Below are 57,671 nucleotides of genomic sequence, written 5' to 3'. Positions count from 1 at the left end.
TCGGGTCTGGAGCGCGACGTGGTGCGCGAGCGGCTGCGGGGCGTGCTATGAGCGAGCGGCTGATGATCGCGGTGGTGGGCGACGCGACCAGTGTGGCCGGCTTTCGGCCGCTGGGGTTCGCCGTCGAGGTGGTGGAGCGGCCGGAGGACGCGAGGGAGCGGTGGCCGGAGCTCGTGAGCGGAAGGTACGGATCGGTCTTCGTGACAGAGCCCGTGTACGAGGCGATCGACGACCTCGTTGCCGACTCCGCCGACAAGCCGGTCCCCGCGGTGACGGTCATCCCGGCTGCCGGCACGTCGGGCGGCGTGGGAGCCAGGAAGTTGAACCGGGCCATCGAGCGTGCGTTGGGCACCTCGATGTCGTCAGGAGAAGAGGAAGGCTAGATGGATCAGGGCACGATTCGCAAAGTAGCCGGACCGCTGGTGGTGGCCACGGGTCTTGGAACGGCCAGGATGTACGACCTGGTGCGCGTGGGTGAGCAAGGACTCATGGGCGAGATCATCGAGATGCGGGGCGACCGCGCTTCGATCCAGGTTTACGAGGAGACCGAGGGCCTGGGCCCTGGCATGCCCGTCGTCTCGACCGGCGCGCCGTTGTCGGTGGAGCTCGGCCCCGGCATGCTCGAGGCCGTGTACGACGGCGTCCAGCGGCCGCTCGACGCGCTGCGCGCGAAGTCAGGCGCGTTCCTCGGCAGAGGCGTCTCGGCCCCCGGGCTCGACCGTGAGAAGCGCTGGGAGTTCGTGCCGGTCGCCACGGCGGGCGCCGTGGTCTCCGGCGGCGACATCATCGGCACGGTGCAGGAGAACGTGGTCGTCGAGCATCGCATCATGGTGCCGCCGGCACTGACCGGCGAGATAGTCGAGATCCACGCGGGGCAGTTCACGGTGGAGCAGACGGTCGCGCGCCTCAGGTCTACCGACGGCACCGAGCATGAGATCACGATGATGCAGACGTGGCCGATCCGCGTTCCGCGTCCGTATCGGAAGAAGATCACGTCGGGTGAGCCGCTGGTGACGGGGACGCGTGTGATCGACACGTTCTTCCCGCTCATCAAGGGTGGCGTCGCCTGCATCCCCGGTCCGTTCGGCGCCGGCAAGACGGTCACGCAGCACCAGGTGGCCAAGTGGAGCAACGCCCAGGTGGTCATCTTCATCGGCTGCGGCGAGCGCGGCAACGAGATGACCGACGTGCTCATGGAGTTCCCGGAGCTCACCGACCCGTATTCCGGCGAGTCGCTGATGAAGCGCACGGTCCTGGTGGCGAACACCTCGAACATGCCGGTGGCGGCTCGCGAGGCGAGCGTGTACACGGGCATCACGATGGCCGAGTACTTCCGCGACATGGGGTACGAGGTGGTTCTGCAGGCCGACTCGACGAGCAGGTGGGCCGAGGCGATGCGCGAGATCTCCGGACGGCTCGAGGAGATGCCCGGAGACGAGGGCTTCCCCGCGTACCTCGGTACGAAGCTCGCCGCGTTCTACGAGCGTGCGGGGGCCGTGCAGTGCCTCGGCGGATCGCGTCCGTCGGGGCCCTCGTCGCTGTCCTCGGATTCCACCGCGGCGACCGTGGGAGCGGCAGGTGCGGAGGGTCCCGACGCAGCCTCCGCAGCGCGGTCTGTGCGCGAGGACAGCAAGGAGGGGCCACTCCGCCCTGCCGCTCCCCGCACGGGCTCCGTATCGGTGGTCGGGTCCGTCTCTCCTCCGGGTGGGGACTTGTCGGAACCGGTCGTGCAGAACACGCTTCGTGTGGTGAAGGTCTACTGGGCGCTGCAGGATCAGCTGGCGTTCCAGCGGCACTTCCCGGCGATCGACTGGCTCACCAGCTACTCGCTCTACCTCGACAGCATCCGCCCGTACTGGGAGAAGGAGGTCTCGCACGAGTTCAGGGACCGCCGCGACCGCTGTATGGCCATCCTTCAGCGGGAGTCGGACCTGGCCGAGATCGTACGGCTCGTGGGTCTCGAGGCGCTGTCGGCCGAGGAGCAGATCCTGATGGAGACCGCCAAGAGCATCCGGGAGGACTTCCTGCAGCAGAACGCATTCCGTGACGACGACCAGTTCAGCTCGCTCACCGAGCAGGACCTGTTGCTCGGGGTGATCCTGCGATTCCATGAGGCGGCGGTGGCGGCCCAGCGTGGGGGAGCGCCGCTCAAGGACATCCTTGCCGCTCCGGTGCGGGAGAAGATCGCCCGGGCCAAGTACGCGACCCTGGACGACCTCGGCATATTCGAAGAGATCGTCTCGGATATCGAGACGCAGTTGGTGGCCGGAAGCGGGGTGAGTGCGTAGATGGCGCGCGAATACACCACTACACGGGACATCGTGGGGCCGCTGCTGCTGGTCGAGCGGGTCATCGACGTCACCTACAACGAGCTTGTCGAGCTCGAGTACCCTAACGGGACCCGTTCGCTCGGCAACGTGCTCGAGGTTGATGGCGATACGGCGCTCGTGCAGGCGTTCGCCGGCACGAGCGGCGCGAACCCCGCGCAGACCAAGGTGCGGTTCCTCGGTCGGGCGCTCGAGCTGGGTGTGAGCCGGGACATGCTGGGGAGGGTGTTCGACGGGCTGGGACGTCCGCGCGACGGCGGCCCGGAGATCATCCCCGATGAGCGGCGTCCGATGCACGGCGAGCCGATCAATCCCACAGCGCGCGACTTCCCCGACGACTTCATCCAGACGGGTATCTCGGCGATCGACGGGCTGAACCCGCTGGTGCGCGGCCAGAAGCTGCCGATCTTCTCGGGCGCCGGCCTGCCGCACAACGAGCTTGCGGCGCAGATCGCGCGACAGGCGGCGGTGCTCAACCGGAGCGACGATCCCACGAAGGTGGGGGAGAAGCTCGAAGGCGAGTTCGCGGTGGTCTTCGCCGCCATGGGCATCACGTTCGCCGACGCCGACTTCTTCATGACCGAGTTCCGCAACACGGCTGCGATCGAGCGGGCCGTGCTCTTCCTCAACCTCGCCGACGATCCGGCGGTGGAGCGCATCAACACGCCGCGGATGGCGCTCACCTGCGCCGAGTACCTCGCGTACACGTGCGACATGCACGTGCTCGTCATCCTCACCGACATGACCTACTACTGCGAGGCGTTGCGCGAGGTGTCGGCAGCCCGCAAAGAGGTGCCGGGGCGCCGTGGTTATCCGGGCTACCTGTACACCGACCTGGCCACCATCTACGAGCGCGCGGGTCGCATCCAGGGCGCGAAGGGGTCGATCACGCAGGTGCCGATCCTCTCGATGCCCGACGACGACAAGACGCACCCGATCCCGGACCTCACCGGCTACATCACCGAGGGGCAGATCATCCTCGACCGGAACCTTCACCGATCGAACATCTACCCGCCGATCGCGGTGTTGCCGAGCCTGTCGCGCCTGAAGCAGAAAGGCATCGGTCCGGGCAAGACACGAGAAGACCACGCGGACCTCTCCAACCAGCTCTTCGGCGCGTACGCGCGTGGAGTGCAGGCCAAGGAGCTCGCGGTCATACTCGGCGATGCGGCTCTATCTGACACCGATAAGGCGTTCGTCGCGTTCGCCGACGCTTTCGAGGGCGGATTCATCCGCCAGGACGCCCACGAAGAGCGCTCGGTGGAGCGCACGCTGGAGATCGGCTGGGAGCTCATGGCGCTGTTGCCCAGGAGCGAGCTGAAGCGCATCAAGGACGAGTACGTGGAGCGGTACCTGAAGGAGCCGGACGAGGCGTGAGCGTGACGACGGGCAGCGTTCTCACCGCAGCGCTCCTGGTGGCGATGGCAGGGCTCATCGGATACCAGGTGTACATGCTGCGCTGGACGAAGCGGACCGCCGGCTCGGTGCCGGGGGCGATCAAGGTGTTGCGCGGGGCCAACATCGTGCTCCTGCTTGCCGGGACCGCCCTCATCATCTGGTCGTTGGCGAGGGGATAGCGATGCCGCAGATCCGCGCCAACCCGAACCGCATGGAGCTCCTCAAGCTGCGACGCAGAGGAGCGGTGGCCCGTCGGGGACACAAGCTCCTGAAGGACAAGCTCGACGAGCTCATGAAGGAGTTCCAGGGCAGGATCGGCGCGAACCGGCGGCTGCGCGCCGAGGTGGAGCGCGACCTTCTCGCGGCGTATGCGCAGTTCGCGATGGCACGGGCGGAAGCGGGGCAGGGCTCGCTTGAGACCGCGCTGATGGCCGGCGAGCCAGGGCCCCTGCTCTCGGTGGATGAGCGAAGCCTCATGAGCGTCTCGGTCCCCGTCTTCACTCTTGACGATCTCCCCGAGCCTGGCGGGTATTCCCTGGCGACCACCCCGGCCGTCCTCGACGCAGGGCTTTCACGGCTGGCCGAGGTGGCGCCGCGGCTTCTCGAGCTCGCGGAACGCGAGAAGGCAATCGAACTGCTGGCCGCGGAGATCGAGCGCACCCGCCGACGTGTGAACGCGCTCGAATACGTGCTGATACCGTCCATAGACGAGACGGTGCGCAGCATCACCATGAAGCTCGACGAGGCGGAGCGGAGCAACCTGACCCGCCTGATGAAGGTGAAGGACATGATCGCCCGGCAGGAGACGGCCGAGGGTCTCTGACGAGCCGTGTGCCGCTCGGGATGCGTTTCGAGCCGCTCGTCGGGAGCGTTGCACGCTCGTCGGGCACCGGCCGCCATCCCTAAAGCGAAGACCCGCGTAAGCCGATTACTGAGGTGTCAGGACAACAACCAGGCACCTGACATCCGATCCGGCCCAACAGCGGCGCCCCTCCGCTGTGGGCCGGACGGCGTTTCGCACGGGCATGGCGACCGCTTCAGCCGGTCTGTCCGGTGAACGCCCAGTGGCCGATGAGCAGAGCCGGCGCGAGCGCAGCGCCACCCTCGCCTCCACAGAGTTGCCGCTTCGAGCCGATGGCGCGGACATCGGAGAGCGCGGAGAGCACGCTCTGAGTGAATCGCAGGTTGCGGACCGGGGTCGAAAGGCGTCCGTTCTCTATGAGGAACGTGCCATCGCGAGTCATCCCGGTGAGCACGACCTTCATCGGGTCTTCGACGTTCACGTAGTGGAAGCGCGTTACGTAGACGCCCCGTTCCACCGAGCCGATCATCTCGTCCAGTGTCGCGTCTCCGGCCTGCATCTCGATGTTCAGCGGAAGCGGTCCGTACGGGTTGGGCGCGGGAAGCGCATGCCCGGTGTCCGGCCGGTCGAGCTTGGCGGCGAAGTACGAGTCGGTCACCGGTCCGATCGCCACACCGCCCTCGATCAGCGGAGTCCTGCGGCGCGGTTGGCCCTCGTAGTCGAACGATATGCCGATCGTTGCGGGCGACAGGGCATCGTCGTAGATGCTCACGCACGTGTCTGCCACGCGCGTCCCCAGCGCGTTGACGAGGAAGGAGCTCCCCTCGGCAAAGGCCTTCGCGCCAAAACCAAGATAGCCGAGGAAGTCGAGGATGTCGGCGACCGCTTCCGGTGCCAGCACCACGGTGTACGTGCCGGGCTCAAGGTCGCCGGCGCCCGCCGAGCGCTCGGCCAGCGTTGCCGCGCTGCTCCCCAGTTGTGCCGGCAGGAACGTTCCTGCGTCACGGCCGAGGAACGACCCCCATCCGCTCGCTCCGCCCTCGCCCATGGCCAGAACGGTCGCCCGGAGCTCGTCGGTCTGCATCGACGCGTCAACGTCGTGCGTGTTGGCTATGGCCACCGCGTAGTCGTTGACCGAAACGGTGCCTGCGGCCACGAGCCCTCGCGCGTCGGACTGCTGGATGATCTCTGCGGCAGCGCGAGCGCGTCCCGCGGCGTCGTACATCGAGAGGAGCGACAGGCTCCGGGAGGGGATCGAGAGCGGAGCGGGCTTGGGGAGCCCGGGGAAGTCAGGGTCCTTCGGGGCGTGCCGTGCGGCATCAACGGCGGCCGAAGCGCAGCGCGCTACCGCTTCGTTGTCCAGCCGGTTGGTGCTTGCCACGCCGGTGCGTGTCCCGAGAACGGCACGGATCGACAGCTGCGAGTCGGTCTCGGTCACGTTCTGGTGGATGCGGTTGCCGGCGAAGCGCGTGAGCGCCGAGATGCTCGAGATGACCACCGCCTCGGCGCTGTCGGCCCGGGTCATGTGCGCGGCGCGATTGGCGATGGTGCGTATCTCCTCGAGCGAGCGTCTCATCGGGCCACCCCCACGCGGACGTTCCTGAATCTTGCGGGAGCCGCTCCGTGCGCCACATGCGCCACCTGCATCGGCTCGCCTTTGCCGCAGTTGGGGATCCCCCACACCTGCCAGTGGTCGCGGTTGCAGACCGCGTCACACGAGCCCCAGAACTCCGGGGTGATCCCTGTGTAGTTGGGGTTCTTCACCATACGGCCGAGTGTGCCGTTCTTGATCTCCCAGCCGATCTCGCACCCGAACTGGAAGTTCAGGCGGCGGTCATCGATCGACCAGGAGTTGTTCGTCTCGAAGTAGAAGCCGTCGTCTGTGTCAGCGATCAGGTCGTCGAGCGCCCATTCGCCCGGCTCCAGGCTTACGGTGGTCATCCGGATCAGCGGTTGACGCTGCCATCCGTCGGCACGCATGCACCCGTTCGAGGTGCGGTCGATCGCCAGAGCCGACTCTCGCGACGTCTGGAATCCGGTGAGCACCCCGTTGGTGATCAGGTGATCCCGCTGTGCTGGCACGCCCTCGTCGTCGTACCCGAACGAACCTATCGACCCGGGAATCGTGGCGTCAGAGGTCACGGTCACCTGCTCCGAGCCGTAGCGGAGCGTGCCGAGATCGGGGATGCCCACCCACGACGTGCCCGCGAAGGCCGCCTCATCGCCGAGGATGCGGTCGAGCTCCGTGGGATGCCCGATCGACTCGTGGATCTGGAGCGCCACCTGTGAAGCGTCGATGATCAGCGTCGTCTCCCGCGCCGGACATGGGGCCGCGCTCAGGAGGGCGGTCGCCTCCTCGGCTACGCGTGGGGCGTGACCCGGCAGGTCGAGCGCCAGGATAGCCTCCCATCCACCCTGCACGGCCTGTCCGCCGAGGTTGTTGGGATACGAGCGCGGGAGCATCTCTCCGTCGCCGATCGCGAACGCTGTGAGCCCGGCCTGCGACTCCACGTAGGATTGCTCGATCAGCGACCCCTCAGTGGAGCCGAATACCTTACGCACCGCGAGGAAGTTCATGCTCGTGCTGGTCACACGCACTGCGGCCTCGGCGCGGAGGACATCGTCCGCCAACAGCAGCAGCGCGAGTTTGTCGTCGAGCGACACGGTGAAGGGGTCGGTCACGCACGGTCCGGTCCAGGTGTCGGTGTACGCGTCCACCGGCGCCAGGGCCACCGGGCGCCGGGCAGTCGTGGCCGCCGCCTGCGCGAGCGCCACGGCCTCGCGTGCCGCTGAGGTGACGCCGTTGGTGGAAAGGTCCGAGGTCGCAGCGAATCCCCAGGCGCCGTCCGCGATCGCCCGAATGCCGATGCCGAGCGATTCGCCCGACTCGACGCCGTCCACCCGGCCGGTGCGCACGGAGAGTCGTTCGTGGCGCGTCTCAACCACTCGAGCGTCCGCATACGTGGCGCCGGCCGCGTTGGCAGCTTCGAGGGCTGTTGCGATCAGATCCTTCATGCGTCCTCCGAGCCCTGTCGTCAGCGGCACAGCGGCGAGGACGCTACCGGACGGCCTCCGCCGGGTCCGATACCGCGCCGGTGACCGGCGAGGTTCGGTACTCCCAATCATACCGCCGTGCGCCCGCGTAGTCTTTGCGATCGGCAAGCCGCGAGAGCTTGACGAAATCGCCGGTACGGGGCGCGTGGATGAAGTAGCCCGCACCCACGTACATACCCACGTGGTAGACCGGCGAGCCGAAGAAGACCGCGTCGCCGGGCTGGAGCGCCGACGGCGCTACCTTCTCGCCAAGCTGGAACTGCGAGCCGGAGTAGTGCGGGAGGTTCACGCCATGCTGCCGCATCACGTAGAGGAGCAGTCCGGAGCAGTCGAAGCCACGAGGGGATTCACCGCCCCAGAGGTAGGGCACCCCGTGATACGCGAGCGCGGTCTCCACCGGCGACCCCGGCTCGACGACGATACCGGCCTTGTTCGCTCCGGACAACACGTCCCGCAACAACTCGGCCTCGGCCATCTGGCGCACTTCCGCCAGGTCGTCGAGCAGCTCGAGCAGTTCGGTCTGCGTGCTGGCAAGCAGGGCCTCTCGTTCCTGGATGCGCAGCATGACCTCGATCTGACGGGCCTGCATCTCGAACTCGAGTGAGCGGGCGCGCAGTTCGTCCTCCTCGGCCGCGTGCTGGGCCACTGCGATCATGTCGCGCTGGGCGGCGAGCGCCGCCACTATCGAGGCGTCGTTCTCGCCCATCGCGCGGAGGAATCGGATGCGCGCCATGAAGTCGGAGATCGACTTGGAGCCGAGCAGCACGTCGAGAGTAGACAGCTCGCCGCCGCGGTAGATGTCGCGTGCGCGGTCGGAGAGCGTGTCCTGTTGCAGCTCGTATGCGAGCTCGGCGTTGGCAAGATCGGCCCTGGTGGTCTCGAGCCGCTTAGTGGTGGCCTCGAGATCGAGCATCGCCTTGTTGTACGCCTCAGCCGCGATGGCCAGCTCGCGGTCGAGTTCGTCGAGCTGCGCCTCAAGCTCGTCGAGTTCGGCCTGCTTTGCCGCGAGTCGTGCGCGGAACTCGGCGGTCATCTGGTCGGTGGGCTCGGGTATGGGGCTGCCAGTGGTCGGTACTGATGGTGCGGCGGGCGGGTCGGGGGCCGGGGTGGTGGTGGTCGAGGCAGAGGGAGCCGCGAAGGCCGGGGATGCGAGGAGTGCGGCAACCGCGATGAGGATGACCCCACCGCGTACCATACGTCGTGCCGAGCGAGCGCGCATCGCATCCTTTCCGTCGCAGCGATGGTAGCGTAACAACCTTACCCACATCTTGCGAAAACCTTGCCGAGTCAGAGCGTCAACACGTCAGCTGGTCTCCCGGTTCAGCGCCTCATCGACGAGTGCCCGCTTGGTTCCCCGGGAGGCTCCGCGCATTCACCATGAGACCGCGATATCGCTGTGGGTCGAACCTCCACAGCCCGAGGCGCCCAGATAGTCGGTGCTGCAGTCGCCCGACGCCCACCCGACACTGCCGTTGGCATCTCTCGTGTGACTGATGTTCGCTCTGATCTCGTTGAGTTCGGTCGCTGCGTACGCAGGGTCGTCACTCTGGTAGCCGAGAAGTCGTGGGCGTTTCCATCCGTGCGGCACCTTGATGTGACACGAGATGCACGGGTTGGTGGAGCCGCCGTGTCTTGAGACCCGCCCATGAGCAGAGTTGCTGACAACACCGCCGGCCCCGTATAGATTGTGGCACTTCTGACAGATGGGGGTGCCGTTCATCCCATCTGGGTCGTCCTTGCTCACGACGAGGTATGACGTCTTCCAGTCGGTCGGGTATGCGGGATCCAGCAGCCACTGGACCGTGCTTCCGTGCGGCCCCTTGGCGTTGCCGCTCTCGTTGGTGTGACAGCTCGTGCACGTGAGCATCGTGTTCTGATCGTAGGAGGCCTGGAAGACCCCGATGCTCGGGAACTCCCATGTGTCGGTGTAGGTGTTCGCATCGGAGGCGACGTACGTGAACGCCTCCTGCGCACCTACGCTCTGGCCGAGCACGTTGTGCACGCTGAAGTTGCTGGGGTTGAACTCGCGAGCGGTGTCACCCTGTCCCGCCGGTTGCGTGGTGTTGCCGCTGTGGCACTTCAAGCACAGATGCGCTTCCATATCCGTCGATGCACCTGTGAGACGGACATCGGTGTATGTGGCGGGCGCCGTCCAGTTGTAGGTACCGGGGTTGGATGTGCCGTCCCGCAGGGGGTCGGAGTAATCGGGTACCACGCCCCATGCGCCATAGATCGCACTGCCGGGAGCGCTCGTGTCGAGCATATCCTGGGTGGCGGTCCCACCCACCCGCTTGGCTGCATGCGGGTCGTGGCAGTCCACGCACTCGCTGTGCCGGTTCGTTCCCCCGAGGTCCGCCGCCAGCTCCGTGTCGCTGTGACGGCCCGAGTAGTCGGACATGACGTGCGTGTTGTTCGAGCCGCTCGCCGGGTTCGCTGGCGTATACACGTCGGCCGCGCCGGGTGCCTGTGGATAGGCGCTGCCGTTCCCATGGCACTGGTAGCAGAGGCTCTCCTCGGCGCTCAGCTCAGCCGCGGTGGCCGAGTCGTTCTCACGCGTGCCACTGTTGGGCGTCCATACGCCGACCTTCTCCGCGCCAGTGGGGGCGCTCCACGCTACGAGCCGCTCATAGTCCGAGCCGTGCGGATCGTGACAGTTCTTGCAGAGCGCCGGCTGGCCGCCCGTCGCTGGCGTGTAGTGGTTGGTCTCGCCAACGCCGAGGCTGCCGAAACCGCTCTTGTCCCACCCGGGGAAGTACGGCGCCGCGCTCTGGTCGCTGAAGCCGATCCTGTACGGGACGAGCGTGTCGGCTGCGATCGTGGCCGAGGGCGGGGTGGTGGTGTGGCATCCGAGGCAGAACGCGGTCATGTCGGCCGGCGTCGCCTTCGTGTTCGACGGTGTGCTCACGCGAGCGACGTTCCAGGCGGCCGTGCCGCCTTCGGTCACGTTGTGCACGTTGTGGCAGCTCGCGCACGTAAGCGACCGGCCTGTGGCCGACGAGCTCACTGGGTGGGTGGACGCCCGGCCGAACTCGGCCTCCACGTCGCGGTCGTTCCAGGAGAACGGTGCCGCGTAACTCGCTGCGACCTTGTTCTCGCTCGAACTGCTGCTGTGGCATGCGAAGCAGAGCTCGGCCTCGGCATAGGTGCCGCTCGGGCTGGTGGCCGTGTCGTCGCCGCGGTACGCGATGAGCTTGTCTGCCGCCGAAGCGTGCTTGGCGTGGCACGCAAGGCACTGCACCTGCGGGTACTCGCTTGCGTTCGTGCGCCCGTGGTCGTTGCTGTAGACGACCGACGGGCCGTGCGCTGCCGCGTCATATCCGGCGGAGTTGTGGTCGCCCCCGGTACCCGCGTAGTCGTCGACATCACCGACGTAGCCGATGGGTGTCGCGTCCGCACCGTGACATGCGAGGCAGAACGCGGCGTTCTCGGCCGTGTCGGTGTTGAGGCTGTAGTAGGTGTAGAGCGGTCCGCCGGCATCCTCGCCTGTCTGCACGCGGATCATCTTCCGGTAGCTGCTGGCCGCCACGTAGTTGCCGGAGTTGTCGTAGTAGTACGGCGAACGATGTGCGCTGTGGCACGCGTCGCACTCGGTCCGGTCGGTCTCCATCTTCGTGCTGCGGTGCACCGATGCGGGCTGCGTTTGGCCGTCGTAGTCGCCGAACTCGGCCTGGACGTTGAGCGAGCTCTTGGCGCCCACGGCATCCGCCGAAGACGTTGCGCCGTGGCATGAGTAGCAGAGGTCGACGTAGGTGTAGTCCCAGTCGGCCGGATATGCACCGTGCACCTCGTGGCAGCGCGTGCAGCTCACGGTGGCGGAACTGAGGCGGTAGCCGTGGAGGTTGGGCGCCATCGACTTGGACACGAGTGACAGGTTCGTGCCGTCGCTGGCCCTGACGGCGTAGAACCACACGTACGACTGCGCGATCTCGTCGGCGTGGGCGCTCACTGTGGCACTCGTTCCGGGGACCGAGGACGCCACTGCGGTGGCGCTTCCGATGTTCGTGGCCGTGACCGGCTGCTGGAGGCGGTACACGGTATAGGTGACCGGGTCGCCGTCGGCGTCGGTGGAGGCGTTCCACTCCACGGTGACCGATCCGGCGCCGTCCACATAGACGTCGGCGAGCAGAGGGGTGGTGGGGGCAGCGGCGAATGCGGTGGCGGGCAGCGCCAGGACGAGGAGTGTGGCAAGCGCGGCCAGGTGGTACCTGGCGTCGATGGATGAGTGATGATGTGCGCTGCTCATCTCCAAAGCCCCCTCACGTTGCAGCCTAGAGCTGTATCGATTGCACGAACTCAAGCGAGTCCGCCCAGTGCTGAACGGATGTCAGGTACCACCGACCGTCAACGAACCTCATCGGGATCGGGATGGTGTGTTCCGAGGTCAGTCCGGCATCTTCCCAGGTGACCACCGCATAGGCCATGTAGATGGTCGCCTCACCTGCGGTGAAGACGTTCACGGTGCCGGAGGGGGCGCTCGTCACGATGGCGGGGTACCGTTCGGCGAGATAGGTGACGAACTCCGATTGAGAGCCCTCATCGCTCGCCACGCGATCCCCGAGTGCGTCCGCATCGCCTGCGCCAAGGGCTGCGACGATCTCGCCTGCGATCGCCTGCAGCGAGGACGGGTCCGCCTCCACGACGGCGCGCGTCTCCTCGAGGTAGCGCTGGAACTCGTCATCGGCGCCGTTGTCGGACTCGTCATCGGTATCGCCCGTATCGCCGCTGTCAGGCGCGGACGGTGTGTCGCTCACCGCCAGCGCACGGCGACGGGCGGGGGCCCTCACGGGTGTGGCAGCCAGTGGCGACTCGACGGCAGCGGCCTCGTCATCCTCGGCGTCGGGCTGTTCTGCCGGGTCCGTCGCGCCGTGTTCTAGTGGCGATTCCACAGCGCTCGGTGGGGATCCGGGCTCGGTTTCGGGGTCATTCGAGTTGAAGGCGATCAGAGCGCCTGCGAGCGCGAGCGCTATCACCAGTGCTGCAGCAGCCGACCATCTTCCGCGCGAGTCCACCCTGTCACCCCCAAGGTATGACGCTCCTTATCAGAGTATCGTCTTGCGGCCATGGTCGCATTACCCCTTTATGGTATCTCTCCAGAGTCGAACATCGGGGCCGAACAGCCGCAACTCCGGTGTCCGGATGATTTGCACGGCCCACCGACGCATGCTATAGTGACCGTCCACTGCGGGGTGGAGCAGCTGGTAGCTCGTCGGGCTCATAACCCGAAGGTCACAGGTTCGAATCCTGTCCCCGCGACCAACAAAGACGCAGGTCCTGGGCTTACAGAGCCCGGGGCCTGTTGCTTTTCAGGAGCGTTTGCCAGCAGAATCCTCGGGTCTGTTGTGTCAACGCATTGTCGATCTACGTAGCGTCAGGCGATCCCGAAGGGTAGCTCGCGGGCGAGTGGCTGTGGGCATACGCGGGAGGACCGGGGATTGTGGACGGGTGATGTCGTGCGTGGAGGCATGGAGAGAGCGGCTAACTGTCCGCTTCCCGTGCCTCCCACTCCCCACACCACGAACCCGCCGCCAGCGCGAGACGGTGCTCCGGCTTGATCGTGAACTCCCGCAAAGCCTGCGCAGCCCTCAACTCTATGTATAGCCGCTGCAGCCACACCGACGCCGCATCACGATGACACCCGACGAACCCACCCGCCTCCACCCAATACCGGCACGTATCGCACCGCTGCAACTCGACCACTCCTCACGTGTCAACGATCACGACCGGATGCTTCGATAGCATACGCCGTGTGACTGACAGGCGGATGCGTGAAGCATGGGCCCTCCGGCATCTGCGGTGCACAGAGGGCCTATCCGGTACCCGGTCGGGTTCAGCCATGCTTGCCCGTGCTCGCGGCGCCGGGCATCTGATGTCTCTGAAGGCCCGGATGCCCCGGAATCACAGCGGTCTACGGCAGCAGGTTCCGGCAGTCCGCGAGCACCGTGTCGCTGATCACGGCAGTGCCGCCGAGGACCCAGACCTCGCGGCGCACCGCGAGGCGGTCATCGAGGTAGTCTGCCGCGGCGGCATGAAGGCTGTCCTTCGTCGTGAGGAGCAGGACACCGCGTTCGTAGCCGCACGCTGCGCCTCCTGCAAGGGCGTCCGGGAAGTTGTCGCCTACCGCAAGTCCTACGAACTCGCCGTTAGAGAGGTCAGCGTCCCATGCCCATTTCGCGACCGCTGCAGCTGTCTCGTAGCGGTTCGCGCCTTGGGCGCGCCAGGTCTGATCAGCGGGTATCTCGGCCTTGATGGCGTCGTATACGGCAGCCGATACTGCGGATGTCCCGCCAGCGACGAGCGCGTACTCATAGCCGTAGCTGCGAAGGGCCCCTAGCGTTGCAGATGGAAGGCTGTTCGTCTGTGTGAGGAGTACGGGCCCCGCGAACTGAGCGGCGAGCGGTGCGAGCGCCAATGCGTCAGGGAAATCGTCACCCCGGGCCACGTAGCACGATTCCGTGTAGCCCATGCCGGCCAGGTGATCGGCCACTGCGCGAGAAGTAGCGTACCGGTCTGCACCAGATATGCGGGTCACGTCGATTCCCATCGCCTCCAGTGCAGTCACGACGGTCTGGGAGATCACGCCTGTACCGCCTACGATGATCGCCTCGCGCGTCTCCATCGCGATCAGCTTCGCGCGGACCGAGGCTGGAAGGCTGCTCGTGTCGGACAGGAGCACCGGAGCCTTGTACGCGCCAGCCAGTCCGGCGGCGCAGAGAGCATCAGGGAAGTCGCGGCCGGTGGCGATGATCGCCACCGGGGACTCGGCGAACCGGTCCTGTACCGCGGCACACGAGGTGGAGTAGCGATCGCTGCCGGCAAGGCGACCCACGGTCGTACCGTACTCGTAGCTGCCCATGTCAACGCGCGCCACCCCGTTGCCATCCCCGTCCTTGGGCCTGGCGAGCATCTCCCAGTCCGTGGTGAGGGTCGATGCCGGGTTGCCGGCGTCGATGCAGGGTGACGCCGCCCAGAGTCGCAGCGCCCATGTCGAGGCCATGAACAAGGGGTCCTGGCCGATGATGTTCCCGGTTCCTGCCTGTGCGTGGTCCAGACAGGAGTAGGTCACGGTGACGTTGCAGCTGGTCCCGGGGTTAGTGATGCCGTCGACCCCGTTGAAGTGGAAGATGCATGAGTCCACGGATGTTGGTTGATCCGCATCAGCATCGTAGATGTCGAGGCCTCCGGGGGTGACCCCCGCGTTGGCCGTGTTGCCGTAGAAGCTGCTGCCCTCCACCACGGCGGCAGCGTTGTACAGCCGCATGCCTCCACCGTAGCTGCCCGAGATGTTGTTCTCGAAGCGGCAGTTCCGAACGATCGTCTGCACGTACGTCTCCCAGCCCCAGACAGCTCCACCGTGCACGCCCGAGGTGTTGCCATCGAAGAGAGTCTCGCTGATCTTCACGATGCCCGTGTTCTCCTGGACAGTGATGGCCCCTCCGTTGCCGCTCGGGGCGTCGTTATCCTCGAAGGTGCAACGCTCGATCCGCCCTTCTCCTTCATGGAAGTACACCGCGCCACCTCCGCCGAGCGGCGCCGCGCCCGAGGCGGCGTTGTTCTTGAAGGAGCAGCGGAAGATGTATGGGTCGCTGTGGTCGGCGTATATCGCACCACCTTGCTCGACCGCTTCGTTACCGATGAACACGTTGTGCGCGATCACTGGCGCACAGGTTGATGAGTTGGCGTACATGTAGATCGCGCCACCGTAGAAGCTCACGCTATTGTCGATGAAGTCGTTGCGTTGGATCACTGGTGCACCGTCCGTGATCAGGATGGCTCCACCACTGGACCCGCCGCCGCCGTGGATCTCAAGACCCTCGATGAGCGTCTCATCGCTGCAGTTCAACATGTTGAAGATCGGCCCGCTGGGTCCGCCCGCACCCCACACCACGGTGCGCCCCAGTCCGGCGCCGATGAGTCTGACGCCACTGGGGATCTGTATGGTGTCCGGTGGGTAGTACGTACCGGGTGCGATCCGCACGGTGTCGCCGGCGATAGCCTGCGCAACACCGAATTCGATCGTCTTGTAGGGCCTGGCAATCGTTCCATCGCCCGTGATGTCGCTGCCGGCGGCGACGTTCACACGGATGGTCTTCGGGGGAGGCGGTGTGGCCGCCGCCACGCCGGGGAAGAGCGGAACGAACATGCAGGTAAGGACGGTGCAGAGCCCGATGCGGGCAACCGCGACGAGCGTACGAGATCTCATGATGAACCCCCCGTCACGAGAGGGCAGGCTTGGAGGTGACATCCCCTGACGCACCTGTCCCGCCTGCGCGAAGGACATGACTATGTACCCGCGGCGGCGCTGCAGGGAACCGGCGGTGATTGAAACGCCGCGCAGGGTATGTCCCATTGTGTGACTTGCGTCACAGCATGCGTCTGTGGGTGAGGGGGCTGTCATGGTTGGTCGTGTGTACAGATCACGACTTGTCCGGGTGTTCACGGTGGCCGCGTGCCTGATGCTGGTGATGCCTGCCGTCGGCTTCTCGGCGCCTCCGCTGGCGGCGCAGACGACGATCATGACCTACTGGGTCGACGCCGTGGAGGGTGACGACGGCAATCCTGGTACCGAGGCCGACCCGTTCAAGACGATCACCCACGCTCTCGCGGTTTCCACGGGGCCCGACACGATCATGGTCGAACCCGGGATGTATGACTCGGCGAACCTTGAGGTCTTCCCGCTCCTGAACTACGGTCAGACGCTCATCGGCACCGCGGGCGCCGAGTCGACCGTGATCCAAGGTGATGGCTCCGACCAGGTCATGGCGTGTCAGGGCTTCTCCGACGGCGACGCGATCGAGGGGTTCACGTTCACCAACAGCGGAACCATCTCGAAGTCGGCTGTGGGGATCTACCTGAACAACGCCACGAGTGCTGGCTGGCCGAGGATCAAGGACAACGTCTTCGCCGGGAACGCATCATCCGCACCGACGGGTGGAGCGCTTAGCATGGTCGCCAATCCACCATTGGCGACCGCTCCTGCCGTTGTATCGAATGAGTTCCTGCTCAACAGTGCCGCCGAGGGCGGTGCCATCAGGATCAGTGGCAGCGTGTCGGCCACCATCAGAGACAACGTTTTCCAGGGCAACTCCGCCTCAGGAGTAGGCGGTGCGATCCAGCTCGCTCCGGTGGACTCGGGCATCATCATCTACGGCAACACGTTCGCCGACAACGCGGCAGGTTCGAGTGGCGGTGCGATCAGGGTGAGCAGCACCGGCGGCCAGATGGTCACCATCAATCGCAACTCGTTCATCGAGAACGCTGCGGGCGGCAGTGGTGGGGCGATGTGGTTGTTCGGCGCCTCGGTCTCGATGGAGGTCAACGATGCGGCGGGTAATGACGCGAACGGTGGGAGCGGCGGATTCGCCTACCTGGAGAACTGCACCGCTGAGGCCCGGAACAACGTCATCGGTGGGCACAGTGCCACCGGTGAGGGGGCTGCGTGGTACCTCACCAGTGCTTCGTTGAGCGAGACGAATGACACGGTCGTGCAGTGCACGGGCACAGATAGCGCTGCATACTGGCAGGGTCCTGGGCAACTGGATGTCTACAACTCCATCTACTGGAATCCCGCGCTCGATGCCGATATAGAGAACGCGCAGATCATCGAGTACTCCTGTCTGTACGACTCGGCGCCAGGCACCCATGGGAACGGCATCGGGAGCGGCGTGATCCACGACGATCCGCACTTCATCGACCTGGCCGGACATGACGCGCGCTTGGCGATGGGCTCCCCCTGCATCGACACTGCGAACACCGCTGTCGCTCCGGCGGGGGACTATTACGGCACACTTCGCCCTCAGGACGGCGACGGTGATGGCTCCTCGATCGCCGACATGGGCTTCTTCGAGAAGCCTCCGCTCGTCCTCACCCCTCTTGAGGGTGAGGATCGCTATGCCACGGCCGTGGAGATCGCGGAGGCGACGTTCGAGACGGCCGAGTACGCAGTGGTCGCGAGCGGGGAGAACTTCCCCGACGCTCTGTCGGCGGCAGGGCTTGCGGGAGCGTACGAGTGTCCGCTCGTCCTCACCCGGTCAGCGGCGCTGCCGGGCGTGACCGCGGCCTTCCTTGCCTCGCGAGGGGTCGAGACGGTGTTCATCATCGGGGGCCCCGCGGCAGTGAGCCAGGCGGTGTTCGACGCACTGGACGGCGACTACAACGTGACCCTGATATCCGGTAGCGACCGGTATGCGACGGCCGCGAAGGTCGCGCGGGCGATCGCTGACCATCAGGGGGCCGCGTTCGGGCAGGTGGCCTTCATCGCGCGTGGGGATTCGTTCCCGGACGCCCTGTCGCTTTCGCCGCTCGCTTTCTCTCAGGGTGTGCCGATCTTGCTCACGGCCACGAACACGCTGCCTGCGGCTACCGCCACCGCTCTGAATGACCTGGACATCCGTGGAGGTGTGGTAGCGGGTGGCCTCACAGCCGTGTCCGCCGGCACGAAGGCCTCGATCGATGCGATCGTGATCGGCAACGGTGGAGCGGAGCTCTCGCGGTGGTCTGGCAGCGACCGATACGACACCGCCGCGCAGATCGCTAACAAGGCGATCCAGGGAGGGCTCGCGTCCTGGAGTCATGTGGGTGTGGCAACGGGTGAGAACTATCCCGATGCGCTTGCCGGTGGCGCGCGGATCGGCATGGGCGGCGGAGTCGTGCTGCTCACGGCCAGCGACTCCCTGCCGGTAGTGACGAAGGGCGCTCTTGCCTCGAACAGGGCGAAGGTGCTGTACCTCGATGTGTTCGGCGGGCCGTCCGCCGTCAGTGCGGGCGTGCGGACAGCGCTTGAGACGGCTCTCGGCTGGTAGTGGCGGCGCGTGCCTCACATTCAAGGACCGGGTGCCCGACCGGGTGCCCGGTCCGCACGCTCACCCGACCAGCGAGGTCAGGTACAGCACGTACGCGGCGACCAGGAGGAAGCCCTCCAGGCGGCTGAGCACCCACCCGCGGGCCATCATCGGCAGTATGAACAGCGCCGTGCCGAGGAACATGCCGAGATCGAGCGGTCGGAGACCCTCCACCACGATGGGCCTGATGAGGGCGGTGAGCCCCAGGATCCCCAGGATGTTGATGGTGCTCGAGCCGATCACGTTGCCGAACGCGACGTCTGCCTGCCGCTTGCGCGCTGCTGTCACCGACGTGGCGAGCTCGGGAAGGCTCGTTCCGATCGCGATCACGGTGAGCGCTATCACCGCCTGGCTCACGCCGAGCGCTCCGGCGATCGATACTGCGCCTTCTACGAGCACGTTGGCGCCCACCACCAGGATCGCCACGCCGCCAGCGATGAGAGCGAGGCTCAGGAAGGGTGTGCGCAGCCGCTCGATGGCGGAGTCGAACTGACTCGATACCGCGGGCTTGTCGCCTTCGCTCGCGCCGCGGTATGCGAACACGGTGTACGCGACCGCGCCAGCCATCAGCAGTGCTCCATCGATCCGGCCGAGGAGTCCGTCGAGCAAGAGCACGAACAGCGTCGCCGTAGCGGCGATCATGAGCGGGATCTCGCGGCGCACGAGTCGGGCCTCGACCTTCATGGGACGTACGAGCGCAGCCACGCCGAGGACGAGCGCGATGTTGCTGATATTGGAGCCGATGACGTTGCCGAGCGCGATCCCGCTGTTGCCCGACACGGCGCCCTTCATGCTCACGGCAAGCTCAGGGGCGCCGGTGGCGAACGCGACCACGGTGAGGCCCACCACGAGCGGCGCGATACCGAGCCGGAGCGCCAGGGCGCTCGCGCCCCGCACTAGCGCCTCGGCGCCGATGGCCAGCAGTATGAGTCCCGCTGTGAGAAGAGCGACGTCGGCAAGCATGTCATGCAGTATCGCATCTCGCGGCGTCGCGGGTCCCGTGGCTCACCCCGCGGAGGGCTCGTCCCGCAGCAGTGATCCGGTTCCGCACGAGCGATCGAGCACGCCGACGGCCCTGATGTCGGAGAAGGCATCTGTGGGCGTGTCCGCCAACAGCGTTGCGAGTCCGCCCTCGCGGGTCATCCGGACTGCGATGGGCACATCGGCATCACGGGTGTGACGCTGGATGGTGAGCGCTGCCGCAACGGAGTGCACGTCGTCGTCGGGGCACACATACACTGCGTCCACGTCGAGCGCCCCGTCCTCACCGTAGAGGAAGGCCCCACGCTCGAACTCGGGTGCGTTCTTCGGCATCGTGAGCGGTACGATATCGCACACCTCGTCGATCCGGGGCACCCTGACCCGCAGCAGGTCGGCTTTGGCGGCTGCGTTCTGGTCGATCATCGTCACGCGTGGCCTCAGGCCGTCCGTCCCACCGCTTGCGAGCCAGTGCTCCGCCGCCATGCTCACAAGGCTTCTGCCGAGTTTGCCGATGCCGACCACCACGATGTGCAGCCGGCGGTCCGCGGTCCGGGGTACGAGGGGTACGGCATCGAGCATCGCCCGCGCGCCGCTTTCGGGGACGCTGAAGAAGCGGAGTCGCACGCGGCCGTCCCGGTCGCCAGACGTGCGCTCGCGGAGAAGCATGCAGAGCTCGGTGTCGTCGATGTGCGCGATCACGGTCACGGGCGGTCCCACCGGCGCGCTTGCGGCGAGTTCTCGGACGCGGACGGTGATCTCCGCGTTGTCTCCGTCCTCGGGGCATACCGCGATCACGTACCTGGCGCGATCGGCCCGCGCCTTGCGGAGCGTTGCCGGGTCGGTCGCGTCGCCCACGATCACAACGGCTCCCGCCGCTCGCACCCGGTCGAGCAACGGAGCGTCGGGGTCCCGCTCCACCACCGCGACACGGTAGCCCTCGCGACGGAGGTCCTCGGCGATATGCAGTCCGCGCTCGCCGAGTCCGCAGACGACCGCATGCCCCTTGGCTCTGCGGATGCGAAGCCGCGCCATCCGCTCCCCGAAGACGGCGAGGACCGCGGCAGCGGCTCCGTAGACCGCGGCGATCACGGCGAGGAAGCGGGCGATGTCCAGCGAGAGCGGCACGGGCGCCTCGGCCGAACCCGATTCGAGCGTGAACAGCTGGAGCGACCGGTATATGGCGTCCCAGATGGATGTGCCGGTGACGCCGTGATCCGCATACCACTGCCTGAAACCGATGATGCCGAGGATGAACGCGGCACCTGCCAGCCCTGCGAGGACGTACCAGTGCACCTCGCTCCACCACTCGGCCAGTCTCGTGCGCCGGCGGTGTATCGGATCGGCCACGGGGTTCCTCCTCTGCGTGGCGAGCAGGGTCGTCTAACGGACCTCGGACTCGCGCACGTACGCCTCGATCTGCTCGGCCATGCGTGTGCTCAGCGGGTAGGCGAGGGCTTCTGTGGGCGTGAGCCATGCCACATCGTCATGCTCACTGCTCAGTGTCATCTCGCCGCCTACGAGGTCGCAGATGAAGGTCACGCCGGTGACCCAGAAGGGCTCCTTGGTGAAGTGCCAGGTGAGGATCGGACGGCCCACCGACACGGTGAGCCCCGTCTCCTCGACCACCTCGCGTGCGAGGGCCTCGGGCAACTGCTCGCCGTAGTCCATCTTGCCACCGGGAAGCTCCCAGAGGCCGGGGTCGTGGCCGCTGGTGGCTGCGCGCTGCAGCAGCAGGATCTTCCCCCCGCCACCTCGTACGATGGCCTTGCCTGCCACGCCCAGTGGACGATCCATGGAGCGCCTCCCTCGGTCCCCCGCATGCCGCACACTCTCCGATTCTATACCTCTTCATCGTCGTTGGACGGGGGCAGCGTCCGGGCGATGCGGATGATGTCCGCCTCGCTGACTTCGATGTACTCGGGTGTCAGAGTGGAGTAGATGCTCGCCTCTTCGCCGTCGATGGTGCGCGCCCGGATCGGGTTGTGGAGCGTGCACAGGGTGTAGGTCTCCACGGCCTGGTCGAGCTGCGGCACCACGAGTTGCTCGACCACGGCCATCAGAAGCTCCCGGTCATCCACGCCGAGGTCGTGTTCCTCGACGAAGTCGTAGAGCATGTCGCCGTCGCCGAAACCGAACTTCTGGAGGAGGTCCTCGGCATAGAAGTCGATGACCGCCGAGGCATCCGATCCCTCATCAGGCACGCTCGACTCGATGTCCATCGGCTGAGATCCCTCGATCGCGAGCAAGTACGCGTTGCCGCCCCAGTCTCCCACGCCCAGCCACCTGCCATCCGGGCTGACCGCCAGACACTCGATGCAGCCTAGCGCGTAGTAGACGACCCGGCCTCGGCCGGTGGTCACGTCCCATGAGCGCACCGTCGTGTCCGAGCTCGCCGAGAGGACCGCGCGGCCGTCCGCGGTGAACGCGCACGCCCGGCACGACAGCGCATGTCCCGAGAGCGTCATCCGCTCTCGTCCCTCTGGCACGCTCCACAGCCGCACTGTGCCGTCCCAGCTTGCCGATGCGACCAGGTCGCCGTCGGGGGAGAAGGCGCAGTCGGCGACGATGTCGGTGTGCCCTGTGAGCAGCGCGACCTGCTCTCCGCTCGCCCGGTCCCAGACGCGCAGCGTGCGGTCCCTGCCGCCCGTGACGACCAGCCGGTCGTCGGGTGAGAAGCATCCGCACGTGACCGGACCCGTGTGGCCGTGGTACCGCATCGCCTCCTCGGCCTCGTGGAGGTCGAGGAGCACCGGGGTATGTTCCTGCGCGAGCAGCAGGTAGCGCGCGTCGTGTGAGAATGATGTGATCCCGGAGCCGGGCATACGTCCCACCACGGCCGCCGTGCCATCCTCCTGACGCAGCCACACGAGGGTCTCGTCGTCTGATGCCGAGGCGAACACCGGTCCGTTGGGGAGCGCGGCGCACGACTCCGGCGTCTTGGTGTGTTCCTCGAGCACCGCAGTGATGCGGCCCGACGGCGGGTCCCAGAGCCGCACCGTGTCGTCGCGCCCGCCGGTGACGGCCCACGCGCTGTCGCCGGAGAACGCCATCGAGACGACCCAGTCGCGGTGCCCGTTCCAGCCGCGAGGCGCGCCGCCGGCCGGGACGTCCCACAACTTCGCCGACTTGTCGTCGCTGGCGGTCGCGATGAACGAGCCGTCCGGCGCGAACACACAGGTGTTCACGGCGTCAGAGTGTCCCTCGAGCATCGCCAGGAGCGTTCCCGTGCGTGCGTCCCACACACCTACGCGCTCGTCATCGCTGACCGAGGCCACGAGGCGCCCGTCGGGGGAGAACGCGCAGCAGTTGACCGGGCCGCCATGCCCCTCCAGCAGGGCGCTCTCCACGCCGGTCGACGTGTCCCACAGCTGCAGCGTGTCGTCGAGTGCGGTCGAGGCCAACCGGTCGCCCTCGGGGGAGAATGATGCCGAGAGGACCGCATCTTCGTGCCCCTCAAGCACGGCGCCGGGCTTGCCGGTCGCGGCGTCCCAGAGGCGTAGCGACCCGTCGTCGCTTGCGGTGGCGACGACCCGGTCGTCCGGCGAGAAGCCGCACCAGTTCACGCAGTCGTCATGTCCGGCGAGGTCGGCGATCCGCGACTGCCGGTCGACGTCCCACAGGGTGGCGGTGTCGCCCGAGCCCGCCGAGACCGCGCGACGCCCGTCGCTCGACAGCTCGATGCGCCGCAGGCGCGACCCGCTGCTCGCAAGCAGCGCGATCGACCCGCCGTCGACGATGCTCCACACGCGCACAGTCCCGTCCTCGCTGGCCGAGGCGCACCGCTGGCCATCCCGGGAGAACGCGCAGTGCGTCACGGCAGCCGTGTGGCCGGTAAGCGTGTGCAGGACCTCTCCCGTGGCAGCGTCAAGGATGCAGAGCGCGAAGTCCGCGCGGGCGCACGCGATCACGTTCCTGGAGGTGCAGGCTGCAAGGACGCTCGTGTTCAGATCCGGCTCGGTGGTCACCCGGGCCCGTTCCAGCCCGGTGGCCGCGTCCCAGAGCCGCAGCGTGCGGTCGAAGCTCACCGAGGCCACGGTGGCGGCGTCGGCAGACACCACGCATGCGCGGACCTGCATCTCGTGCCCCACGAGCGACCTGCGCAGCGCCGACGACTCCCGCACCGGTGTGGTGAGCCGCAACCAGGACCGGTCGGCACGCATCACCCTGCGTTCGCGCTCGCGTGTCAGCAGCTCGCTCAGCGCGGTCGTACCGCGCGAGGTGTCATCCCACATGAGGCGGTTGTAGAGCTGCTGCCAGAGCAGCTCGGGGGAGCGGAACAAGCGGTGTGCTTCGCGTCCAAGCGCGTCCGCGAGAGGTTCCAGCACGAGCCGTTGCTCGCTCCTTGCGGTTCCAGCGGGCATGGGTCTCCCCGGCGTCGGAGGGCCATCCAACTCTTCAGTCGAGGTACTTGATGGACCCGTTCTTGCGCACCTCGATCACGTGCACCGCCATTCCCTGGCTGCGGAAGAGATCGAGCAGGTCCTTGAAGCCGACGTCCGTGAAGAGCCGCTCGCTGCCCGTGGTCACGGCGAACTCGAAGACCGCCGACTGCACCAGGATGACTCCGTTGACCACATCCACCACAAGGACCGCCCGGTCCTCCATGAGCGACATGATCGCCTTCACGACGGCCTCGGGCGAGACCTTGGATTTCTCTCCGGTGTCGTAGAGCCACTGGATCCAGCCGAACTCCTCGCCTGGCGCCTCGGCTTTGCGCCGCTTGTAGAGATCGAGCAGCTTGACCATCACATCGTCATCGGGCCAGTGCTGTTTCATGACGCCCCCTCGTGTATCACGGACCACCGATGCTCCCCCATGCATCGGTGTGTTCATACCCGTCCGTGGCGGACTGCGCGTGCGGGCTTTCCGCTGACCGGGCCTGCGTATAGGTCGGGGTGGACAGCGGAGACGGCACAAGCCGACAGACTGCCCCCGGTCACTCCTCGTCCGTTTCCACGAGACGCACGAACTCCCAGTAGGTCATGTCCCCCAAGGACAGCTTCCAGTGCATGAGGACCTCCACCTGCTGGTCACCCCCCGCCGCTGTCTCAGCGGAGATGCCGGTCTCATCCGCCTGAGCCCGCGTTATAGAGGCCCTGACGTATCTTCCGTCGTCCAGACGCACACCGATCCAGGGAGATTCCTCCGCGTTGGTCGTCACGGCTTCGTAGTCTTCGATCGTGCCGGTGGCCGTCTCCTCTCCACAGCCCCCGAGCGTCAGGCTCACGGCCATGAGCAGGATCGCCACCATCCAGGATCCGCGTTTGCACGGGCTCATCGCTCGGATCATGTCTTCCGTCCTCCTTCTCGGACAGAACCATCATTCCCAGACAGGAGGAGTCACGCTCGGAGCCGAGTGTATCCGGGCAGGATTCGGGCACAGGGTGACGGACTGTACACATATGCCCAAAGGGTACAGTCTGGGTATCGAGGGGGGCATATGGCACAAGCGAATAGAGTCTTCCGCGTCTTCATCTCATCGACTTTCGCCGACCTCAAGGCCGAGCGGGACGCCTTGCAGGAGCGCGTCTTTCCGAGGCTGCGCGATCACTGTGCGGCGAGCGGCTACTCGTTCCAGGCGATCGACCTCAGGTGGGGCATCGGCGACGAGGCGTCAGCCGGTCAGCGGACCATGCGCATCTGTCTGGACGAGATCGCCCGCTGCCAGGAGGTCACACCGCGACCCAACTTCCTCGTGCTCCTCGGCGACCGTTACGGATGGCGCCCCCTTCCGGAGGAGGTCCCGCGCGCCGAGTTCGAGGCGGTGCGAGCGGAGCTGGACCCGGAGGCGGCCGTCCTGGCAGATACCTGGTACAGGCTCGACACCAATGCGGCCCCAGCCGGCCAGGAGCTCGCCGGCGTCTACCGCCTCCAGCCACGCACCGACGAGACCGAGGCCGCCTGGAACGAGGCGCAGGCGGTTCTTGCGCCCGCTCTGCGCACGGCCGCCGGGGCTGCGCAGCTGGGGCCGGATGCCCTCGTGAAGTACACGACGTCCGCGACGGAGCAGGAGATCCTTGCCGGAGCGCTTGACGACGAGGTCGAAGCCAAGAGCGTGTTCGCGTTCCTGCGTACGATAAGCGGGCTGCCGGAGAGCGCAGCGGCGAAACGCTTCCGTGATCTCACGCTGGAAGGCGCCGTCGATACGGAAGCCGTCGATCTGCTCGCAGACCTCAAGGGGCGGTTGCGCTCTGGCATAGGCGAGAGCAACGTGAAGCGCTACTCGGCAGCATGGGATGGAGACGCCCCGTCGACCGGTCACATCGACCAGCTGTGCAATGACGTCTTCGGCTCCCTCACATCGGTCATCGACGCCGAGATCGAGCGGCTCGGCGGCAGCGAGACCACCTCGGCGGACGAGGCGGCCGCACATGAGCTCTTCCGCATCGAGCGAGGGTCGTCGTTCACGGGGCGCGATGAGTACCGGGCGGCGATCGCTCGTTATCTCGACTCGGGCGACGCCTCGCCGCTGTTGGTCTGGGGCTACGGCGGCTCGGGCAAGTCGGCCCTGCTCGCCCAGGCGATCGAGGACGCCCGTGGCGCGCATGCGGACGCCGTCGTCATCCATCGATTCATCGGGGCCACACCGGCGTCCGCCGACCTTCGGCTCCTGCTGCAGAGCCTCTTCATGGACATCGGCACGGCCTACGGTCTGGAAGGAGAGACGCCGAGCGACTTCAACGAGCTCGTCCATGCCTTCCGCGAACGGCTCGCGGCCGCGGGATCGACGCGACCGCTGCTCCTGTTCATCGACTCGCTCGACCAGCTCTCAACGGGCTACGGTGCGCACGGGTTCTCCTGGCTGCCCACCTCGCTCCCGGAGGGCGTGCGGCTCGTCACGTCGATCCGCGCGGAAGAGGCGGATGAGCGCTCTCCGCGCGAGCAGGCCGCTGGAGACCGTGCCGCCATGAGCGGTCCCCTCGGCACGCTCCAGCACATGCTGCCCGAGACCGCGCTGCTCGAGCTCGGCCCGATGAGCGTAGCCGAGGGGGAGAAGCTGCTCGACAGGTGGCTCGCCCTTGCCGAGCGTACGCTGACGGGCCCGCAGCGCGATGCGGTGATGTCGGCCTTCGGGAAGTGCCAGCGGCCGCTGCACCTGCGGCTCGCGTTCGCCACGGCCCGCAGGTGGAGCTCGTACGACGAGCCTGAAGGGATCCGCGACCGGGTGCGCGACATGGTGGCCGCGCTCTACGAGCGGCTCGAGCGCGAGCATGGCGCCACCCTTGTAGGCCGCACGCTGGCCTACCTTGCGGCTTCGCGCAACGCGATGGGCCTTGCCGAGGACGAGATCCTGAGCCTCTTCCCCGCCGAGCAGGACACGGGCGTTCTCGGCGAGTTCAATGAGCGCACGCGGCCGGAGCACCGGCCCGCCGACGGCTCGCTTCCGTCCCGGTTGCCGGTGGTCGTCTGGTCGCGGCTGTTCTTCGACCTGCAGCCCTATCTGGGCACGCGCTCGTCGGAGGGTGCGTCGCTGCTCGCCTTCTACCATCGCGAACTGGCCGAGGTGGCCACGAAGCGGTACCTCGAAGGGAATCGTGCCGCACGCCATGCCACGCTGGCCTCGATGTTCCGCACGATGGCCGATCCCGCAGGCGACGGCTCGTGGAGCGGTCGCGCGCGAGCGCTGAGCGAGCTTCCGTACCACCTCACCGGCGCCAGGGAGTGGCAGGCCGTCTACGAGGCGCTGACCGACTTCACGTTCCTGGAGGAGAAGGCCGCGCGCGTTGGCGTGATCGAGCGGCCGGAGAGCGCGGGAGGCACGCTCTACACGGGCGTCTATGCGTTGCTGGAAGACTACGAGACGGCGCTCGCGGCGTTTCCTGCTGAATGATCCGCAGTCCGAGGATGGGGGTTCTGGCGTGGACGATGTGAAGCCCTGCACCACCGAGTGGGCGAGCGCCCAGGTTGCCGAGTACGCGAAACGGCGGTCCGACTACGTGCTGTTCGGCGACACCCTCGCGCAGGTGCTGCAGCACGCCGCCGACCTGTACGCGCCGCTTGCCATCGTGCAGGTGCGCGCCAAGGGCATCCCCAGCTTCGCCGAGAAATGCCTGCGCAAGTGCAAGAAGTACCGCCAACCGGTGGACCAGCTCACCGACCTGTGCGGAGGGCGCATCATCGTGCACACGCAAGCGCAGGTGGAGCGGGTCTCGCGCTTCATCGAGGAGCACTTCGAGATCGATTGGGCCAACTCGGAGGACATCGGCAGACGCCTGAAGACGGCCGAGTTCGGTTACCGCTCGGTCCACTACATCGTCACGTTCAAGCGCGGCGTGTTCCCCACCAAAGACGTCCCCGTGAAGGTTCCCGCGCGGCTCTACGGCGGCAAGCGCGGCATGTCCAACCCGCGCGCCGAGATCCAGGTACGCACCCTCCTGCAGCATGCGTGGGCCGATGTGGGCCACGACCTGCTGTACAAGGGCGGCTTCGAGGCGCCCGAGGTGTGGCGGCGCGAGTACGCGCGACTGGCGGCGATGCTCGAGACCGCCGACGGCGCGATGTCGCGCGTCCACGCCGACATGCGGCGGTTCGTCTCCTCCTACAAGGCGTACATGACGCGCGAACAGATGGCCGAGGAGCTCGAACTGCTGCGGTTCGTCCGTGAGAACGATCCGGAGAACATGGGTCTTGCTCTCCGCCTCGCGGGAGTGGCGAACGCCGCCGAGTCGTGGGCGGATGCCATCGACGCGCTGTCTCCGTTCGAGCGTTCGGGCGAGTCGCCGGTTCTGCGCGAACTCGGCGTCGCGTACTGCGGCAAGGGGCGGGGCGCCCCCAAGGGTGCGACGTACCGGCGCGGTCAGGCGCTGCTCGAGAAGGCGGCCGGGGACCCGGACGCCGGCGCGTCGGCGTTGCTTGCTCTCGCGGAGTCGTGGCGCGGCGTGGACGACCGGAAGGCGAGAGAGGCCTTCGAGCGCGCCTTCGAGGCGCTGCCGGACGATCCTCACGCGCTCGCCGGGTACCTGGAGTACCAGATCGCCCTCGGCAACGACCTCGGCCCCACGTCGGCGGCGGCGCCGGCGATCGCCGCTGCGATCCGCACCTGCGAGTCGCGCGCGCTTGCCAGCGTGGATATCCCGGGTTCGTACTTTACGGCCGGGTTCCTGTATCTGCTGCAGGGCGATCCTTACGCCGCTCTCGATGCATACGCCAAGGGCGTCGAGCGCTCCGAGGCGGCACACCAGCCCTCGACGGCGCTGGGCATGCTCGAACGCATAGGCCCGGCCGCCGCACATCTCACGGGATACCCGTGGGCGGTGCGGTTGCTGCAGGTGGCCCTGGCCGCCCGCTTCCCCGACAAGGCGACGAGCGCCGTCGTACGTGGACTCGCCACAACAGGTGCGGCTCCGGTGGCCGAACCGGTCGTGATGGTGGCGGGCGGATGCGACCCCGCGCGCGCCGACGAGTTCGAGCGCTATCGCGACATGCTCGTGCGCGGCATGGCCGAGTTCTGCGGGACCGTCATCGGCGGCGGGACGCGCGAGGGCGTGAGCGGGTTCGTCGGCGAGGCGGCCGGGAGCAACCCGGCCATCCACGCGCTCAGCTACCTCCCTAAGCTCCTGCCGATCGATGCAACGCTCGATGAGCGCTACTCGGAAGTGCGTGCGATCGATGACGCGGGCTTCACGCCCATGGGACCGCTGCAGGCGTGGATCGATATCGTGGCTGCGGAGATCGATCCCGCGCGGGTGAGGCTCATCGGCATCAACGGCGGGCGGATCTCGGCCGCCGAGTACCGTATCGCGCTTGCCCTTGGCGCCACGGTGGCGCTAGTCACCGACAGCGGCCGCGAAGCCGCCAAGCTCGTGCCCGATACGCGGTGGGGCGACTCGGAGCGCTTGATCGACATGCCGGCCGATGCCGCCTCGATACGGGCCTATGTGGGGGGTACCTGCGTGCCGGTGCCCGAGGGCCTTCGGGAGGCGATCGCGCGCGAGATGCACGAGGTGTACCGCCGGGACAAGGAGCGCGAGCTCCGGCCCGACGAGCCGGCGTTGGCCTCCTGGGACGAGCTCATCCCCGAGTTCCGGCGTTCGAGCCTGCAGCACGCGGGCGACATCTTCGCCAAACTCGCTCTCATCGGCCTCGAGGCCGTGCCGGTTGCCGACCGGGAACCGGAGCTGTACGTGATCCCTGAGAAGCAGGTAGAGGTCCTCGCCGAGATCGAGCACGGCCGGTGGAACGTCGAGCGGCTCCTTGAGGGCTGGCGCTACGGGCCTATGAAGGACGTGAAGAAGCGGCTCTCGCCGTACCTCGTTCCGTGGTCGGATCTGTCCGATCCCATCCGCGAGTACGATCGCGCCTTCATCCGCGCGATACCGGAGACGCTTGCCAGGCAGGGCTACGAGGTCCGTAAGAGGGCGTGAGACGACACGTGGCAGGGGGCGCACCCGGTCTGCTTGATGAGCGAGCTGTGATAGCCGAGGTCCATGCGGCTCTCGGCAGGGAAGCGCATGTGCTGAACAGGCATGCAGGACTGCTCTGGCAGCAGCTGCATAACAGGCTGCAGTGGCGGCAGGGGCCGATGGCTTCGCTGCTTGAGATGGAGCGAGAACGCCGGAGCGCGCCCGGAGGAACGCCGTGGATCAGGACGCGGAATCCGTTCCGCGAGTCTGAGGCGCTGATCCGTACACTCGTGCGCTCGGATTCGCTCGGAGGCTGGCTGAACGGATGCGACGTCAGCCCTGATGGGAGGTGGGCCGTTGCCGCGGGCGACGACAACACGCTCACAGTATGGGATCTGTCCACCGGCGAGGAACTCCGTGCCCTTGCAGGTCACAGCGCTGGAGTAAGCGGCACAGGGGTCATGGCATGCACGATCAGCCCAGATGGTTCCCGGATCGCTACGGCCGCTCGCGATATGACGGTGAGGATCTGGGATGCGCTGACGGGCAAGGAGCTCCACACACTCTGCGGGCATACCAGCTGGGTGCATGGCTGCGCGTTCAGTCCGGATGGCGACAAGGTCGTTTCGGCGAGCGCGGATGGGACGCTCAAGATCTGGGACGCGGCCACCGGCGCGGAGCTCCGCACGCTCGAAGGCCATAGCTCAGGGGTCATGGCGTGCGCGTTCGGCCCCGATGGTGGGTGGGTCGTCTCGGCCAGCGTCTGGAGGCAGCCCCTGACGAGAGGGTCCCGGGCGAGGCAGGACTCTACACCTGACAACACACTGCGGATCTGGGATGTGGACACCGGGCGTGAGGTGGGCAGGCTCACGGGTCACACCGCCGGGGTGAGGGCGTGTGAGGTGACTCCCGACGGAACGCGGATCGTCTCGGCCGGCGCCGACAAGACGCTCAGGATCTGGGATGTCGCCACCGGCAAGGAACTTCGTACGCTCACGGGCCACACGGGTGGAGTCAACGCCTGCGCCATCAGCCCCGACGGCGCGTGGATCCTCTCGGCCAGTGACGACGAGACCCTCAAGGTGTGGGACTCGGCCACCGGCGTGGAGCGGTGCACGCTCGTGGGCCATAGTCGCCGGGTGAGTGGTTGTGCGATCGCGAGCGACGGTACGCTCGCCGTCTCGAGCGGCGAGGACGGATCACTGAGGGTATGGCAGGTATCGGGGTTCGCAGGACCCACGCCGCTTACAGGACACGATGCCGGCGTACCGGCCTGCGCCACGAGCCCCGATGGACGCTTCTTCGTGTCGGGCAGTCTTGATGGAACGCTCAAGGTCTGGGACGCGGGCGAGTGTAGAGAATCGCGCACGCTTGTGGGCCACCAGGGCGCGGTCAACGACTGCGCGGTGAGCCCAGACGCCACCTGGATCGTCTCCGCGAGTTCCACCCGTATGAAGCCTGGCTCCATCCCAGACAACACGCTCAGGGTCTGGGATCCCGCCACTGGCAGTGAGATCCGCACGCTGGTGGCGCACAGCGGCCGACCGGTTACGGGTGAGTATGGGAGGTTCCGGGCATGTGCGGTGACCCCAGACGGCGCCGCGGTCGTGTCAGCGAACAGTGACAAGACGGTCAGGGTCTGGGACGCGGTCACCGGCAACGGGCTGCGGAAGCTGAGCGGGCATACCGGCATGCCCACAGACTGTGCAGTGAGCCCCGACGGCGCATGGATGGTATCGGCGGGCAGCGAGGGTGTGCTCAGAGTGTGGGAGGCGACCACGGGTCGCCAGGTACGCACACTCGCAGGCCACGATGGGGCGGTCACCGCGTGCACGGTGAGCCCCGATGCCGTGTTCATCGTCTCGGCCGGCAAGGACACGACGCTCAGGGTCTGGGATGCGGCCACGGGCGTCGAGCGCCGTACGATCGCGGGCCACACAGGTGCGGTGACGGGCTGCTCCGTGACCGCTGACGCCTGCTGGATCGCTTCGGTGGATGAAGCGGGGACGCTGCGGGTGTGGAACGTGGAGAGCGGCCTGCAGGCGTTGGTGATCCCGCTGCCGTATTGGCTGCTCTCAGTAGCCCTGCACACGTGGATGCTTCGCGCGCTCTGCGGAGACGCGAACGGTGCGATGTACTTCCTCGACTTCATCGGCCTTCCCAGCGGCCCGGTCATCGTGACGGCGACAGAAGGTCTGCACGGACTGCGGGTCCGCTGCCCGGCCTGCCTGAAGGAGCATCCGGTCAGGATGAGCGACTGCGGTTCGGATCTCACGTGTCCTACCCACGGTTGCGGCCTGCGGCTGCGTGTGAACGACTTCGTGCTCACGGATGCGTCGCACGTCGCGAGCCACCCTGCTTCGGCTGCGAGTGACACGGATGAGAAGAAGCCGTGGTGGCGGAAGTCAGGGCGGCGATGACCGTAGGCGAACAGCGCGCGAGTCTCGAGAGCCTCGAAAGAGCGCTCGGGCAGGAGTCGCACGTCCTCGCCGGCCATCCGGAGACCGTGTGGCAGCAGCTGCACAACCGGCTGCAGTGGGACGACGGCCCCGTGGCCGCACTGGTGGGCGGCGAGCGCGACCGCCGCAGCGGCCCGGGGGCCGCGCCGTGGGCGAGGCTGCTGACACGCTTCGGCGAGTCGAAGGCTCTGGCGCGCACGCTGACGGGCCATACAGACGAGGTGCGAGGCTGCGCCATAAGCCCCGATGGTACGCGGATCGCCTCGGCCGGCGATTGGTCGGTGAGAGTGTGGGATGCCGCCAGCGGCGCTGAGGTGTACGCGGTGGAGGCGCACCGCGGCGGCGCCAATGCGTGCGCGTTCACGCCCGACGGCAGCCGGATCGTGTCGGCGGGTAACGACCGTGCCGTGGCGGTCTGGGACGCGCGGACCGGCGAGCGTCTCGTCCGCCTCACCGGGCACGAAGGGCGTGTGACGGCCTGTGCCGTGAGTCCCGACGGGTCGCTCATCGTCTCCGCGTCCGAGGACACGACGCTGAGGGTATGGGATGCCGTGCGCGGCACGCAGATCCGCGTCCTGAAGGGCCACAGGCGTAGTGTGAATGGCTGTGCGTTCAGCCCCGATGGCTCTCTCATCGCCTCGGCGGGCAGCGACAAGACCGTGCGCATCTGGAACACGTCGACCGGGCGCAAGGTCCGCACGCTCAAAGGGCACAAGTACGGCGTCTTCACGTGTGCGTTCAGCCCCGACGGTCGCCTGGTCGCGTCGGGAGCGGCGGACGACACGGTGAGGGTCTGGGACGCCGCCAGCGGACGGTCGCTGCAGGTCCTGCGGGGCCACGATGCCGGAGACGCCTACACCACCATCGACCTGCGGGATGCACGCGGAGTCGTCGATCCCGTCGAACGAGCTTTCGGCCCCAGGAGCGCAGGCGGGGAAGTGTATCGCGTCGAGGCCTCGGCGACCGTCAAGGCGGTCGCGTTCAGCGCCGACGGGAGCGCTGTCGTCTCGGCGAGCGACGACAAGACCCTCAAGGTGTGGGATGTGAGCAGCGGCGCCGAGATGCGCACGATCGTCGGGCATGCCGGGCGCGTCTCGGCCTGCGCCGTGAGCCCGGACGGCACGTGGATCGTATCGGGCAGCGAGGATCGCACGCTGAGGGTCTGGGATGCGGTCTCCGACGCGCCGCCGCGTGTCTCCACTGGCCACACCGCCGCGGTCAACGGCTGCGCGTTCAGCCTCGACGGGGCGCGCATCGTGTCGGCGAGCGCGGATGACACGGTGAAGGTCTGGGACGCTGCCGGCGATCGGGTGCTGCGCACACTCAGCACCGCGAAGACCGCCGGGCTCTCATGCGCGATCAGCGCCAACGGCGCCACGGTCGTCTCGGGCCACGATGACGACACGCTGCGCGTGTGGGATGTCGGGCGCGGTGTGCAAGCACGCACGCTCAAAGGGCACCTGCGCCCGGTCTACGCCTGTGCCTTCATGCTCGACGGCCATCACGCCGTCTCGGGCGGTGGCGACCGGACGCTCCGGATATGGGACGTCGTTGCGGGGAGCGAGGTGCGGAGCATCCAGGCTCACGGTGAAAGGATCACCGGCTGTGCCTTGAGCCCCGACAATGCACGGATCGTCACCTCGAGCTGGGACCACACGCTGAAGGTCTGGGACACCTCGCGTCGGACCGCCATGCACGTACTGAAGGGCCATGCAGCCGAGGTGAACGCGTGCGCGTTCAGCCCCGACGGCAGGTCGATCGCCTCGGCCGGACACGACGGGACGGTCCGAATTTGGGATGCCGGCAGCGGTAAGGAGATCCGCTGCCTCACAGGCCACGGCGGCCCGGTCGACTGCGTCGCCTTCGGTCCCGGCGGACGCTGGGTCGCCTCTGCGGGCAGGGATCGCACGGTGCGCCTGTGGGACGCGGAGACCGGGCTTCCCATCCTTGTGGTGTCGCTTCCGGCCGCTGTTCGGTGTGTCGCGGCTCATCCCGCGCGCCAACGGATCGCGTGCGGCGACGAGGGTGGAGCGCTGCATGTGCTTGAGATCATCGGGGGCTCAAACTGACGGGCGTCGCCCGTCAGCGTATCGCGTGGAGGACCGGCGGCGGTGACGCCGCAGTGTGTGGGGTACACAGTAATGAACGCATGCGCCGGTGGAACGGGGGACGCCGGCGCCAGGTGACGTAACGACGGGGGTGGACAGCGTGGCCGAGAGTGAGCGCGTGCAGGAACTCAGGGATCTCATCGCCAAGTACCTGGATGAGTTGGGCCTGAAGTACTTCAAGGACTCGGGTGATGACTTCCTGGTGCCGTTCGGCGAGGGCGTGAGGGTGCACCTTGTGCCGCAGGAGTTCGGTGAGGACATGACCGTGGTACAGATAATCGCCCCGACCAACCTCAACCTGGATATCACGCCTGACCTGGCGATGTACATCGCCCAGGAGAGCTCGCGGTTCATCTTCGGGCGGCTCGCCATCCATCCGGAGCAGCGGGCGGTGGGGTTCGAAGAGACGCTGCTCGGCAGCTTCCTCAACCGTGCGGAGCTTCACGTGGCGATCGGCGTGGCCGCAGCGATGGCCGACAAGTACGACGACGAGATCCAGCAGAAGTTCGGTGGGGACAAGGCGGGCCGGGGGTTCTAGGCTCCACTGCCACACAAGCCACGTGACGGGAGGGCGCGATGCTCGACAATCTGGGCGACTCGGGCAGGCAAGCCCTGCGCAGGGCCGACATGGCATCGGCGGGTATGGGTCATGATCGAATCGGCGTGGAGCACATCTTCCTCGGCGTGATGGACCTGGAGGATCTTGCGATACAGCGCTGCTTCCGCGGTGCGGGCATCGATACGGGAGCGCTCTCGGCCGACATCAGGAAGAAGGCGGACCCGACCGGGAGCAAGCGCACGGGACAAGCGGTCTTCACGCCTGAGGCCGAGACGATGCTGGATGAGGCGGCCAGCTGGGCCTCGTCGCTCGGCAGCGACGTCGTGGAGGCGCCGCATATCCTGCTCGCCGTGCTGCTCGATGAAGGCGGTATCCCCGCACAGGTGCTCGCCGAGCAGAAGGCCGACACCGACGCCCTGGTGGGCCGGCTCAAGGACATGCTCAAGAGCGGCTGGGATGCTTCGCGCTACGTCGAGCGCAAGGAGGCCGAGCAGTCCGAGACGAGCTCGCCGGGCGGGACGCCCAAGAGCGATCTCGACAACCTCGGCCAGGACCTCACCGAGATGGCGCGCAAGGGCGAATTGCACGCGGTGACCGGGCGTGAGAGCGAGCTGCTCGAACTCATCGGTCATCTGACGGGCCGCAAGACGCCCAACGCACTGATCCTCGGTGAAGCCGGCGTAGGCAAGACGGCGCTCGTGAAAGGTCTTGCGGTGGAGATCGTGGAAGGCGACGTCCCGGAGAGTCTGCGGAACGTGACCATCCGCACCGTGGAGGTGGGCTCGCTCGTTGCCGGCACGATGTATCGCGGTCAGTTCGAGCAGCGGTTGAAGACGCTCATCGATGCGGCGCAGGCCGATCCCAACCTGATCCTCTTCATCGACGAGATCCACATGCTTGCCGGCGCGGGCGCCGCAGGCGGGGGAGATGCGGTGGACGCCGCCAACATGCTCAAGCAGCCGCTGGCCGACGGACGCATGCGCGTGATCGGCGCCACCACCACCGACGAGTACAACGAGTTCCTGCAGAAGGACCCGGCGCTGTGGCGCCGCTTCGGCATCATCACGCTCACGGAGCCGTCTCGCGACGACACCGCCGAGATCATGCTCGGCTTGCGTGAGCGTTACCAGGCGTTCCACGACGTGAGCATCTTGGACGACGCGCTGCTTGCGGCGGTGGACATGTCCATCCGCTACATGCCTGACCGGCGGCTGCCGGACAAGGCGATCGCCGTGCTCGACAAAGCCTGCTCCCAGAAGCGGCTACGGGCCTTCTACGGGTTCACCGATCTGGGGGAGCTGTCCCGCGACGAGCGCAGGGCGCTCTTCGAGGGCAAGAGGGGCCAGGCCGCGCTGCCAGAGACGCTGGTGATCGACAACGAGGACATCGCACTCACCATCGCGATGATGACCAACCTGCCGGTGGGCAAGTTGCAGGAAGACGAGATGGACAAGCTTCTCGAGCTCGAGGAGCGTATGCGAAAGCGGGTCTCCGGGCAGCCGGAAGCGATCGCGCTCGTGGCCAAGGCGATCCGCAAGTCGCGCGCCGGCACCGGCGAGCCGAACGCCCCGATCGGCAGGTTCCTGTTCCTCGGCCCAACGGGCACCGGTAAGACCGAACTCGCCAAGACGGTGACCGAGGCGCTCTTCGACGACGAGAACCGCATGGTCCGCGTGGACATGAACGAGTGCACGGATGAGTGGGCCAACTCGCGGCTCATCGGCTCGCCCCCCGGCTACCGCGACTCCGAGCGCGGCGGCATTCTCTCCGAGGGGATACGGCGCAACCCGTATACGGTGGTGCTGCTCGACGAGATCGAGAAGGCGCACCCCAAGGTGCACCAACTCCTGTTGGGGCTGCTCGAGGAAGGTCGCTTCGTGGACGGCCTTGGGCGTAACGTCGATTGTCGCAACACCGTCATCATCATGACCTCGAACGTGGGCTCGGCACAGATCCAGGGCGAGAGGAGCGACATAGGCTTCCAGGCGCCTACCGCTGAGCACGAGCTCACGCAGAAGGATGTGGAGCGCGCGGTGCGGCGAGAGCTCGGCAGGCACTTCGCTCCGGAGTTCCTGAACCGGTTCGACGCCATCGTGTTCTTCAATCCGCTGAGCCGCGACACGCTCCGCGAGATCGCCGCGAACATGCTCTCGCGGCTGCCGGTGCCCGTCACGGCCACGCCGGCCGCTATCGAGGTGCTGGTGGAGGCCGGGTACGACCAGACGATGGGCGCCCGCCCGCTCCGCCGCGCCATTCAAAGCCTGGTCGTGGATCCGCTAACGGACATGATCATCAGGCGTCAGATCGCCAAGGGGACCCCGGTGGAGGTGGATGCGCAGGACGGCACGCTGGTCTTGTCGGCAGCCGCTGATGGCGCTGGCGCCGAAGCCCCTGAGAAGGAGGGCGCATAACCCGAGCGCCGGGCACGTTCAGCAATGTGGGTAGACTTATCCGATATCCAATTGCGAGTAGGTCATATCCAGGGCTGGATTCATTGGTACCAAAGCGTTACAATCCCCCAACCAACCAGATAGCGGTGCTATCTCGATAGGCAAGGGGGTACGTCATGTGGCATGAGCGGACACGCAAGGCGCTTGCGCTGCTGCTCACGGCCGCTCTCGCGCTCAGCATGTTCAGCCTTTCAGGCTGTGCTGCCGAGGATGAGGGCGACGGCGACGGCGGGCAGGACACCACCACCGGCGGAGAGGTCGAGACGATCAAGGTCGGCGTCCAGACCGCGCTTACCGGGCCGCTGCCGGACTACGGCGCTGCGGCGAAGAACGGCGTCGAGCTCGCGCTCGAGGACTTCGGCACCTTCGAGATGGACGGCACCACCTATGAGGTCGAGCTCGTCATCCTTGACGACAAGGCCGAGCCTGCCGAGTCGGCTGTCGTAGCGCAGACGATGGTCGACGAGGGCGTCGTGGGCGTGATCGGCAGCCTTACCACGGGCGCCACGCTTTCGGCGATCCCGATCTACTACGAGAACCGGATCCCGCAGATCAGCGGTTCGGTCACCGGGCCTGCGGCCAACGAGACCGGTACCGACACGTTCTATCGCACCTGCTGGAACGACGCCATCCAGGGCGAAGCCCTCGCGGTCTGGGCCATGGAGCTTGGCGCCGAGAAGGTCGTGCTGATGGACGATAACGGCGCGTACGCCGTGGGTCTTGCCGACGTGGCCGAGGCCACGCTCAAGGCCGAGGGCGTGGAGACGCTGCGCCAGAACTGCCAGTCGGGCGACAAGGACCTGTCGGCGCAGGTGGCCAACGTCAAGGAGTTCGCTCCCGACGCTATCATCTTCACCGGGTACCACCCGGAGGCGGGCCTCATGCGGAAGCAGATGGTCGAGGCCGGTCTTGGTGACGTGATCTTCATGGGCGGCGACGGCATCCGTTCGGCCGAGTTCGTGGCCGAGTCGGGTGGCGAAGAGAACGCCGAGGGTTGCCTCGCCACCTTCGGCGGCTTCCCCGAGGACCAGCAGCCTGGTTACGCTGCGTTCGCCGAGAAGTACACAGCGGCGTACGGCGAGGAAGTCGGCCCGTACGCGCAGAACAACTACGACGCGTTCGGCGCGCTGATCGCCGCTATCAAGCAGGCGGGCTCCACCGACACCGAGGACGTCATCGCGGCGCTCCAGGGCCTCACCTATGAGGGCGTCACCGGTACGTTCGGGTTTGCCACCGAGGCGAGCGGGGCAGTCGCCAAGGGCGACATCGTGGTCGAGGGTCTGACCCCGTCGAACGTTCCGCGGTACAAGGTCGAGGCGGGTAACTGGGTCTCCGCCCAGTAGTACTGCTACGGATCGTATGAGTGACCGGAGGGCGTAGGAAGTCTCCTACGCCCTCCGCGTAAGCCCGGAGCTTCTCGAAGAAGTCGGCGTGCATTGATGCACGGACCGTGTGAATAGTGCAGAATGCACGGCACAGGGCAGGGCGGCACATCTCACTGGCAAGGAGCACCGCGTGAGCCTTGATCACATCGTAAGCGTGACCATAGGCGGTCTCACCGTAGGCATGATCTACGCGCTGATCGCGCTCGGCTACACGATGGTCTATGGCGTGCTGAAATTCATCAACTTCGCCCATGGCGAGGTGTTCACCGTGGGCGGCTATGTGGCGGCGTTCACACTGCTCGCCGTCGGTGTCGATGCGGACAGTTCGCCGCTGATGCTTGCCGGCGCTCTGGTGGCTGCTCTCGCGGTCGCCGTCCTGGTTCCCATGGTGCTCGGCTTCCTGATCGAGCGCATCGCATACCGGCCGCTGAGAGGGCGCTCGCGGATCATCCCGCTTCTTTCGGCCATCGGTGTCTCGATCGTTCTTCAGCAGTTGATCATCCTCATCTTCGGCTCCAAGCCGGTGACCATCCCCACACTTGAGCTGTCCTCTGCGTCTGTGGGGCTTTTCGGCGTGAGGGTCCGCGTGCTCGCTCTGGTGATCATCGCGGTCTCGGCGCTGCTGATGGTGGGCCTCACGTACCTGGTGAAGTCCACCCGTATCGGCAAGGCGATGCGGGCGACGTCTCAGGACATGGAAGCCGCTGAGATGATGGGCATCGATACCAACCGGACCATCGCGTTCACGTTCCTCGTGGGCTCCGCACTCGCAGGTATCGGTGGTCTCCTCGTGGTGATGTACTACGGTTCGCTCAAGTACGACGCGGGCTTCCTCTACGGGCTCAAGGCGTTCACCGCTGCCGTGCTCGGCGGCATCGGAAACATCCCCGGGGCGGTCGTGGGCGCGATCGTGCTCGGCATGACCGAGACCTACGGCGTGAGCGTCGACCTCGGCTTCCTCGCGTGGTTCGTGCTGGCCGGCCTGGTGCTCGGCCTCTACGTGCAGATGGTGCGTGTGCCGCGCCAGCGGGTCGGGCACATCTCTCCGGACCGCCGTACGCCTGAGTACGAGCAGAGCATCGTGAACGTGTACCGCTTCACGCCGTACTATGGCGTGCGCGTCCTCATGGCGGAGCGCACGGACGCGCTTCTCTCGGTGTCGGCCGCCCACGCCATGCGGCTCATGATGGGCAACGTGTTCCTGGCCGCTGTGGCAGCGTATATGTTCATGAACGCCTCGGTGCGCATCGACACACGATGGCAGCCGGTGATCGCGTTCGCGGTGCTCATGGTCATCCTCATGTTCCGGCCGTCGGGCATCCTCGGCGAAGCAATCACGGAGAAGGTGTAGCCGATGACCGCCAAGACGATGACACGGGATGGCAGGTCGGGCCTTCATGACGCGCTCTCCAGGTTGCCCGGCTGGGTCTGGTGGGCGCTGGCGATCGTGATCGCGGGGGTCTTCCCGCTGCTGAACGTGGCGGGACTCGTGGAGACGGCATGGCTGCGAGTGGGCGTGATCTCGCTGATCTTCGTGATGCTGTCGCTCGGTCTCAATATCGTGATGGGGGAGACCGGGCTCCTCAACCTCGGCTATATCGCGTTCTTCGCGTTCGGCGCCTACACGACAGCGCTGCTCTCGTCGCCCAAGTTCGGCCTCCAGTGGCCGTTCCTGGCTGTCCTCGCCCTGAGCGCGGTGGTCGCCATGGTGGCAGGGTTCTTGATCAGTGTGCCCACGCTCCGCCTGCGCGGTGACTATCTCGCCATCGTGACGTTGGCCTTCGGCGAGATCGTGCGGCTCACGATCACCAACCTGGTGCCGCTCACCAACGGCCCCAACGGCATCACGGGCATCTATCCGCCCGCGCTGTCCTCCTCGGCCGATCGTGGCGCCGAGGGGCTCGCCGCCTGGCTCGTGATCGACAAGCCTGTGGAGTACTACTACCTCGTGCTGGTGTGCGTGATCGTGCTGGCGGTGCTGCTCACCAACCTCAAGAACTCGCGGATCGGGCGTGCGTGGAACGCTCTCCGGGAAGACGAGCTGGCCGCCGTCTCGGCAGGTATCACCGCCTCGCGCGCCAAGATGCTCGCTGTGGTGCTCTCGGCCGGTATCGCCGGGTTCGCCGGCTCGCTCTTCGCCTACTACAGCAACGTCATCAGCCCCGAGTCGTTCCTCTTCATGCAGTCGGTCATCGTTGTCTGCATGGTCGTCCTCGGCGGCATGGGCTCGATCCCCGGCGTGATCATCGGCGCGATCGTGCTGCAGGCGCTTCCGCAGATCATCCGGCAGGCCGCTGGCGCCGCACGGAGCGATTTCGAGGTCTACCGGATGCTCATCTACGGCATCCTCATCGTGGTGATGGTCATCTTCAGGCCCGAGGGACTCATCCCCGACAAGATCTTCCGGCGTGAGTCGCATGAAGTGGATCCGCGCGAACTGGAACGGACACGGCAATCCCTCTTCGACCTCGAAGAGGGCGAGAAGGACCTGGAGGTGTAGGCATGGGCAGCGTACTCGAACTGCAGGATGTGTCCATGTCGTTCGGCGGACTCAAGGCCGTCGACACACTGTCGTTCACCGTCGAGGAGAACGAGATCGTCTCGATCATCGGGCCCAACGGCTCCGGCAAGACCACCACGTTCAACCTCATCAGCGGTCTCTATGAGCCGCACTCGGGCGACATCCTCCTCAAAGGGGAGAGCGTCGCCGGGCTGCGCGCCGACGTGGTGCACGACAAAGGCATCTCGCGGACCTTCCAGTCGCTGAGGCTCTTCACCAACATGAGCGTGATGGAGAACGTGCTGGTGGGCATGCACTCCGTCACCAGCGGCGGTGTCGTCGCATCGATGCTGCGCCTCCCCAACGTGCGCCGTGAGGAGCGGGCGATGCGCGAGAAGGCGCGGGAGATCCTCGACATGTTCCCCGGGCGTTTCTCGGGTCCCCGTCAGTCGCAGCCGGCGTACTCGCTCTCGTACGCGAACCGCCGTCGGCTCGAGATCGCGCGCGCGCTGGCCTCTGACCCCGCGCTACTGCTCCTCGACGAGCCGGTGGCAGGCATGAACCCCGCCGAATCGCACGAGGTGATGGAGCAGATCAAGCTGCTCCGGGAGAAGGGCTATACGATCCTCATGATCGAGCATGACATGCATGTGGTGGAGGGTGTGTCCGACCGGGTCATCGCGATGGACCACGGCGTGAAGATCGCCGAGGGCACCTACGATGAAGTCGCCAACGACCCCCAGGTTGTGGAGGCCTATCTTGGCAAGCGAGCAGCAGACGCCACTGCTTGAGTTCCGGGACGTCCAGACCTTCTACGGACGTATCCAGATCCTCAAGGGCGTGAACTACACCGTGTATCCGGGTGAGATCGTGTGCCTGCTCGGCGGCAACGCCTCAGGCAAGTCGACCACCATGAAGACCATCCTCGGCATCGTGAAGCCCACCAAGGGGCAGGTGCTCTGGGAGGGGGAGGTCATCAACAACCTCAGGACCGCCGAGCGGATCAAGCGCGGCATCGCGACCGTACCCGAGAACCGTCGGCTGTTCCCGCACCTCACCGTGGTGGAGAACCTGGAGATGGGGGCGTACACGCGCAACGACGTTTCAGGCATCGCCGAGGACCTCGAGCGTGTCTACGAGTACTTCCCCAAGCTCGCCGAGCGGCGCAAGCAGCGCGCAGGCACGCTCTCCGGTGGTGAGCAGCAGATGGTCGCGTTCGGCCGGGCCTTGATGAGCCGACCCAAGCTCATCTGCATGGACGAGCCGTCGATGGGCCTGTCGCCCGCGCTCGTGGATCAGAACTTCGAGCTCATCCAGCAGGTGAACGAGCAGGGTGTGGCGGTCTTCGTGGTGGAGCAGAACGCGAACGCCGCTCTGTCCATCGCCGACCGCGGTTACGTGTTGCAGGGCGGGCGGCTCTTCACCGAGGGCACCGCAGCCGAGCTTCTTGAGAACCCCGAACTGAAGCGGGCATACCTCGGCGGATAGTACCGCTGCGCGCCCCCTGCAAACGCCCCTGATTTCGCGTACCATACAGCCTGTGGTCGTATGCATGCACGCTCGTATGCCAGCCGGTGTCGGGCGCGGTTCTCGCACATGGATCGGCAGGGTCGATGACACCACAGGCCAGGAAGCGCACGTCCGCCGTTGCAGGGGTTCTGATCCTGGTGGCGCTGCTCGCCATCGTGGCGGGCCTCGTCGTGGTGCAGTACGCGCACTACCAGCCCGGGTCTGCCGAGGCTCAGGAGCACCCCGCAGTGGGGTCGCAGCCGTGCACCTCATGCAAGGCTCCACAGCACGACTACGCTCACGAAGCGCCGTACAACGACGACGCATGCGAGTCGTGTCACACCACGTCGTCGTGGCTCGTGACGCACTACACGCACGACAACCCCGACTTCAACGTCTCCTTCCACGCCATCATCGGTTGCGAGCGCTGCCATACCGAGGGTGAGGAACCGATATCACCCGACTGCGAGACGTGCCACGCCGCCCGTTCACCGCACGGTGTAGGTGCGGTTGCATGCGCTCCGTGTCACACGGCGGTGGCGTGGTCGCTCCAGCGGGCGGTCCCGGAAGGACACCTCTCCCTTGAGGGTGGCCACGAAGGCGTCTCGTGCTTCGAGTGCCACACCGCGGGTGTGGACCCCGGCGCGCCGGATCGCGGATGCGTGGACTGTCACGGGGTCAACCATGGCGGACTCACGAACTGCGAGGACTGTCACGAGCCGTCACGCGGGTGGGAGCCGCTTCCCGGCTTCGACCACTCGCTCTTCTTCAAGCTCGAAGGCAGGCATACGCAGGCCGACTGCGCCGACTGCCACAAGAACAACACCTTCGCCGGTACGCCTACGGTCTGTCTCGGCTGCCATACCGTTGCTCACACGAACCTTACGAGGTGCGAGGACTGCCACACGCCGTTCGGCTTCGTCCCCTCGACGTTCGACCACGATTCCTACTTCAGGATCACCGGCGGTCACACCAAGCTCGATTGTCAGGCGTGCCACCCGCAGGGCGTCTACGATGGGACACCGACCGTGTGCACGGGGTGCCACGGAACGGCGCACGGCGGGCTGACGGCGTGCCAGGACTGCCATACGACCGCCGGGTTCAAGCCGTCGACCTTCGTGCACGCAACGAGGTTCGAGCTCGTGGGCATCCACGGTGACTTGAGCTGCAATGCGTGCCACCCCAACTACAAGTACGCGGTCAACATCGGGGACGGCTCGGGCACGTGCGACAGCTGTCATGACGGTCCGCACGGAGTGCAGTACAACGACTGCGAGATGTGTCACACGCCCTCGCGCTGGTCGGCGATCATCCTCGAGGAGCATCCGGGGGAGATCAAGCTCGGCACGGCCCACTCGGAGCGGCCCTGCACGCTCTGCCACCCGACGCTGCGCTTCAGCGACGACGCTCCGCGCGCCTGCGAGAGTTGCCACATCGCCGACATCCCGCACGTGGGTCCCACCGCGTGTCTCGATTGCCATCGACCCACCACCTGGTCGGAGGTCCACTTCACGCACCCCGCGATCGGGGTGCACGAGGAGCGGCCGTGGCTGAACCAGTACTGCCTGCGCTGCCACCCCGGTCCCGACTTCACGCAGGTGGAGTGCACGAGCTGTCACATCTTCGTGGACCCGGGCGAGGAGACGTCGGCAACACCGTTCCCGATCCCATCGGCGGCGGACCTTACGGCCCCGGTGTTGTCCGGGATGTGACACGGGGCGGCACCGGAGTTCCTCCCGCGGGGCGGTCAGGGTATCGTTAGTGCATAGCGATACGTCCTTTTCGCATAGTCACGGGAGGAGTCTCGATGATCAAGGTCGCGGTGTGGGGCACCGGCATGATGGGACAGGGGCTGCTCGGCTTCATCCTTGACCGTCCCAACGATGTGGAGCTGGTCGGGGCGATCGTCACCAACCCGGCCAAAGAAGGCAGACCCGTGGGGGAGCTGCTCGGCCGGACCTGTGACGTGTGCATGACGACCGATGCCCAGTCCGTGCTGGCCAAGGAGCCGGACGTGGTCTGCATCTGCACGCAAAGCAACCTCCACGAGGTCTCCGACCAGGTCGAGGCGTGCGTGAAAGCCGGGGCGAACGTCCTCTGTATCGCCGAGAAGCTGGCGTACCCGTGGGCGAGCGATGCCGACTGGGCGGATAGCTTCGAGGAGCTCGCGATGGAGCACGATGTCTCCATCCTCGGCACCGGTATCAATCCCGGTTTCATCCTGGACGCCCTCGTCGTGGCGTGGAGCTCCATCTGCCTGCGGATCGATCGCATCGAGGCCGAGCGCGTGAACGACCTCTCGCCGTTCGGCCCCACCGTCATGCAGAGCCAGGGCGTGGGCACCACCGTGGAGGAGTTCGAGCGGGGCGTCGCCGACGGCACGATCGTCGGCCATATCGGGTTCCCCGAGTCCATCGGGCTCATCGCCGATGCGCTCGGCTGGGAGATCGACGAGGTCGTTGAGACGCGCGAGCCGATCGTCACATCGGTGCCGCGGGAGACTCCGCACGTGAAGGTCGCTCCCGGCGACGTGTGCGGCTGCCGTCACATCGGGCGGGGCTACAGCAACGGCGAGCTCAAGATCGAGCTCGTGCACCCGCAGCAGATACATCCCGAGCTCGAGGGAGTGGAGACGGGCGACTACATCCGCATCGTCGGGGACCCGGAGGTGCACATGTCGAACAAGCCCGAGATCCCCGGCGGCAAGGGTACGTACGCGTCGACGGGCAACTACATCCCACTGATCGTCGACGCGCCGGCGGGCATACTCACAGTGACCGATCTTCCGATCCCGCGGTTCTGGACGCCGAGCGAATAGGGAGTGCGAGATGGGCGACGCGATCCGATGCGATGCCGATGACTGGGTGGAAGTGGAGTACGTGCTCCTTGAGCCGGGCCAGCGCGCGGCCGGGATTCCGGATGACACCGCCGCTCAGCCGCTGCGGGCGTGGGTGAAAGGGTTCGCCCGCGGCCCCGCGTTCATCGGCGACGAGGTGGATGTGGAGACGATGGCGGGCCGCGTGGTGCGCGGACACCTCTCGGAGATCGAGCCGGGGTACACCCACACCTTCGGCACTCCTCCGGCGGAGATCGTGGCCATCGGCCGTGACGCCCGCGCCAGGGTGGCCGAGTACCGTGCGCTCGCGGACCCGGAAGCGGGTGAGTGAGATGCCCACCCGCTACGAGCAGGTCATGGCCCGCAAGGGCGAGATCATGAAGCGTGCCCTCGGCATGGACTACGCCGAGTTCGAGCGGAGCCCGATCGCCTTCGACTACGAAGGCATGATGTCGGCCCACGGCTATACGCTGGAGGACATCCGCGGGATCCAGCGCGCGGCGGGCGTGGGTCTCACGCCGCTCCTGGAGCTACGCAACATGACCGACCTCGTGCGGTCGTACGCAGAGCCCGGCCATGGGGCGCGGATCTTCGTGAAGGACGAGGCGGCCAACATGGCGGGCTCGTTCAAGGACCGCAGGGCAAGCATGAGCATCCATGTGGCAGCCGAGAAGGGATTCCCGGGGGTCATCGCAGCCACCTCGGGCAACTATGGCGCCGCCGTGGCCAGCCAGGCGGCCCGGGCGGGGCTGAAGTGCATCATCTGCCAGGAGGCCTTCGATTCGCGGCACATCGGACAGCCCGAGATCGTTGAGAAGTCGCGCATCTGCGAGGCGTTCGGCGCCGAGGTCGTCCAGATGACGGTGGGTCCGGAGCTCTTCTTCCACATGCTCGAGTTGCTCGATGAGACGGGATTCCTCTCGGCGTCGCTGTACTCGCCCTTCGGGGTGTCGGGGATCGAGTCGCTCGGCGCCGAGTTGGCCGAGGAGATGATCGGGCTCACCGGCGCGCCGCCCACGCATGTGGTCGTCACACACGCCGGCGGCGGCAACACCACCGGCACGGCGCGCGGACTGCGCAGGATGGGCGCGCACGACACCCAGGTCGTGAGCGCGTCGGTGGACCTCTCGGGACTCCACATGGCCAGCGACACCGACTTCAATCGCAAGAGCTTCACCACCGGGCATACGGGCTTTGGGGTGCCGTTCGCGACCTGGCCCGACCGCTCCGACGTGCCCCGCAACGCTGCGCGGTCGCTCCGCTACATGGACCGCTATCTCACCGTCACCCAGGGCGAGGTCTTCTATGTGACCGAGGCGCTCTCCAAGCTCGAAGGGCTGGAGCGTGGGCCGAGCGGCAACACTGCGATGGCGGCAGCGATGTCGCTGGCGCGCGAGCTGCCGCGTGACGCGACGGTGGTGGTGCAGGAGACGGAGTACACCGGCGCCGGGAAGCATCACTGGTCGCAACTGGCGTTCGCGCGCGAGCAGGGCGTGGAGGTGCGGAAGGGCGATCCGGCCGACAACGTGCCGGGCACGGCGATCGTGATACCCGAGCGCCCGGAGCAGATACGCGCCAAGGACCTCGACCTGGTGCGGATGCGGCGATCGTACATCCGCAACGCTCTCAGGCATGCCCCCGAAGGATACGAACCCACTCCTGGCGACATCGTCTTCCTTGCCGAGGACACCAACACCACACCGGTGGCGGTCGAGGAGGCGATAGCCGAGTTGCGTGCGGGGTAGAGGTGTCCGAGAGCATGGGTCCGGGAGAGACAGCGACGATGTCATAGCCATGTGACACACTCGGCACGGAGGTCGAGACAGGGTCTGTCCCGCAGGGGCAGACAGCCTCATGAGGGTGATCCAAGCGAGAAGCGCCGATTTGAAGCTACAGCTTGCGGGCGCGGTACAAGTGCAGCTAAAGCGTGGGTCAGGCGAGCTGGCCCGGACAGAGGGCCGGCTCGCGTCGCATCTTGCGCCGCCCCGCCCGATCGGAAGGGCGGTGCCGTGATGGGCACGAAGCACGGGAAGAGGGACGGGAGGGGCGACGTCACGCGTTTTCGTGACGCGATCCAGCACGGCGGGCACGCATGGGTGCTCGCACACGATGATCAGGACTACTTCTACGAGTGCCTCAAGTGCGGCGACCGTGTCCACGTTGTCACGGTCGAGCAGATGGGGAAGGCGAGGAAGCACGGCTACGCGTACATGCCGCTCAACCACCGGGCGCCGTGGAACCAGGATCGGGAGGTGCGCATCTATCAGGGCGATGGCACGTTCCGCATCGAGAAGGGTGAGCCGTACCCGCCGTGCCCACAGGCCGGCACATCGATGCCGGACGTGTCGGCTCTCAAGGAGGGCCCCCTGGTAGCGGTTCCGCGCGGGGACGACGGGCCGGCGGGGGAGTAGGCGTCGATCGCCGGGTTGCGGGAGCCGTGAGCGAAGGCCGTCTACAGAAGCCGAATCTCCACCGAGGTATCAACGTCGGCGAAGGCGCGGTAGTCCGCCGTCACGAGCGGGCAATCGAATTCCGTGGCGAGGTCGAGGAAGAGCGCATCATAGACACTGAGGCCATGGCTGTACGCGAGTTCGGCAGCCGACCGCACGCGCGAGTAGGTCACATCCATCAGGTGGATCTGGATCGCTTCGAGATGACCGATTAGCTCGATGACCTCCGAGGATGGAATACGCCTCTTCCATCTGAGGGCGTTTGCCACCTCCCAGGGCAGACTGGCGGGCGCGATGAGTATCGTCTCGCCAGTCAGGTGCCGGTGCAGCAGATCGACCGCGAGGTCGACGCGGTTCTCGCCGAGGGCGGACAGCCACTTGAATGCAATGGAGGAATCGACGACGATCGCTCCGCTCACCGTCGCCACCCCCCGGGTGTGTCGCGCTCCCTGTCCCGGCGGGTGTGGTCGATCAGGTCCTGGATATCCCGTTCTGTCAGCTTCGACCCGATGCGCGCGAAGCCGGCGAGCGCCCGCTGTATGTCCTTGCTTCGACGCTCCTCGGTTGACAGGTTCTTGATGTCAGAGACATAGCGGGAACTCGCTTCGGCGATGAAACCGCTGCGGCTCATTCCAAGGTCGCCGGCGGCCTCATCAATCTCGCTCACCAGCTCTTCAGGCAGTGACACGTTCACCTTGTAGACCGCCATGCCGATCACCTCGCAGATACACCAGATGGATACACCAGAAGTGTATCTGCGCCCCCTGACACGCGTCAACGGCGGCTGCTAGACGAACCAGGCGCCGACCGCATTGAAGCCGTAGCCGATGATCAGGATGCCGGTGACTACGAGGCCGAAGAAAGTGGCAAGCAGCGGCGTCTTCACGACCTTCTTGAGCATCACGAGCGAGGGCAGCGAGAGCGCCGTGACCGCCATCATGAAGGCGAGCACGGTGCCGAGGCCCACGCCCTTGGCCACCAGCGCCTCGGCTATCGGCAGCGTTCCGAAGATGTCGGCGTACATCGGCACGCCCACGATCGTGGCGATCACCGGCGAGAACGGGTTGGCCGTACCGAGCACGGCAGAGACCCACGTCTCGGGTATCCAGCCGTGGATCACCGCTCCGATACCTACGCCGGCCAGAACGTAGGGCCACACACGCTTCACGATGTCGGCCACCGCCTGCCACGCGAACGCGATGCGGTCGCGCCGGGTCATCTCGGGCAGGTCGGCGTCGGCAAGATGGGTGCCGTAGACGAATGGCTCGACGTAGCGCTCGAGCTTGAGGGCACTGATGATCGAGCCACCCGCGACCGCCAATACGAGTCCCACCACCACGTAGGCGATCGCGATCCGCCAGTTGAAGATGCTGGCGAGCAGGATGACCGAGGCCAGGTCGACGAGCGGGGACGAGATCAGGAACGAGAAGGTGACCCCGAGCGGGAGACCGGCCGAGGTGAAGCCGATGAACAACGGGATGGAGGAGCAGGAGCAGAACGGCGTGATGGTGCCGAGCAGCGCGCCGAGGACGTTGCCCCAGATCCCGTTGAAGCGCCCGAGGATCCGCTTCGTACGCTCGGGCGGGAAGTAACTCTGTACGTACGAGATGGCGAAGATGAGCGCCGAGAGCAGCACGAAGATCTTGACCGTGTCGTACAGGAAGAACTGGATGCTGGCGCCGAGACGCTCACCCAGCGGGAGACCCAGGACGTCGGACACGAACGCACCTACGAGGTCGTTCAGCCACACCATCTTGAGAAGCTGATCGTTCATCCACGCGAACACACCGGTGATCAGGTCCATGCGCTCCTCTTCTTCCCAGTCCGTTACCCGTCGCGCTTCACGTCTTGCCGTGCCGACGTGTACGTCGTATGCTTCGACAAGTATCGAAGTATAGGCATCGTCCGGATGCTTGTCGAATCGGAGAGGTACACAGATGAGTGGTTGCTGCAGCGGACCGGCGCGCATCGTCGTGGAGTTCGACTATCTCACCGTCGACGGGAACACCTGTGACCGTTGCGGGGACACTCACGATGCCGTGCGTGCGGCCGTTTCCGACGCGCGAGCCGCGCTGCCCTCGTCGGTGGCGGTGATCGACTATCTTGAGTGCGAGTTGACCTCCGGCCGTCTCGACGACTCCAACCGGGTGCTGGTGAACGGACGTCCGGCCGAGGAGTGGCTCGGCGGCGTGAGCATGATGAGCGACTGTCCGTCATGCAGCGATCTGGTCGGGGAATCGGTCTGCTGCCGCGAGATCGAGGTCGGCGGCGTACGGACCGAGGCCGTGGGCCGTGACGTGGTCTTCGACGCCATCATGGCCGCCGCAGGGCTCGCAGGCGAGGCGGGATCGGCGGGCCTCTCCTCGCTGTCCTCGCGCGAAGATCGCGCTGCGGAGGCTTCGTCGAGACCTGCCGATCCCGCCTCGACGTGCTGCACGCCTGCTCCGCCCACGGTCACGCTCGTCACCGGCCCGGGATGTGGTTGAGGCGGCGACCTGATGTGCGACCCCGGTTCGGAGGTCGAGTTCGTGGGGCCCGAGGGTTCCGCTTGAGACATGCCCACGGCGTGGCGTGTCCATGCCCTCGAGGCCGCGCTCGCGGCACAAGGTCTGCCCGGGCGCGTGACCGACTGCGACGTCTACGCTTTGCCAGCGGCTGAGCGCACGCGTGTGGTCGACCTGCTGATCGCGGAGCAGACGTCGTTTCCCATGGTGATGGTGGATAGCGAGGTCGTATGCCACGCTGGCGTCGATCTTGATGCGGTGGTGCAAGCGGTCCTCGGAGGAGGAGATCATGCAGGCTGCTGCTGAGCGGCTCTCTGAGGATCGGCTTGACGCCGCGCTCAAGGCGCTCGCCTCAGCTCAGCGTCGTGAGATCGTGCGCTTCCTGCTGCAGCGGACGTCGGAAGAGGGCAAGACCTGCTGCGCCACGGACGAGGTCTGCGCCTGCAAGCTGTCGGAGCATCTTGGCCTGGCGGCATCTACCGTGTCGCATCACATGTCGGCCTTGAAAGACGCCGGTCTGGTGACCGCGCGCAAGGATGGCACATGGGTTTACTACACGGTTCAACGCGACGTGCTCGCCGCCGTGGCTGCGGCGATTGAAGGATTCTGACAGGCCCTGAAGGCCGGAGAGGCGGGATCACACATGGAGATCAAGATCCTCGGTACCGGATGCGCTAAGTGCAAGCAGCTGGAGAAGGTGGTCCGGGAGGCCGTGGATGAGATGAGTCTGGACGCCACGGTGGTGAAGGTGACCGAACTCACCGACATCATGGAGTACGGGATCATGTCCACGCCGGGCCTCGTGGTTGACGGCGAGGTACGGCTTGCGGGGAGGCTCCCCAAGATGGCCGAGGTGAAATCGATCCTCGAGCGTGCGGGCGCTTAGCGTGGGGAGCGGCACCGGCGCGCACGAACGCAGTGAGGTTCCATCGGGCGACGATGCAGCGGGCGGCGCGCCGGGCGGGCGTTTGGCGGTGGCGTCGCTCGCACTGCTCTCTCTCGCGCTCGTTGCCGTGCTCGTCTACCTGCTGAGCGGTGGCGCCTCCGGCGACCCCGGGCCTGCTCCCGGGCAGATCGATGCGGGAGATCCCGCTGCGGCACTCGAGGACGCTCTCGCATCCGGCACTCCCGCCTACGTGCTCATCCACTCGGACACTTGAGCCTCGTGTATCGAGATCGCGGCGGTCGCCGCGAGGGTGATGCCCGAGTACGTCGGCCGGGTGGTCTACGTGGACGCTCTCACCACCGATCCCTTAGCAGCTCCGGTGCTCGACCGGTATCAAACGCGGTACATCCCCACATCCGTCTTCGTGTCCGGCGCGGGTGATGTCATCGAGACATACGTCGGCCCGTTGGACGAGACGCAGCTCCGGGCCAAGCTCGACGCGAACGTGGAGTAGCGAAGACCCGACCAACACGGCTATTCTTGCATCAGGGCCGATGCCGAATGCATACGTCGGACGGGGAGGGGTTGCATGGCGCGCGAGGACACGTTCGCGGAGTCTCGGAAGCATCTGGAGGAGCTGTCCGACCAAGCGCTCGAGCAGCGCTTCTGGGATCTCGCACAGCGGTGTGTCGATCCGCTCGTGGAACTCGCCCGCACCCACACCTCCCCATCGATCGAGCGAAGCGTGCTCATGCGCATGGGCATCGATTCCCTTACCTGCAAGGCCGTGGTTGCCGAATGTGAGACGCGCGGGTTGCTCGGGCACGGGGCGGGACACGTTGTGCTCGTGGCCATGCGCGAATGGGGGGTGGGGGCGCCGGAAGCGGCGGCCCGGCTCGCCAGAGGAGAAGGATGGGAGATCGCTCAGGCGAGATGGGGTGGCGTGCGATGAGCGTTCACCCGGGCGCGCCGGACCGTCCGCCGGCATCTCCATCCGATAGTGCGGGACCCGGCAAGCGGACATCCGGCCCCTGCTTCGGTGGTCCGCTTGCCGACCCGCCGCTAGACCCGTGCGAGAAGCTCGACGTAGAGGCGCTGCTCAAGGGCCTTAAGGGATACCGGCCCCGGCGCCGTGGCTGGACGTGGCGCAGGCAGGTGCCCGATCAGCGCGCCTATGAGTTCACCTACCACGAGACCTCCGAGCCGGTGAAACGCAGCGTGCCGCTTCCGGCGGCCCACTACTTCGAGGAGATCGATCCGCAGCCCGACTGCGTGATAACGACAGAGATCGCCTCGGGCCGCCCTGAAGACGACATCCGCCGTATGCGCATGGCCGCCTGGCATGGCGCCGACCATATCATGGTGATCCGCACCGCCGGACAGAGCCACATGGACGGCCTCATCGAGGGCACGCCGGAGGGCGTGGGAGGCATCGCCGTCACACGCAAGCAGGTGCGCCTGTCGCGACGCGCGCTCGACCTGATCGAGGACGAGGTCGGACGCCCCATCAACTTCCACTCGTACGTGAGCGGCGTGGCCGGTCCGGAGATCGCGGTGATGTTCGCCGAGGAGGGCGTGAACGGCGCTCACCAGGACCCGCAGTACAACGTGCTCTACCGCAACATCAACATGTACCGGTCGTTCGTGGACGCCGCTGTGGCCAAGCAGGTGATGGCAGCGGCGGGCATCCTGCAGATCGACGGCGCGCACAACGCGAACGCCACGGCGATCAAGGCGTGGAAGGTGATGCCCGAGCTTCTGGTGCAGCATGCCATCAACTGCGCGTTCTCGGAGACGGTGGGCATGCCGGCTGACCATATCGCACTCTCCACCGTGCCGCCGGACGCGGCGCCGGCGCCGTGCATGCGCATGGATCTCCCGTATGCGGTCGCGCTCCGGGATCTCTTCGGCCGCTTCAAGATGCGGGCGCAGCAGAACACCCGGTATATGGAGAGCGACGGCCGGGACGCAACAGTCAGCCACGTGATGAACCTGCTCGTGTCCCGGCTCACCTCGGCGGATATCCAATCCACGATAACCCCCGACGAGGGCCGGAACGTCCCGTGGCACTACAACAACGTGGCAGCAGTGGACACCGCCAAGCAGTCGCTGGTGGGCATGGACGGTCTGCGCGAGATGGTGCGTATCGACCGCGAGTCGCCGGAGCTCAAGGCGCGCGTCCGCGAGATCAAGGAGCGGGCGGTGCTCTTCCTCGAGGCGATGCTCGAGGACGGCGGCTACTTCGCGGGCGTGGAGAAGGCGTACTTCGTGGACAGCGGCGAGTATCCCGAGACCAACGATGACGGCATCGGCCGTGACAGTCAGGGTGGTGTTGCCGCGGGTTCGATCGTCCCGCGCGCGGACGACTACCTCGCGCCGGTCTGTCACCACTTCGGCCACAACCACCTCGAGCTGCTGGCGGAGTACGGCGCCGATCCGGCAGACGCACCCTGTGCGGTGGTGGGCGGGTGTACGCTCTGCGACGACACCAAGGTGCCGTTCATCGACGAGCTCGACCCCGAAGACAACGCGGCCACGCGGCTTATGCAGACCGCAGAAGCCCGCAGCAAGGACCTTATCGCCCCCGAGGTGGAGTGGTCGGGCGACGGCGTGGTCGTGGTCACGATGTTCCTGCCCGCCGGCGAACAGGTGGCGGAGGCGGCGGCCCTTGAGCTCGGCTCGGCGATGAACCTCACCGACTGCGAGGTCATCCACAAGCGCGTGATGCATCCTGCCGAGGGCACGCTCATCGAGCTGAAGGGCCGGCTCGCCGTGGCGATCGACCCCACGACGCTCGTGATCCCGGAGCCGCCGGACGTGCTGACCGACGAGGAGATCCGCGACTTCGTGCACGAGCGGAATCTGCGCTGCGTGGCCGCCACCGTGGGCAACGACGAGCACTCGGTGGGTATGCGCGAGATCATCGACATCAAGCACGGTGGCCTTGAGAAATGGGGCTTTTCCGTGACCTACCTGGGCACGAGCGTGCCGATCGACAAGGTGCTCGACGCCGCCATCGAGCACGCGGCGAGCGTGGTGCTCATCTCAACGATCATCACCCACGCCGACGTGCATCGCGAGATGATGCGCAAGCTCTCCGCGCTCGCCGAGGAGAAGGGCGTGCGTGACAGGCTCTTGTTCATCTCGGGCGGCACGCAGGTGACCGACGAGATCGCCCGTGAGAGCGGGATGGACGCAGGGTTCGGCCGAAAGACCAAGGGTCTCGATGTGGCGAGCTTCATCGTGAAGACTATGCGCGCGCGTGGGATGTAGTTGACGCGCTACCGGTCGCGCGCGGCTTCGGCCGCGTCGAATTCGGCGCGCACCGTGTCGCGAATCGAGGCCAGTTGCGGCAGGAGCGACGGTAGTCGGTCCTGGATGATCTCGGCTACGCGGGGCCAGATGATGCCATCATAATGGTGCGCCACGACGTCGCGTGTGCGGGCCATCTCGCTCCAAGGCACATCCGCGAAGCGGCTTCGTACCTTGATCGAGAGCCGCTTGGATGACTCACCCAGGACCACGAGGTTCCAGAGGATGCGCTCACGATCGTCGCGGTCGTCACCGATGTGATCACGCGGCACGTCACGGCCAAGGTCGATGAGGCGACTGGCGGCGTCGACCAGGCTCTCGAGGATGATCGACTCGTCACGCGGACCAGACATAGACTGCCTCCCGGAGAACGCGATCGTGCATCCGCGGGTGCAGGGCGTGTGGTTCGATGAAGTCTACATCTCTGCCGAGCAGATCCTCTATGTACTGCGCCGCCTCCACGAAGAGGAACCCTCCCGGCCTGGGCATCTCCACTAGCAGGTCCACATCGCTCGTGTCGGTCTGCTCTCCGTACGCGAAACTGCCGAAGACACCGATGCGCACGATGCCGAAGCGCTCCCTCAGCTCCCGCCCGTGCGCGCGGACTCGAGCCGCGATCTCGCCGAGGTCATGGACCGGTGTGACCGCGGGCGTGAGAGCGCTGACCGCGTAGGTTGCCTGTGCCTCGGCGGCAATCGGCAGTTTCGCGGCCGCATACCCCAACGCCTCGGCAACGGCGTCCACCCGCTCGAGCGACGCATTTCGGTAGCCCGAGGTCTCCCAGCGCGCGATCTGCTGCTGTGCCACGCCGATGGCGCTGCCGAGTTCGCGCTGCGGCATGCCCGCCGCATGGCGGGCGGCGATCAGGGCGGGGCCGATGTCGAGCGGTCGTGTCATGGAGCGATGGTACAACACAGAAGTAGTTGATACAACGCACAGGTTGTGAAAGGTGTGATCCGGCAGATGCGACCTGTCACTGCCCGCCGAGGCCGAACTCGGGCGGCAAGGGGATCTCATGGTCCTCTTCGCGCCCGACGTCCTGGAGAGCACCCACGCGGTGTTCGAGCTCCGGGCCGGCACGGAAGACCTTCATGCGCCCTTCGAACGACTCGGTCAGATACCCCTTGTCCACGAGCTCTGCGAAATCGCGGTGGGCCGTCGCGTAGCCGATACCGTGGGTGCTGCGGTGGTAGCCGATGCGGAACGTGGCGTCGGGGATACGGAGCGCCCGACCGATGATCGAGCGCTGCCGGTGGTTGAGCGTCTCGTCCTCGCGCAACTCGCGCTGTACGGCTTCGTCGATGGCGGCGGCGCGCTCCATTCGGGAGCCAAGCTGGTGCAGCGCATGCACCACGAGACTGAGCTGGGTGTCCAGCCACGGCGTGGAGTTGGTCTCCTGCCAGGAATCGAGCACGGGGGGTCCCGGGACAGCGGCGGTCGGCCGCGGCCCCGCGGCCTCCTGAAGCATCAGCTCCGAGCGCGAGATGGGCAGATAGCCGAGCACGGGATATCCGGTCTTGAGCGCCGCGAAGCGGAACAGGATACGCGACATCATTCCGTTCCATGCGGGGAAGAGGTCCCAGTAGGCCGTGACGGCGCGGATGATCAGAGCGACGACGGCAGGATGGGTGCAGCTCTGCAGGTGCGCGGCGTTGGCGTAGGAGCACAGCCCGCGCACCACTGCGTCTTCGGTGCTCCTGTCCACACCGCTGGGCGTCCTGGTGAGGTGCGAGGGGATTCCGTAGGTGAGCTGGCCGTAGAGGTCGATCAGCGTCGCGAGCGTCCAGGGCCTGTCCACGAGCCCCTGGAGCTCCTCGGAGAGGCGGTAGTGGTTGACCACCAGCCGCTCCTCGATCGTTCGGGGCTGTCGACGCATGAGCAGGAGGTCTTTGGCGGTCTCGTAGTCCACATCAACGCCATCGAGCCGCGCGGTCGCGACGGTCTCGTCGACGTTCGACTGCACCACGAAGCGTGCGCCTGATCTGCTGATCACACGTTCGTAGAGCTGTGAGTAGGTGGTGCAGTGCTGGTCGATCGTGCTGAGCGACCGCCTGATCCGGTGGGTCTGCACGAACCAGTGCATACGTCCTTCGCGGTCAGGTATCGGCGAGTAGATCGCGGCAAGCCGCTGCAGAGCGGTGAGAAGGTCGAGCGTCTGCTCGTGGGTGAGCCCCTCGGGCAGCGGAAGGTCGCTGAGGGATTCCATCGGTACGGGCGTGGCGGTGGAGCGGAGAAGCGCATGGCGCACGTCGTTGCGCGAGACGACCGCGATGATGCGCTCGACGTCCGATGCTGCCAGTGGGCGCTCCCTGCGTGGTTCGTCTGAGGTCACTGTCACTCCCTGGGGGGCATCCGGGCCACTGTCACTATCCTCCGGCCAATAGTTATCCATTATTGGGGAATTGACAATGCACTAACCGCCTTCACAATATGGATTATCCATCCCGGTAGGTGGAGAGTTGACGACCGGCACAGCGTACCACCCCGGCAGGTGGAGTGTCAGGCATGAGGGGATATGGGGAAAGGGGTGAGGCCATGGCTGAGACGCTGTGGTTCGATTCTGCTACCTGGTTGGTGTGGCTGGCGCCGTTCGCCGGCGTGCTCGCCGCCGGGCTCAGCAGACGCAGGGATCCGGTGATAGAAGGCGAGCGTGTGCTCCGCCACGACGTCCCGGCGCGGATCACGCACTGGACGCACGGCGTGGGCACGATGATGCTGCTCATCAGCGGCATCGCGCTCGGGCTGTTCTTCACACCGGCGCTCGTCTCAGGCGGCGAAGGGGTCTGGACGTGGATGAACGTCCACTTCGCCTTCGTGGTGATGTTCCTGTTCGGCACCTTCTACTACGGCGCCAACACGCTCATGGCGGCCAAGCGGTTCCGCGAGCACCTGCCCACGAAGAACGCCGTGGACTACACCAAGCGCCACTACGGCCTCTTGCTCGGGTTCAAGAAGTTCACCTTCCCGCCT

At 66.6% G+C, this 57,671-nt stretch carries 49 protein-coding genes, 1 tRNA gene and 1 pseudogene (1 of these 51 running past the window's edge); 33 read left to right on the top strand and 18 right to left on the bottom strand.

Going from position 1 to position 57,671, the window contains the following annotated elements:
• The 6 genes in view from MSB02_RS05165 to MSB02_RS05140 are tightly spaced (at most 2 nt apart) and all read left to right on the top strand, a layout consistent with a single transcriptional unit that may run on beyond the window.
• Nucleotides 1–51, top strand: partial view of a V-type ATPase subunit gene (locus MSB02_RS05165; protein WP_267194171.1) — the 3' portion only. It extends 939 nt beyond the left edge of the window; only the last 51 of its 990 coding nucleotides appear in the window; the start codon falls outside the window, past its left edge; it ends in the stop codon at nt 49–51.
• Nucleotides 48–383, top strand: coding sequence for a V-type ATP synthase subunit F (locus MSB02_RS05160; protein ID WP_267194170.1), 336 nt, complete (start codon nt 48–50; stop codon nt 381–383). The genes MSB02_RS05165 and MSB02_RS05160 overlap by 4 nt, the downstream gene beginning before the upstream one ends.
• The gene (locus MSB02_RS05155) at nt 384–2,288 is read left to right on the top strand and encodes a V-type ATP synthase subunit A (RefSeq protein ID WP_267194169.1); all 1,905 of its coding nucleotides are present in this window, start codon (nt 384–386) and stop codon (nt 2,286–2,288) included. It begins immediately after the preceding gene.
• The gene (locus MSB02_RS05150; RefSeq protein ID WP_267194168.1) at nt 2,289–3,704 is read left to right on the top strand and encodes a V-type ATP synthase subunit B; all 1,416 of its coding nucleotides are present in this window, start codon (nt 2,289–2,291) and stop codon (nt 3,702–3,704) included.
• Nucleotides 3,701–3,904, top strand: a complete 204-nt coding sequence (locus MSB02_RS05145) for a hypothetical protein (protein WP_267194167.1) — start codon at nt 3,701–3,703, stop codon at nt 3,902–3,904. Before MSB02_RS05150 ends, MSB02_RS05145 begins: the two co-directional genes overlap by 4 nt.
• A 2-nt stretch (nt 3,905–3,906) precedes the next feature.
• On the top strand, nt 3,907–4,548 hold the full coding sequence (locus tag MSB02_RS05140; protein WP_267194166.1) for a V-type ATP synthase subunit D: 642 nt from the start codon (nt 3,907–3,909) through the stop codon (nt 4,546–4,548).
• A 214-nt stretch (nt 4,549–4,762) separates the two neighbouring features.
• Here MSB02_RS05140 and MSB02_RS05135 read toward each other — a convergent pair whose 3' ends face one another.
• The 5 genes from MSB02_RS05135 to MSB02_RS05115 all read right to left on the bottom strand — a co-directional run bounded on the left by MSB02_RS05135 (nt 4,763) and on the right by MSB02_RS05115 (nt 12,590).
• A complete protein-coding gene (locus MSB02_RS05135) occupies nt 4,763–6,103 on the bottom strand; it encodes a TldD/PmbA family protein (RefSeq protein ID WP_267194165.1) in 1,341 nt (446 codons plus the stop codon).
• Entirely contained in the window at nt 6,100–7,542 is a 1,443-nt protein-coding gene (locus tag MSB02_RS05130; protein WP_267194164.1) for a TldD/PmbA family protein, read from the bottom strand. The genes MSB02_RS05135 and MSB02_RS05130 overlap by 4 nt, the downstream gene beginning before the upstream one ends.
• 43 nt (nt 7,543–7,585) lie before the next feature.
• The gene (locus tag MSB02_RS05125; RefSeq protein WP_267194163.1) at nt 7,586–8,800 is read right to left on the bottom strand and encodes a C40 family peptidase; all 1,215 of its coding nucleotides are present in this window, start codon (nt 8,798–8,800) and stop codon (nt 7,586–7,588) included.
• Nucleotides 8,801–8,953: 153 nt separating this feature from the next.
• Complete coding sequence (locus MSB02_RS05120; protein ID WP_267194162.1) at nt 8,954–11,824, bottom strand: cytochrome c3 family protein; 2,871 nt, start codon at nt 11,822–11,824, stop codon at nt 8,954–8,956.
• A gap of 25 nt (nt 11,825–11,849) precedes the next feature.
• Nucleotides 11,850–12,590 (bottom strand): hypothetical protein, encoded by a 741-nt coding sequence (locus MSB02_RS05115; RefSeq protein ID WP_267194161.1) that lies wholly within the window; start codon nt 12,588–12,590, stop codon nt 11,850–11,852.
• A gap of 171 nt (nt 12,591–12,761) precedes the next feature.
• On the opposite strand from MSB02_RS05115, the gene MSB02_RS05110 reads away from it, so the two are divergent.
• Nucleotides 12,762–12,837, top strand: a tRNA-Met gene (locus tag MSB02_RS05110).
• Nucleotides 12,838–13,486: 649 nt separating this feature from the next.
• Here the strand turns inward: MSB02_RS05110 and MSB02_RS05105 are convergent.
• Nucleotides 13,487–15,781, bottom strand: a complete 2,295-nt coding sequence (locus MSB02_RS05105; RefSeq protein ID WP_267194160.1) for a cell wall-binding repeat-containing protein — start codon at nt 15,779–15,781, stop codon at nt 13,487–13,489.
• A gap of 193 nt (nt 15,782–15,974) precedes the next feature.
• On the opposite strand from MSB02_RS05105, the gene MSB02_RS05100 reads away from it, so the two are divergent.
• Nucleotides 15,975–18,380, top strand: coding sequence for a cell wall-binding repeat-containing protein (locus tag MSB02_RS05100; RefSeq protein ID WP_267194159.1), 2,406 nt, complete (start codon nt 15,975–15,977; stop codon nt 18,378–18,380).
• 60 nt (nt 18,381–18,440) lie between these two features.
• Here MSB02_RS05100 and MSB02_RS05095 read toward each other — a convergent pair whose 3' ends face one another.
• The 6 genes from MSB02_RS05095 to MSB02_RS05070 form a co-directional block, all read right to left on the bottom strand.
• Nucleotides 18,441–19,382 (bottom strand): calcium/sodium antiporter, encoded by a 942-nt coding sequence (locus tag MSB02_RS05095; RefSeq protein WP_267194158.1) that lies wholly within the window; start codon nt 19,380–19,382, stop codon nt 18,441–18,443.
• Nucleotides 19,383–19,424: 42 nt separating this feature from the next.
• The gene (locus tag MSB02_RS05090) at nt 19,425–20,747 is read right to left on the bottom strand and encodes a potassium channel family protein (RefSeq protein WP_267194157.1); all 1,323 of its coding nucleotides are present in this window, start codon (nt 20,745–20,747) and stop codon (nt 19,425–19,427) included.
• A 33-nt stretch (nt 20,748–20,780) separates the two neighbouring features.
• Nucleotides 20,781–21,194 carry an NUDIX hydrolase gene (locus MSB02_RS05085; protein WP_267194156.1) on the bottom strand — a complete coding sequence of 138 codons (414 nt, stop codon included), beginning with the start codon at nt 21,192–21,194 and terminating at the stop codon, nt 20,781–20,783.
• 44 nt (nt 21,195–21,238) lie between these two features.
• The gene (locus MSB02_RS05080) at nt 21,239–23,761 is read right to left on the bottom strand and encodes a WD40 repeat domain-containing protein (RefSeq protein WP_267194155.1); all 2,523 of its coding nucleotides are present in this window, start codon (nt 23,759–23,761) and stop codon (nt 21,239–21,241) included.
• A gap of 34 nt (nt 23,762–23,795) precedes the next feature.
• Complete coding sequence (locus MSB02_RS05075) at nt 23,796–24,176, bottom strand: hypothetical protein (protein WP_267194154.1); 381 nt, start codon at nt 24,174–24,176, stop codon at nt 23,796–23,798.
• 160 nt (nt 24,177–24,336) lie between these two features.
• Nucleotides 24,337–24,690 (bottom strand): hypothetical protein, encoded by a 354-nt coding sequence (locus MSB02_RS05070; protein WP_267194153.1) that lies wholly within the window; start codon nt 24,688–24,690, stop codon nt 24,337–24,339.
• A gap of 150 nt (nt 24,691–24,840) precedes the next feature.
• On the opposite strand from MSB02_RS05070, the gene MSB02_RS05065 reads away from it, so the two are divergent.
• The 16 genes from MSB02_RS05065 to MSB02_RS04990 all read left to right on the top strand — a co-directional run bounded on the left by MSB02_RS05065 (nt 24,841) and on the right by MSB02_RS04990 (nt 47,960).
• Entirely contained in the window at nt 24,841–27,231 is a 2,391-nt protein-coding gene (locus MSB02_RS05065; protein WP_267194152.1) for an AAA family ATPase, read from the top strand.
• A 28-nt stretch (nt 27,232–27,259) separates the two neighbouring features.
• Nucleotides 27,260–29,764, top strand: coding sequence for a RyR domain-containing protein (locus MSB02_RS05060; protein WP_267194151.1), 2,505 nt, complete (start codon nt 27,260–27,262; stop codon nt 29,762–29,764).
• Nucleotides 29,761–32,163 carry a WD40 repeat domain-containing protein gene (locus MSB02_RS05055; RefSeq protein ID WP_267194150.1) on the top strand — a complete coding sequence of 801 codons (2,403 nt, stop codon included), beginning with the start codon at nt 29,761–29,763 and terminating at the stop codon, nt 32,161–32,163. The genes MSB02_RS05060 and MSB02_RS05055 overlap by 4 nt, the downstream gene beginning before the upstream one ends.
• Complete coding sequence (locus MSB02_RS05050) at nt 32,139–34,271, top strand: WD40 repeat domain-containing protein (protein WP_267194149.1); 2,133 nt, start codon at nt 32,139–32,141, stop codon at nt 34,269–34,271. Before MSB02_RS05055 ends, MSB02_RS05050 begins: the two co-directional genes overlap by 25 nt.
• 139 nt (nt 34,272–34,410) lie before the next feature.
• Nucleotides 34,411–34,848: a T3SS (YopN, CesT) and YbjN peptide-binding chaperone 1 gene (locus MSB02_RS05045; RefSeq protein ID WP_267194148.1), complete on the top strand. Its 438-nt coding sequence runs from the start codon at nt 34,411–34,413 to the stop codon at nt 34,846–34,848.
• A 38-nt stretch (nt 34,849–34,886) separates the two neighbouring features.
• Complete coding sequence (locus MSB02_RS05040; protein ID WP_267194147.1) at nt 34,887–37,280, top strand: AAA family ATPase; 2,394 nt, start codon at nt 34,887–34,889, stop codon at nt 37,278–37,280.
• Nucleotides 37,281–37,435: 155 nt separating this feature from the next.
• Nucleotides 37,436–38,662: a branched-chain amino acid ABC transporter substrate-binding protein gene (locus MSB02_RS05035; protein ID WP_267194146.1), complete on the top strand. Its 1,227-nt coding sequence runs from the start codon at nt 37,436–37,438 to the stop codon at nt 38,660–38,662.
• Nucleotides 38,663–38,834: 172 nt separating this feature from the next.
• Nucleotides 38,835–40,055, top strand: coding sequence for a branched-chain amino acid ABC transporter permease (locus tag MSB02_RS05030; protein WP_267194145.1), 1,221 nt, complete (start codon nt 38,835–38,837; stop codon nt 40,053–40,055).
• Between the two features lie 3 nt (nt 40,056–40,058).
• The gene (locus MSB02_RS05025) at nt 40,059–41,204 is read left to right on the top strand and encodes a branched-chain amino acid ABC transporter permease (protein WP_267194144.1); all 1,146 of its coding nucleotides are present in this window, start codon (nt 40,059–40,061) and stop codon (nt 41,202–41,204) included.
• Between the two features lie 2 nt (nt 41,205–41,206).
• Nucleotides 41,207–41,995, top strand: coding sequence for an ABC transporter ATP-binding protein (locus MSB02_RS05020; protein WP_267194143.1), 789 nt, complete (start codon nt 41,207–41,209; stop codon nt 41,993–41,995).
• Nucleotides 41,925–42,692 (top strand): ABC transporter ATP-binding protein, encoded by a 768-nt coding sequence (locus tag MSB02_RS05015; protein ID WP_407653149.1) that lies wholly within the window; start codon nt 41,925–41,927, stop codon nt 42,690–42,692. Before MSB02_RS05020 ends, MSB02_RS05015 begins: the two co-directional genes overlap by 71 nt.
• A 125-nt stretch (nt 42,693–42,817) precedes the next feature.
• Nucleotides 42,818–44,425 (top strand): hypothetical protein, encoded by a 1,608-nt coding sequence (locus MSB02_RS05010; protein WP_267194141.1) that lies wholly within the window; start codon nt 42,818–42,820, stop codon nt 44,423–44,425.
• 95 nt (nt 44,426–44,520) lie between these two features.
• A complete protein-coding gene (gene ord, locus MSB02_RS05005; protein ID WP_267194140.1) occupies nt 44,521–45,531 on the top strand; it encodes a 2,4-diaminopentanoate dehydrogenase in 1,011 nt (336 codons plus the stop codon).
• A gap of 10 nt (nt 45,532–45,541) precedes the next feature.
• The gene (ortA, locus tag MSB02_RS05000; protein ID WP_267194139.1) at nt 45,542–45,880 is read left to right on the top strand and encodes a 2-amino-4-oxopentanoate thiolase subunit OrtA; all 339 of its coding nucleotides are present in this window, start codon (nt 45,542–45,544) and stop codon (nt 45,878–45,880) included.
• 1 nt (nt 45,881) lies between these two features.
• Nucleotides 45,882–47,294, top strand: a complete 1,413-nt coding sequence (gene ortB, locus MSB02_RS04995) for a 2-amino-4-oxopentanoate thiolase subunit OrtB (protein WP_267194138.1) — start codon at nt 45,882–45,884, stop codon at nt 47,292–47,294.
• Between the two features lie 267 nt (nt 47,295–47,561).
• On the top strand, nt 47,562–47,960 hold the full coding sequence (locus tag MSB02_RS04990; protein ID WP_267194137.1) for a hypothetical protein: 399 nt from the start codon (nt 47,562–47,564) through the stop codon (nt 47,958–47,960).
• A 41-nt stretch (nt 47,961–48,001) separates the two neighbouring features.
• Here the strand turns inward: MSB02_RS04990 and MSB02_RS04985 are convergent, their stop codons facing one another.
• The 3 genes from MSB02_RS04985 to MSB02_RS04975 form a co-directional block, all read right to left on the bottom strand.
• Nucleotides 48,002–48,418: a type II toxin-antitoxin system VapC family toxin gene (locus MSB02_RS04985; protein ID WP_267194136.1), complete on the bottom strand. Its 417-nt coding sequence runs from the start codon at nt 48,416–48,418 to the stop codon at nt 48,002–48,004.
• Complete coding sequence (locus tag MSB02_RS04980) at nt 48,415–48,708, bottom strand: type II toxin-antitoxin system HicB family antitoxin (protein WP_267194135.1); 294 nt, start codon at nt 48,706–48,708, stop codon at nt 48,415–48,417. The genes MSB02_RS04985 and MSB02_RS04980 overlap by 4 nt, the downstream gene beginning before the upstream one ends.
• Nucleotides 48,709–48,786: 78 nt before the next feature.
• Nucleotides 48,787–49,803: a permease gene (locus MSB02_RS04975; RefSeq protein WP_267194134.1), complete on the bottom strand. Its 1,017-nt coding sequence runs from the start codon at nt 49,801–49,803 to the stop codon at nt 48,787–48,789.
• A gap of 133 nt (nt 49,804–49,936) precedes the next feature.
• Between MSB02_RS04975 and MSB02_RS04970 the strand changes: the two genes are divergently transcribed.
• From MSB02_RS04970 to oraE, 8 genes are all read left to right on the top strand, one after another.
• Nucleotides 49,937–50,485, top strand: coding sequence for a DUF2703 domain-containing protein (locus MSB02_RS04970; RefSeq protein ID WP_267194133.1), 549 nt, complete (start codon nt 49,937–49,939; stop codon nt 50,483–50,485).
• Between the two features lie 69 nt (nt 50,486–50,554).
• A complete protein-coding gene (locus MSB02_RS04965; RefSeq protein ID WP_267194132.1) occupies nt 50,555–50,809 on the top strand; it encodes a hypothetical protein in 255 nt (84 codons plus the stop codon).
• Nucleotides 50,793–51,113: an ArsR/SmtB family transcription factor gene (locus MSB02_RS04960; RefSeq protein ID WP_267194131.1), complete on the top strand. Its 321-nt coding sequence runs from the start codon at nt 50,793–50,795 to the stop codon at nt 51,111–51,113. Before MSB02_RS04965 ends, MSB02_RS04960 begins: the two co-directional genes overlap by 17 nt.
• 33 nt (nt 51,114–51,146) lie before the next feature.
• Nucleotides 51,147–51,389, top strand: a complete 243-nt coding sequence (locus MSB02_RS04955; RefSeq protein ID WP_267194130.1) for a thioredoxin family protein — start codon at nt 51,147–51,149, stop codon at nt 51,387–51,389.
• Nucleotides 51,376–51,663 carry a hypothetical protein gene (locus tag MSB02_RS04950; RefSeq protein WP_267194129.1) on the top strand — a complete coding sequence of 96 codons (288 nt, stop codon included), beginning with the start codon at nt 51,376–51,378 and terminating at the stop codon, nt 51,661–51,663. Before MSB02_RS04955 ends, MSB02_RS04950 begins: the two co-directional genes overlap by 14 nt.
• A gap of 39 nt (nt 51,664–51,702) precedes the next feature.
• Nucleotides 51,703–51,903 carry a thioredoxin domain-containing protein gene (locus tag MSB02_RS04945; protein ID WP_267194128.1) on the top strand — a complete coding sequence of 67 codons (201 nt, stop codon included), beginning with the start codon at nt 51,703–51,705 and terminating at the stop codon, nt 51,901–51,903.
• A gap of 75 nt (nt 51,904–51,978) precedes the next feature.
• On the top strand, nt 51,979–52,341 hold the full coding sequence (locus tag MSB02_RS04940; RefSeq protein WP_267194127.1) for an ornithine aminomutase subunit alpha: 363 nt from the start codon (nt 51,979–51,981) through the stop codon (nt 52,339–52,341).
• Complete coding sequence (oraE, locus tag MSB02_RS04935) at nt 52,302–54,662, top strand: D-ornithine 4,5-aminomutase subunit OraE (RefSeq protein WP_267194126.1); 2,361 nt, start codon at nt 52,302–52,304, stop codon at nt 54,660–54,662. The genes MSB02_RS04940 and oraE overlap by 40 nt, the downstream gene beginning before the upstream one ends.
• 8 nt (nt 54,663–54,670) lie before the next feature.
• On the opposite strand, the gene MSB02_RS04930 is transcribed toward oraE, so the two are convergent.
• The 3 genes from MSB02_RS04930 to MSB02_RS04920 form a co-directional block, all read right to left on the bottom strand.
• Entirely contained in the window at nt 54,671–55,054 is a 384-nt protein-coding gene (locus MSB02_RS04930) for a HepT-like ribonuclease domain-containing protein (RefSeq protein ID WP_267194125.1), read from the bottom strand.
• On the bottom strand, nt 55,038–55,598 hold the full coding sequence (locus tag MSB02_RS04925) for a nucleotidyltransferase domain-containing protein (protein WP_267194124.1): 561 nt from the start codon (nt 55,596–55,598) through the stop codon (nt 55,038–55,040). The genes MSB02_RS04930 and MSB02_RS04925 overlap by 17 nt, the downstream gene beginning before the upstream one ends.
• Nucleotides 55,599–55,674: 76 nt before the next feature.
• The gene (locus MSB02_RS04920; protein ID WP_267194123.1) at nt 55,675–57,033 is read right to left on the bottom strand and encodes a Fic family protein; all 1,359 of its coding nucleotides are present in this window, start codon (nt 57,031–57,033) and stop codon (nt 55,675–55,677) included.
• Between the two features lie 203 nt (nt 57,034–57,236).
• Between MSB02_RS04920 and MSB02_RS04915 the strand changes: the two are divergent.
• Nucleotides 57,237–57,671 (top strand): annotated as a pseudogene (locus MSB02_RS04915) (cytochrome b/b6 domain-containing protein); the annotation flags it as partial.

Origin of the sequence: Anaerosoma tenue (assembly GCF_023161965.1) — a bacterium.
GTDB classification, from domain to species: Bacteria; Actinomycetota; Coriobacteriia; order Anaerosomatales; family Anaerosomataceae; genus Anaerosoma; species Anaerosoma tenue.
Note: the sequence above shows the minus strand (reverse complement) of the source record. Positions and strands in the feature narration are given on the sequence as shown.

Coding starts and splice junctions, on each gene's coding strand:
- MSB02_RS05160 (WP_267194170.1), top strand. CDS start 48: ATGAGCGAGCGGCTGATGATCGCGGTGGTGGGCGACGCGACCAGTGTG.
- MSB02_RS05155 (WP_267194169.1), top strand. CDS start 384: ATGGATCAGGGCACGATTCGCAAAGTAGCCGGACCGCTGGTGGTGGCC.
- MSB02_RS05150 (WP_267194168.1), top strand. CDS start 2,289: ATGGCGCGCGAATACACCACTACACGGGACATCGTGGGGCCGCTGCTG.
- MSB02_RS05140 (WP_267194166.1), top strand. CDS start 3,907: ATGCCGCAGATCCGCGCCAACCCGAACCGCATGGAGCTCCTCAAGCTG.
- MSB02_RS05135 (WP_267194165.1), bottom strand. CDS start 6,103: ATGAGACGCTCGCTCGAGGAGATACGCACCATCGCCAATCGCGCCGCG.
- MSB02_RS05130 (WP_267194164.1), bottom strand. CDS start 7,542: ATGAAGGATCTGATCGCAACAGCCCTCGAAGCTGCCAACGCGGCCGGC.
- MSB02_RS05125 (WP_267194163.1), bottom strand. CDS start 8,800: ATGCGCGCTCGCTCGGCACGACGTATGGTACGCGGTGGGGTCATCCTC.
- MSB02_RS05120 (WP_267194162.1), bottom strand. CDS start 11,824: ATGAGCAGCGCACATCATCACTCATCCATCGACGCCAGGTACCACCTG.
- MSB02_RS05105 (WP_267194160.1), bottom strand. CDS start 15,781: ATGAGATCTCGTACGCTCGTCGCGGTTGCCCGCATCGGGCTCTGCACC.
- MSB02_RS05100 (WP_267194159.1), top strand. CDS start 15,975: ATGGTTGGTCGTGTGTACAGATCACGACTTGTCCGGGTGTTCACGGTG.
- MSB02_RS05095 (WP_267194158.1), bottom strand. CDS start 19,382: ATGCTTGCCGACGTCGCTCTTCTCACAGCGGGACTCATACTGCTGGCC.
- MSB02_RS05085 (WP_267194156.1), bottom strand. CDS start 21,194: ATGGATCGTCCACTGGGCGTGGCAGGCAAGGCCATCGTACGAGGTGGC.
- MSB02_RS05080 (WP_267194155.1), bottom strand. CDS start 23,761: ATGCCCGCTGGAACCGCAAGGAGCGAGCAACGGCTCGTGCTGGAACCT.
- MSB02_RS05075 (WP_267194154.1), bottom strand. CDS start 24,176: ATGAAACAGCACTGGCCCGATGACGATGTGATGGTCAAGCTGCTCGAT.
- MSB02_RS05070 (WP_267194153.1), bottom strand. CDS start 24,690: ATGATCCGAGCGATGAGCCCGTGCAAACGCGGATCCTGGATGGTGGCG.
- MSB02_RS05065 (WP_267194152.1), top strand. CDS start 24,841: ATGGCACAAGCGAATAGAGTCTTCCGCGTCTTCATCTCATCGACTTTC.
- MSB02_RS05040 (WP_267194147.1), top strand. CDS start 34,887: ATGCTCGACAATCTGGGCGACTCGGGCAGGCAAGCCCTGCGCAGGGCC.
- MSB02_RS05035 (WP_267194146.1), top strand. CDS start 37,436: ATGTGGCATGAGCGGACACGCAAGGCGCTTGCGCTGCTGCTCACGGCC.
- MSB02_RS05025 (WP_267194144.1), top strand. CDS start 40,059: ATGACCGCCAAGACGATGACACGGGATGGCAGGTCGGGCCTTCATGAC.
- MSB02_RS05020 (WP_267194143.1), top strand. CDS start 41,207: ATGGGCAGCGTACTCGAACTGCAGGATGTGTCCATGTCGTTCGGCGGA.
- MSB02_RS05015 (WP_407653149.1), top strand. CDS start 41,925: ATGAAGTCGCCAACGACCCCCAGGTTGTGGAGGCCTATCTTGGCAAGC.
- MSB02_RS05010 (WP_267194141.1), top strand. CDS start 42,818: ATGACACCACAGGCCAGGAAGCGCACGTCCGCCGTTGCAGGGGTTCTG.
- ord (WP_267194140.1), top strand. CDS start 44,521: ATGATCAAGGTCGCGGTGTGGGGCACCGGCATGATGGGACAGGGGCTG.
- ortA (WP_267194139.1), top strand. CDS start 45,542: ATGGGCGACGCGATCCGATGCGATGCCGATGACTGGGTGGAAGTGGAG.
- ortB (WP_267194138.1), top strand. CDS start 45,882: ATGCCCACCCGCTACGAGCAGGTCATGGCCCGCAAGGGCGAGATCATG.
- MSB02_RS04990 (WP_267194137.1), top strand. CDS start 47,562: ATGGGCACGAAGCACGGGAAGAGGGACGGGAGGGGCGACGTCACGCGT.
- MSB02_RS04980 (WP_267194135.1), bottom strand. CDS start 48,708: ATGGCGGTCTACAAGGTGAACGTGTCACTGCCTGAAGAGCTGGTGAGC.
- MSB02_RS04975 (WP_267194134.1), bottom strand. CDS start 49,803: ATGGACCTGATCACCGGTGTGTTCGCGTGGATGAACGATCAGCTTCTC.
- MSB02_RS04970 (WP_267194133.1), top strand. CDS start 49,937: ATGAGTGGTTGCTGCAGCGGACCGGCGCGCATCGTCGTGGAGTTCGAC.
- MSB02_RS04965 (WP_267194132.1), top strand. CDS start 50,555: ATGCCCACGGCGTGGCGTGTCCATGCCCTCGAGGCCGCGCTCGCGGCA.
- MSB02_RS04960 (WP_267194131.1), top strand. CDS start 50,793: ATGCAGGCTGCTGCTGAGCGGCTCTCTGAGGATCGGCTTGACGCCGCG.
- MSB02_RS04955 (WP_267194130.1), top strand. CDS start 51,147: ATGGAGATCAAGATCCTCGGTACCGGATGCGCTAAGTGCAAGCAGCTG.
- MSB02_RS04945 (WP_267194128.1), top strand. CDS start 51,703: ATGCCCGAGTACGTCGGCCGGGTGGTCTACGTGGACGCTCTCACCACC.
- MSB02_RS04940 (WP_267194127.1), top strand. CDS start 51,979: ATGGCGCGCGAGGACACGTTCGCGGAGTCTCGGAAGCATCTGGAGGAG.
- oraE (WP_267194126.1), top strand. CDS start 52,302: ATGGGAGATCGCTCAGGCGAGATGGGGTGGCGTGCGATGAGCGTTCAC.
- MSB02_RS04930 (WP_267194125.1), bottom strand. CDS start 55,054: ATGTCTGGTCCGCGTGACGAGTCGATCATCCTCGAGAGCCTGGTCGAC.
- MSB02_RS04925 (WP_267194124.1), bottom strand. CDS start 55,598: ATGACACGACCGCTCGACATCGGCCCCGCCCTGATCGCCGCCCGCCAT.